Origin of the sequence: Actinomyces sp. ICM47, assembly GCF_905369875.1 — a bacterium.
Classification (GTDB): Bacteria; Actinomycetota; Actinomycetes; order Actinomycetales; family Actinomycetaceae; genus Pauljensenia.
The window spans coordinates 1-52,422 of the sequence record NZ_CAJPJE010000012.1; the positions used below are offsets into that span (position 1 = coordinate 1).

Annotated in this window: 44 protein-coding genes and 1 pseudogene; 10 read left to right on the forward strand and 35 right to left on the reverse strand. The window is 65.0% G+C overall.

Annotation, left to right across the window (positions count from 1 at the left end; translation table 11 throughout):
* The 11 genes and pseudogenes from QZ149_RS04020 to QZ149_RS04070 all read right to left on the reverse strand — a co-directional run.
* Nucleotides 1-291 (reverse strand): annotated as a pseudogene (locus QZ149_RS04020) (purine-nucleoside phosphorylase); the annotation flags it as partial.
* Between the two features lie 94 nt (nucleotides 292-385).
* On the reverse strand, nucleotides 386-1,384 hold the full coding sequence (locus QZ149_RS04025; protein ID WP_291449990.1) for a sugar-binding transcriptional regulator: 999 nt from the start codon (nucleotides 1,382-1,384) through the stop codon (nucleotides 386-388).
* A 33-nt stretch (nucleotides 1,385-1,417) separates the two neighbouring features.
* Complete coding sequence (locus tag QZ149_RS04030; protein WP_291449991.1) at nucleotides 1,418-2,704, reverse strand: thymidine phosphorylase; 1,287 nt, start codon at nucleotides 2,702-2,704, stop codon at nucleotides 1,418-1,420.
* Nucleotides 2,691-3,173, reverse strand: coding sequence for a cytidine deaminase (locus tag QZ149_RS04035; protein ID WP_291449992.1), 483 nt, complete (start codon nucleotides 3,171-3,173; stop codon nucleotides 2,691-2,693). The genes QZ149_RS04030 and QZ149_RS04035 overlap by 14 nt, the downstream gene beginning before the upstream one ends.
* 14 nt (nucleotides 3,174-3,187) lie before the next feature.
* Nucleotides 3,188-4,462, reverse strand: coding sequence for an ABC transporter permease (locus QZ149_RS04040; protein WP_291449993.1), 1,275 nt, complete (start codon nucleotides 4,460-4,462; stop codon nucleotides 3,188-3,190).
* Entirely contained in the window at nucleotides 4,459-5,586 is a 1,128-nt protein-coding gene (locus QZ149_RS04045) for an ABC transporter permease (RefSeq protein ID WP_291449994.1), read from the reverse strand. Before QZ149_RS04045 ends, QZ149_RS04040 begins: the two co-directional genes overlap by 4 nt.
* Complete coding sequence (locus QZ149_RS04050) at nucleotides 5,583-7,148, reverse strand: ABC transporter ATP-binding protein (protein ID WP_291449995.1); 1,566 nt, start codon at nucleotides 7,146-7,148, stop codon at nucleotides 5,583-5,585. Before QZ149_RS04050 ends, QZ149_RS04045 begins: the two co-directional genes overlap by 4 nt.
* Nucleotides 7,149-7,239: 91 nt before the next feature.
* Nucleotides 7,240-8,325 carry a BMP family ABC transporter substrate-binding protein gene (locus QZ149_RS04055; protein ID WP_291449996.1) on the reverse strand — a complete coding sequence of 362 codons (1,086 nt, stop codon included), beginning with the start codon at nucleotides 8,323-8,325 and terminating at the stop codon, nucleotides 7,240-7,242.
* 293 nt (nucleotides 8,326-8,618) lie between these two features.
* Nucleotides 8,619-9,704 carry a BMP family ABC transporter substrate-binding protein gene (locus QZ149_RS04060; RefSeq protein WP_291449997.1) on the reverse strand — a complete coding sequence of 362 codons (1,086 nt, stop codon included), beginning with the start codon at nucleotides 9,702-9,704 and terminating at the stop codon, nucleotides 8,619-8,621.
* 159 nt (nucleotides 9,705-9,863) lie between these two features.
* Complete coding sequence (locus tag QZ149_RS04065; RefSeq protein ID WP_291449998.1) at nucleotides 9,864-12,140, reverse strand: bifunctional UDP-sugar hydrolase/5'-nucleotidase; 2,277 nt, start codon at nucleotides 12,138-12,140, stop codon at nucleotides 9,864-9,866.
* A gap of 62 nt (nucleotides 12,141-12,202) precedes the next feature.
* Entirely contained in the window at nucleotides 12,203-14,707 is a 2,505-nt protein-coding gene (locus QZ149_RS04070) for an ExeM/NucH family extracellular endonuclease (protein WP_291449999.1), read from the reverse strand.
* 123 nt (nucleotides 14,708-14,830) lie between these two features.
* Here QZ149_RS04070 and QZ149_RS04075 point away from each other — a divergent pair, with 123 nt between their 5' ends.
* A complete protein-coding gene (locus QZ149_RS04075) occupies nucleotides 14,831-14,977 on the forward strand; it encodes a hypothetical protein (RefSeq protein ID WP_291450000.1) in 147 nt (48 codons plus the stop codon).
* Here QZ149_RS04075 and QZ149_RS04080 read toward each other — a convergent pair.
* Nucleotides 14,935-16,059: a GuaB3 family IMP dehydrogenase-related protein gene (locus tag QZ149_RS04080; RefSeq protein ID WP_291450001.1), complete on the reverse strand. Its 1,125-nt coding sequence runs from the start codon at nucleotides 16,057-16,059 to the stop codon at nucleotides 14,935-14,937. The genes QZ149_RS04075 and QZ149_RS04080 overlap by 43 nt on opposite strands.
* Nucleotides 16,060-16,139: 80 nt before the next feature.
* On the opposite strand from QZ149_RS04080, the gene QZ149_RS04085 reads away from it, so the two are divergent.
* On the forward strand, nucleotides 16,140-16,892 hold the full coding sequence (locus tag QZ149_RS04085; protein ID WP_291450002.1) for an exonuclease domain-containing protein: 753 nt from the start codon (nucleotides 16,140-16,142) through the stop codon (nucleotides 16,890-16,892).
* Nucleotides 16,893-17,139: 247 nt separating this feature from the next.
* Here the strand turns inward: QZ149_RS04085 and QZ149_RS04090 are convergent, their stop codons facing one another.
* The 4 genes from QZ149_RS04090 to QZ149_RS04105 all read right to left on the reverse strand — a co-directional run bounded on the left by QZ149_RS04090 (nucleotide 17,140) and on the right by QZ149_RS04105 (nucleotide 21,947).
* Nucleotides 17,140-17,829, reverse strand: coding sequence for a transaldolase family protein (locus tag QZ149_RS04090; protein ID WP_291450003.1), 690 nt, complete (start codon nucleotides 17,827-17,829; stop codon nucleotides 17,140-17,142).
* A 104-nt stretch (nucleotides 17,830-17,933) separates the two neighbouring features.
* Complete coding sequence (guaB, locus tag QZ149_RS04095; RefSeq protein WP_291450004.1) at nucleotides 17,934-19,457, reverse strand: IMP dehydrogenase; 1,524 nt, start codon at nucleotides 19,455-19,457, stop codon at nucleotides 17,934-17,936.
* A gap of 179 nt (nucleotides 19,458-19,636) precedes the next feature.
* Entirely contained in the window at nucleotides 19,637-20,908 is a 1,272-nt protein-coding gene (locus QZ149_RS04100) for an AGE family epimerase/isomerase (protein WP_291450005.1), read from the reverse strand.
* A gap of 118 nt (nucleotides 20,909-21,026) precedes the next feature.
* On the reverse strand, nucleotides 21,027-21,947 hold the full coding sequence (locus QZ149_RS04105) for a MerR family transcriptional regulator (RefSeq protein ID WP_291450006.1): 921 nt from the start codon (nucleotides 21,945-21,947) through the stop codon (nucleotides 21,027-21,029).
* A gap of 289 nt (nucleotides 21,948-22,236) precedes the next feature.
* Here QZ149_RS04105 and QZ149_RS04110 point away from each other — a divergent pair, with 289 nt between their 5' ends.
* A complete protein-coding gene (locus QZ149_RS04110) occupies nucleotides 22,237-22,533 on the forward strand; it encodes a WhiB family transcriptional regulator (RefSeq protein WP_003790481.1) in 297 nt (98 codons plus the stop codon).
* Between the two features lie 103 nt (nucleotides 22,534-22,636).
* Nucleotides 22,637-23,455 (forward strand): thioredoxin domain-containing protein, encoded by an 819-nt coding sequence (locus QZ149_RS04115; protein WP_291450007.1) that lies wholly within the window; start codon nucleotides 22,637-22,639, stop codon nucleotides 23,453-23,455.
* Nucleotides 23,456-23,565: 110 nt separating this feature from the next.
* Here QZ149_RS04115 and groES read toward each other — a convergent pair whose 3' ends face one another.
* A complete protein-coding gene (groES, locus tag QZ149_RS04120) occupies nucleotides 23,566-23,862 on the reverse strand; it encodes a co-chaperone GroES (RefSeq protein WP_009647648.1) in 297 nt (98 codons plus the stop codon).
* Between the two features lie 261 nt (nucleotides 23,863-24,123).
* Here groES and QZ149_RS04125 point away from each other — a divergent pair, with 261 nt between their 5' ends.
* The 4 genes from QZ149_RS04125 (at nucleotide 24,124) to QZ149_RS04140 (ending at nucleotide 31,002) form a co-directional block, all read left to right on the forward strand.
* Nucleotides 24,124-25,365, forward strand: coding sequence for a class I SAM-dependent methyltransferase (locus QZ149_RS04125; protein ID WP_291450008.1), 1,242 nt, complete (start codon nucleotides 24,124-24,126; stop codon nucleotides 25,363-25,365).
* 66 nt (nucleotides 25,366-25,431) lie between these two features.
* Nucleotides 25,432-26,601 carry a glutamate--cysteine ligase gene (locus QZ149_RS04130; RefSeq protein ID WP_291450009.1) on the forward strand — a complete coding sequence of 390 codons (1,170 nt, stop codon included), beginning with the start codon at nucleotides 25,432-25,434 and terminating at the stop codon, nucleotides 26,599-26,601.
* A 334-nt stretch (nucleotides 26,602-26,935) separates the two neighbouring features.
* A complete protein-coding gene (locus QZ149_RS04135) occupies nucleotides 26,936-29,434 on the forward strand; it encodes a phosphatidylglycerol lysyltransferase domain-containing protein (RefSeq protein WP_291450030.1) in 2,499 nt (832 codons plus the stop codon).
* 2 nt (nucleotides 29,435-29,436) lie between these two features.
* Nucleotides 29,437-31,002, forward strand: coding sequence for an alpha/beta hydrolase-fold protein (locus QZ149_RS04140; protein WP_291450010.1), 1,566 nt, complete (start codon nucleotides 29,437-29,439; stop codon nucleotides 31,000-31,002).
* Nucleotides 31,003-31,024: 22 nt separating this feature from the next.
* On the opposite strand, the gene tsaD is transcribed toward QZ149_RS04140, so the two are convergent.
* The 10 genes from tsaD to QZ149_RS04190 all read right to left on the reverse strand — a co-directional run bounded on the left by tsaD (nucleotide 31,025) and on the right by QZ149_RS04190 (nucleotide 41,030).
* Nucleotides 31,025-32,080 (reverse strand): tRNA (adenosine(37)-N6)-threonylcarbamoyltransferase complex transferase subunit TsaD, encoded by a 1,056-nt coding sequence (tsaD, locus tag QZ149_RS04145; protein ID WP_291450011.1) that lies wholly within the window; start codon nucleotides 32,078-32,080, stop codon nucleotides 31,025-31,027.
* A 79-nt stretch (nucleotides 32,081-32,159) separates the two neighbouring features.
* Nucleotides 32,160-32,399 carry a hypothetical protein gene (locus tag QZ149_RS04150; protein WP_291450012.1) on the reverse strand — a complete coding sequence of 80 codons (240 nt, stop codon included), beginning with the start codon at nucleotides 32,397-32,399 and terminating at the stop codon, nucleotides 32,160-32,162.
* A 150-nt stretch (nucleotides 32,400-32,549) separates the two neighbouring features.
* Nucleotides 32,550-33,293, reverse strand: a complete 744-nt coding sequence (locus tag QZ149_RS04155) for a succinate dehydrogenase/fumarate reductase iron-sulfur subunit (RefSeq protein WP_039937291.1) — start codon at nucleotides 33,291-33,293, stop codon at nucleotides 32,550-32,552.
* Complete coding sequence (locus tag QZ149_RS04160) at nucleotides 33,290-35,269, reverse strand: fumarate reductase/succinate dehydrogenase flavoprotein subunit (RefSeq protein ID WP_291450013.1); 1,980 nt, start codon at nucleotides 35,267-35,269, stop codon at nucleotides 33,290-33,292. Before QZ149_RS04160 ends, QZ149_RS04155 begins: the two co-directional genes overlap by 4 nt.
* Before the next feature lie 16 nt (nucleotides 35,270-35,285).
* Nucleotides 35,286-35,999, reverse strand: coding sequence for a succinate dehydrogenase cytochrome b subunit (locus QZ149_RS04165; protein ID WP_291450014.1), 714 nt, complete (start codon nucleotides 35,997-35,999; stop codon nucleotides 35,286-35,288).
* A gap of 221 nt (nucleotides 36,000-36,220) precedes the next feature.
* Nucleotides 36,221-36,670, reverse strand: coding sequence for a ribosomal protein S18-alanine N-acetyltransferase (rimI, locus tag QZ149_RS04170; RefSeq protein WP_291450015.1), 450 nt, complete (start codon nucleotides 36,668-36,670; stop codon nucleotides 36,221-36,223).
* Nucleotides 36,667-37,362 (reverse strand): tRNA (adenosine(37)-N6)-threonylcarbamoyltransferase complex dimerization subunit type 1 TsaB, encoded by a 696-nt coding sequence (tsaB, locus tag QZ149_RS04175; protein ID WP_291450016.1) that lies wholly within the window; start codon nucleotides 37,360-37,362, stop codon nucleotides 36,667-36,669. Before tsaB ends, rimI begins: the two co-directional genes overlap by 4 nt.
* Nucleotides 37,363-37,371: 9 nt before the next feature.
* Nucleotides 37,372-37,965 (reverse strand): tRNA (adenosine(37)-N6)-threonylcarbamoyltransferase complex ATPase subunit type 1 TsaE, encoded by a 594-nt coding sequence (gene tsaE / locus QZ149_RS04180; protein WP_291450017.1) that lies wholly within the window; start codon nucleotides 37,963-37,965, stop codon nucleotides 37,372-37,374.
* Nucleotides 37,962-39,224 (reverse strand): alanine racemase, encoded by a 1,263-nt coding sequence (gene alr / locus QZ149_RS04185; RefSeq protein ID WP_291450018.1) that lies wholly within the window; start codon nucleotides 39,222-39,224, stop codon nucleotides 37,962-37,964. The genes tsaE and alr overlap by 4 nt, the downstream gene beginning before the upstream one ends.
* Nucleotides 39,225-39,284: 60 nt before the next feature.
* Nucleotides 39,285-41,030: a bifunctional ADP-dependent NAD(P)H-hydrate dehydratase/NAD(P)H-hydrate epimerase gene (locus QZ149_RS04190; RefSeq protein ID WP_291450019.1), complete on the reverse strand. Its 1,746-nt coding sequence runs from the start codon at nucleotides 41,028-41,030 to the stop codon at nucleotides 39,285-39,287.
* Between QZ149_RS04190 and QZ149_RS04195 the strand changes: the two genes are divergently transcribed.
* The gene (locus QZ149_RS04195; RefSeq protein WP_291450020.1) at nucleotides 41,029-41,217 is read left to right on the forward strand and encodes a hypothetical protein; all 189 of its coding nucleotides are present in this window, start codon (nucleotides 41,029-41,031) and stop codon (nucleotides 41,215-41,217) included. The genes QZ149_RS04190 and QZ149_RS04195 overlap by 2 nt on opposite strands.
* Before the next feature lie 124 nt (nucleotides 41,218-41,341).
* Here the strand turns inward: QZ149_RS04195 and QZ149_RS04200 are convergent, their stop codons facing one another.
* The 5 genes from QZ149_RS04200 to glmS form a co-directional block, all read right to left on the reverse strand.
* A complete protein-coding gene (locus tag QZ149_RS04200) occupies nucleotides 41,342-42,241 on the reverse strand; it encodes a GRP family sugar transporter (RefSeq protein WP_291450021.1) in 900 nt (299 codons plus the stop codon).
* Between the two features lie 373 nt (nucleotides 42,242-42,614).
* Complete coding sequence (locus QZ149_RS04205; protein WP_291450022.1) at nucleotides 42,615-43,070, reverse strand: hypothetical protein; 456 nt, start codon at nucleotides 43,068-43,070, stop codon at nucleotides 42,615-42,617.
* Nucleotides 43,063-43,452 (reverse strand): helix-turn-helix transcriptional regulator, encoded by a 390-nt coding sequence (locus QZ149_RS04210; protein ID WP_291450023.1) that lies wholly within the window; start codon nucleotides 43,450-43,452, stop codon nucleotides 43,063-43,065. The genes QZ149_RS04205 and QZ149_RS04210 overlap by 8 nt, the downstream gene beginning before the upstream one ends.
* A 40-nt stretch (nucleotides 43,453-43,492) precedes the next feature.
* The gene (locus QZ149_RS04215) at nucleotides 43,493-44,029 is read right to left on the reverse strand and encodes a hypothetical protein (protein WP_291450024.1); all 537 of its coding nucleotides are present in this window, start codon (nucleotides 44,027-44,029) and stop codon (nucleotides 43,493-43,495) included.
* 202 nt (nucleotides 44,030-44,231) lie between these two features.
* A complete protein-coding gene (glmS, locus tag QZ149_RS04220) occupies nucleotides 44,232-46,145 on the reverse strand; it encodes a glutamine--fructose-6-phosphate transaminase (isomerizing) (RefSeq protein WP_291450025.1) in 1,914 nt (637 codons plus the stop codon).
* 117 nt (nucleotides 46,146-46,262) lie between these two features.
* Here glmS and coaA point away from each other — a divergent pair, with 117 nt between their 5' ends.
* On the forward strand, nucleotides 46,263-47,273 hold the full coding sequence (gene coaA, locus QZ149_RS04225; protein ID WP_291450026.1) for a type I pantothenate kinase: 1,011 nt from the start codon (nucleotides 46,263-46,265) through the stop codon (nucleotides 47,271-47,273).
* Nucleotides 47,274-47,344: 71 nt separating this feature from the next.
* Here coaA and QZ149_RS04230 read toward each other — a convergent pair whose 3' ends face one another.
* The 3 genes from QZ149_RS04230 to QZ149_RS04240 form a co-directional block, all read right to left on the reverse strand.
* Nucleotides 47,345-50,902, reverse strand: a complete 3,558-nt coding sequence (locus QZ149_RS04230; RefSeq protein ID WP_291450027.1) for a cadherin-like beta sandwich domain-containing protein — start codon at nucleotides 50,900-50,902, stop codon at nucleotides 47,345-47,347.
* 158 nt (nucleotides 50,903-51,060) lie between these two features.
* Nucleotides 51,061-51,993 (reverse strand): carbohydrate ABC transporter permease, encoded by a 933-nt coding sequence (locus QZ149_RS04235; RefSeq protein WP_291450028.1) that lies wholly within the window; start codon nucleotides 51,991-51,993, stop codon nucleotides 51,061-51,063.
* Nucleotides 51,990-52,422 (reverse strand): sugar ABC transporter permease (locus QZ149_RS04240; RefSeq protein WP_291450029.1); only part of this gene is annotated, 433 nt, incomplete at its 5' end. The genes QZ149_RS04235 and QZ149_RS04240, both read right to left, overlap by 4 nt.

Here is a 52,422-nt window from a genome sequence, read left to right on the forward strand (position 1 = left end):
GGGCTGGAGCGCGCCACAGGTGCCCACGCGCACGAGGCGTTTGCAACCGAACTCGTGGATCAGCTCGTAGGAGTACAGGGAGATGGACGGGATACCCATACCCGTCCCCATGACGGACACGGGCGTGCCCTGGTAGGTGCCGGTGAAGCCCAGCATGTTACGCACCGCGTTGAACTGCTGGACGTCCTCCAGGTAGTTCTCGGCGATGAACTTCGCGCGCAGCGGATCACCCGGCAGGAGGATCGTCTCGGCGATAGGGGCGGTGGGGTTGATGTGCGGTGTCGAGCGCATGTGTCATTTCCTTCGTCAAATCACGGAGCAATCAGCTCCTCGGCATCTTTACCGTGTGGTGAGATTATTGTCGCCATTAGCAATATGTCAATAATTATATTGACAAGTGTTCAACATCTCTCGCGCCATCACCTACTTCCGTCATAGCATCTCGCTCACGCATATCCAACAGCGCGGCCGCCAGGTCCTGATCCACCACAAGATGCGTCGCAATCCCCATACGCAGCGCCGTATCCAACGCACGCATTTTCACGTTTCCGCCCGCGACAACCAGCCGCACAGGACGAGTACGCAGATGTTCCAGGGAAATGCTGACAGTGCGCGCCTCAAGCTCCGGAATCGCGACCTGCCCACTCTCCGTAAAAAAGTGAGAAAGTGCGTCACCGACGGCTCTGTGTAGCAGCGTGTCTACTTCTTTCTCACCCAGGTGCCCGAGGTTGAGAGAAATGACTTCGTTGCTGATCGCACCAATCGTAAAGACAGCCACGTCAACGTTACGGCCCTCTTCCAAGATCTTCATGATCGCCTGGTCCTTGCACACGATCGATGCCGTCTTCGTACTCTGAAAGATGACGGGAAGGGGCAGGTAACGCGGCTGCGCGGTGAAGGCCGTGCAAAACGCGCGCATCACCTCGAAGTCGTGCGTCGCACGCGCAGAGAAGGACGTCCCGCCCTTGAGCTGGACAACGCGCACGCCCTGGCGCGGAGAACGAGTCAAGTAAGAGGCGACCGCACTCATCGTGCGACCCCAGGAGATACCCACGCTCATACCGTCGTGGACCAACTGGCTCACCAGGTCGGCACCGACGCGACCAACCTGATCAATGGCCTCGTCCTCTGTCATGGCGTGCCCGTGCGCGACGCGCACGCATGATAATCCGTAGCATCGCTCCAAACGGGCAGCCAGTTCAGAGGCCTCATCGCGGGGATCATGTATTGAAATGGTAACGAAACCACGATCACGGCCGTGGGCGAGGAGTTTGGCGACTGTGGGACGCGAGATGCCCAAACGGGCGGCGACTTCAGCTTGACTCAAGTTCTGCTGATAGTAGAGCTTGAGCGCATCAATCGACTGCTCATCACGCTTATCCACGTATCTTCCTTCCTCGCCCCGGCCGCGCCGCGATCAGGACACCGTCTCCAAGACCACGCCGTGAGGAAGATACGTCCCTCCAGCACTGATCTCGATGGCGCCGGTCAGTGTTTCCAATGCCCGTTCAATCCGCCACTCATCGTCGGTGTGGAGAGTGAGCAGAGGCTGCCCCTTCGTGACGGTCTCGCCCGGCTTGGCGTGAATCTCAATGCCGGCACCCGCCTGCACCGGATCGTCCTTGACGGCTCGGCCCGCGCCAAGTCGCCACGAGGCGACGCCCACGCTCAGGGCATCCATACCAACGATCGTTCCATTGCCTTCAGCACACACCTCGTGAGTGTGCACGGCACGAGGCATGGCTGCGTCCGGGTCACCGCCCTGCTCGCGAATCATCGCGCGCCAGCGATCCATGGCGCGGCCATCGCGCAGCGCGGCCTCCACGTCAGCGTCGTGCACGCCAGCAAGATCGAGCATGTTACGGGCAAGCTCGCAGGTCAGCTCAACGACATCGGCAGGGCCGCCGCCCGCAAGCACCTCGACGGATTCTTCAACCTCGAGGGCATTACCGATCTTCCTGCCCAGCGGCACGGACATGTCGGTCAGGAGCGCGCGCGTGGCCACCCCTGCGTCGGTGCCGAGATCCACCATCGTGCGGGCGAGCTCGCGCGCGGCGTCCAGATCCTTCATGAAGGCACCCGAGCCGACCTTGACGTCCAGGACGAGAGCGCTCGTTCCCTCGGCGATCTTCTTACTCATGATGGAGCTGGAGATCAGCGGAATCGATTCGACCGTGGACGTGATGTCGCGCAGCGCGTAGAGCTTCTTGTCCGCGGGTGCCAGACCCGACCCCGCCGCGCAGATGACCGCGCCGCAGCCTTCACCGAGCTGAGCCAGAATCTCCTCGTTGGACAGATTAGCGCGCCACCCGGAGATGGACTCCATCTTGTCCAGGGTACCGCCCGTGTGCCCCAGGCCTCGGCCCGACAGCTGCGGGACGGCCACGCCGAAGCACGCGACGAGCGGAGCCAGCGGAAGCGTGATCTTGTCGCCCACGCCTCCCGTGGAGTGCTTGTCTGCGGTCGGTTTGCCAATCCCGGAGAAGTCCATGCGCTCCCCCGAACGGATCATCGCGTCCGTCCAGCGGGCGATCTCGGCGCGGTTCATCCCACGCAAAAAGATCGCCATAGCCAGGGCAGACATCTGCTCGTCCTTGACGACGCCCTTCGTGTAGGCGTCGATCACCCAGTCAATCTGGTCGGGGGTGAGTACTCCCCCATCCCGCTTCGTGCGGATAATGTCAACGGCATCAAACAGTGCCAACGTTTCCTTCTTTCTTCTGAGACGAGGCCTGGGCCGCGTCGTGAGCATCATCTGACCTGGCGGTGCCGCGGGAAGCAGCCTCCTCCAGGTCGTGGGGGCCAAAGGCACCGGGCAGGACCTGGGTCATGTCGGCGACGCCGCCTGGCATGAGGACCAGGCAGGAGGGGCCGCCATGCTCGTAGATGAGCTGGCGGCACCGCCCGCACGGGGCCACCGGAACCCGGTCCCCGTTGACGGCGACAACCGCGACGAGTGTGCCTCCGCCGGTGCGGATCAAGTCCGAGACCATGCCGCACTCGGCGCACAGCGTCACGCCGTAACCCGCGTTCTCCACGTTGCAACCGCTGACGATACGGCCATCGGCACTCAGGCCCGCCGCGCCCACCGGGAAGTGCGAGTAGGGACAATACGCGCATGTCATCGCGTCGATGGCGACGCCCAGCAGGGCATCCCAATCGATCGTCGTCACCTGTTCCACGCTCCTCACTTCACGTAGGGAATGTTCTCGGCCGCGGGGGCGCGAGACTTACCGACGAAACCGGCCACAGCGACAATCGTCACCACGTAAGGAATCATCGAAATCAGGTTCGCGGGAATCGAAGGCTCAATGTTGGGCAGCATACGGGCCATCGCCTGCGCGAAGCCAAACATGACGGCTGCACTCATCGCCCCCAGCGGATTCCACTTGCCCAGAATCATCGCCGCCAGGGCAATGTAGCCATTACCTGCAGAGATGTTGTCCGTGAACGCCAGACCCGATCCAATCGTGAAGAACGCACCACCCAGACCTGCGAACGCAGAACCCAGGATCGTGTTGGCAGTGCGAGTACGCGCCACGTTGATGCCGACCGTGTCGGCCGCGCGTGGGTGCTCGCCGCACGCCCGCAGGCGCAGACCCCAGCGAGATCGGAACAGGAAGAACGACAGCGCGATGACGGCCGCGTACATGAGGTAGACGAGGATCGACTGATCGAACAGGACCGGCCCGATGACCGGAATCTCGACCAGGCCAGGGATCGGGATGTCGGGCAGCGAGTAGCGGTTGGTGTTCAGGACGTCCTGAGCGTCCTTCATGATCGTCCCGTACAAGAAGGTCGTCAGGCCCAGCGCCAGAACGTTCAACACGACGCCGATGATAATCTGATCCACCCCGTACTTGACGGAAAAGAGCGCCAGTAGCGACCCCAGCAGAGCACCCGCCAAGGGCGCGGCCACAAGGCCCGCGTAAGCGGTCTGGAAGTAAGAGGCCGCCATGATACCCGCGAACGCTCCGACCAGCAGGTCACCCTCAATCGCAATATTGACAACGCCGACCCGCTCAGAGATGACACCCGACAGCGCACCGAAAATAAGTGGCGTCGAGATCGCCACCGTCGATACGAGCGTCGAGGTAAGCGTCACGGCACCCGCCGAATCCGAACCTGCGTACAACAGGAAGCCCAGAATCGTGGACACGCCGACGACGCTCATTCCTACCGCTCGCGCCCACGACGGAACATCGACGCGTCGGACAGTCACAATCACCGCACATGCGGTCACCAGAATGGTCAACGCCACAAGCACCCACACGATGGGAGCACCAGACGTGACGATATCGGGAATCGAGTACGACTGCGACTTATCGTTCAGTCGAATCGTCACATCACCGTACGTCGAGACACCGAACACCAACAGCAGGATGCTGGCAGCCGCATACACGACTGGGAGCTTCCACGAGCGCTTGACCAGAACCTGCGCGTCCTTCTCAACTGTGCTCATTCGTCGTTCCCCTTTCCAGCAGCCGCCAGACGCTTCGCATCAGGCAGCCTGAACAGCCACCGCACCAGAGCCGGGGCAGCAATCAACAACACGATCACCGACTGCAAAATCAAAATCATGTCAATTGGCACATTCTTTGCCTGCATCGCATAACCGCCCGCCTTAAACGCACCAAACAGCAGGCCAGCACCGAACGTACCCCACGCCTTGTTGCGTCCCAGCAGAGCGACCGTAATCGCGTCAAAACCAATCGAACCGGCCACGTCACGCGAGGCGTACCCGAGAGTGCCCAAGGCCTCGTTCGCACCCGCCAACCCCAGGAAGGCACCCGAGAACAGCATCGTGACCGCCGTGATGCGCTCAACCGAGATGCCCGCCGTACGTGCCGCCGCAGGATTTGCACCCACGACACGAATCTGGAAACCGAGCGTCGAGCGCTCCATCAGCCACCAGAAAATCACCAACGCAACAAGCGCAACGATGATGCCACTGTGCAGCTTGATCGGCCCATCGAAGAACTTCGCGAAGGCAGCCGTTTCAGCCACGTTAGGAGTGACCGGCTGGTTTGAACCGGGCCGCTGCCACGACGGCTGCGACAGGACGTATCCCAGCCCCAGGACCGCAATCGAGTTGAGCATGATCGTGACGATGACTTCGTTAGCCCCCGTCTTTGCCTTCAAGACACCCGCGATGCCAGCGTACGCAGCGCCCGCGATAATTGCCGCAGCCACAGCGACGAAGGTGTGAACGACCGGAGGAAGGCTCATCGAGAAGCCCACCCACACGGCCGCGAGTGCGCCAACGATCATCTGGCCTTTACCACCGATGTTAAACAGTCCTGCCCGGAAGCCGAACGCGAGACCCAGACCCGAAATAATCAAGGGAATCCCGAAGAACACCGAGTCTGTCAGCGGCTTAATCGCGCGCATGAACGTCGACGCCTGCGGGTCCACGATGGCCCCACGGAACATCGCGTAGTAGGCGTCTGTGACGGAAGCCCCCGTAGCGGCAATCAGGATCGCTCCGATTGCGAAGGCAATCAAGACTGAGAGCACCGACACGAACCCCTGCGAGCCGACGATCCTCGTAAACATGCCCAGGGAGGCAGTCTTCTTCTTATTCATTGCTCCTCCTGTCCCACACGAGCGTCAACCGCGCCACCGCGATGCGAGGTCGCCACGGCCTCGTCCTGAGGAACGCCAGCCATCATGAGACCCAAGACATCACGCTCCGTATCCGCAGGCACGATGCCAACGATGCGACCGCGATACATGACGGCGATCCGGTCGGCCAGCGCCACAACCTCGTCGAGTTCCGACGAAATCAGCAGCACCGCGCACCCCTGGTCGCGCACGTCCACGATCCTGCGGTGAATAAACTCGATCGACCCAACGTCGACGCCGCGCGTGGGCTGGTTGACAACCAACAGCTTCAGCTCTCGTGACATTTCGCGCGCAACGACAACCTTCTGCTGATTACCGCCCGACAGGGAGGAAATTGGGTCAGTGATCGACGTCAGGCGGATGTCGTATTCCTCCTGCTTCGCTCGCGCATTGCGGGCAACCGCTCCCAGCTTGCGCGACGGACCCCAGGCAAACTCGGGCGCATTAAACTGGTCAAGGACCAAGTTGTCAGCAATGGAGAAAGAGGACACCATACCGTCCGTCATACGGTCTTCGGGAACGAACCCGACCCCAGAATGCAGGGACTTTCGAGGATTTGCGCGAGTAATATCCCTTCCCTCGAGGGTGATCGTACCGCTGTCAGGAGTGCGCAGGCCAAGGATCACCTCCGCAAGTTCGCTTTGACCGTTGCCCTGCACGCCGGCAACCGCGAGGACCTCACCACGCTGAACCTTGCATGACACATGATCAAGTTCGGGCACGCCACCCGCGCCTAGCAGGGTGACATCATCCAAGACGACGCCGCCTCGGCGAAGCCGAGCCGGTTCCTTATCGACGCGCAAAAGAACCGGGCGCCCCACCATCTGCGAGGCCAGCGAAGCCTCAGAGTCCGTCGGGGAGGCCGTGCCAACGACCTTTCCACGACGGATCACCGTGATATCGTCAGCAACTGCACGCACCTCGCGCAGCTTGTGAGTAATGAAGACAATCGACGTCCCCGCATCGGCGAGCTGACGCATGATCTTCATCAGTTCATCCGTCTCTTGCGGTGTCAGCACAGCCGTCGGCTCGTCCAGAATCAGGACCTTCGCTTGACGCGACAGAGCCTTGACGATCTCGACGCGCTGCTGCGCACCGACCGGCAGATCCTCGATGAGCGCATCGGGATCCAGGTCGAAGCCGAAGCGCGCCGATACTTCGCGCACCGTCTGACGCGCGCGCTCACGGCTAATAATGCCCGCCGGGCCAGTCGGCTCATAACCTAGTGCGATCGATTCCGCGACCGTAAACACCGGGATCAGCATGAAGTGCTGATGCACCATACCAATGCCCGCAGCAACAGCGTCACCCGGGCCTTTAAATGTCACGGGCTCACCGTCGATGATGATCTGTCCCTCGTCAGGCTGGTGCATCCCGTACAGGACGTTCATCAGCGTGGACTTTCCCGCGCCGTTTTCTCCGAGCAGGGCATGGATGTGCCCCTCCTCGATCGTCAGATCGATCGAGTCGTTAGCAGTGAGGGGGCCAAACCTTTTCGTGATCCCCCGCAGCTCTAGTTTCATTCCTTCGACCTTCCCCAACACCGGTGGGTGATAGGCTCCCGACACCCGGGTGGGGCTGCGGCCAACTCGCCGACAGCCCCACCACTGGGGATCACTTCGGGGCGTTCGGCGACTCAACCTTCAGCGTGCCAGCCTTGATGTCCTCGGTGAGCTTGTTCAGTTCAGACTTGAGCTCATCGGACACCTGAGCATCGAAATCGTGGAACGGTGCCAGGGAGACGCCGCCGTTAGCCAGCGTCCCCACGAACGGTTCCGACGTGAACTTGCCATTCACCGAGTCCGTGATGGTCTGCTCGACAGCAGCACCGATCTCCTTCTTGACCGACGTCAGCACGATCGAGGAGTAGTCGGGGTTCGCCTCGTACCAGTCGGAGTCCACACCGACGATGCGCGTGTTACCGTCAGCCTTGGCAGCCGCCGCGGCACCCAGGCCCACGGGGCCAGCAACGGGCATAATAATGTCCGCGCCCTGCGAGATGAACTGCTGCGCCTGCTGCTTGCCCAGTGCCTGATCATCGAAGTTCTGCGTGAACGAGCCGTTCTGAGATGCCTTGTCCCAGCCGAGCAGCTGAACGGAGGTACCATGCGCGGCGTTGTAGGCATCAACGCCGTCAGCGAAGCCATCCATAAAGACTGTCACCGCAGGGATCTGCATGCCACCGAAGGTGGCAACTTTACCCGTCTGCGTCATGCCGGCCGCCGCGTAACCCGCAAGGTATGCAGCCTCAGCCGTGTTGAACAGCAGCGGACGCCCGTTCTTAAGGGTGACGGTGTCGGAACCGTTCGAGAAACTGGAGTCAATGAGGGCGTAGTGCAGGTCCGTGTTGTCATCTGCGGACTTGTGGATCGCCTGCTCGAGGTTGAAGCCGACGCCGATGATCAGGTTACAGCCGTCGGAGACCATGGACTCAACGTTGGGCGCAAAGTCCGTGTCGGAGCTGGACTCGGCCGCGTTGATCTGAATACCCAGCTTGCCCTGGGTATCCTTCAGTCCGTTGTACGCTGACTCGTTGAAGGACTTGTCGTTCCAGCCGCCGGCGTCCGACACTGCGCACGCCTTGAAAGACGAGGCGTCCTGGGCCTTGCCAGAGCCGCCGGAGGTTCCACCTCCGCCACATCCAGCCAGCGCGAGCGCGACAATACCCGCCGATGTGGCGAGCCTCGTGAAATGCTTCATCTGTGTGATCCTTTGTTGAAGTGATTCTTCGTCGAACCGTGAGCTACACAAGCCCCGATTCGGTTCGCACAATCACCGTGCGAACATTTGCATAAATCGACTTTTACGTCTGATCTAAGTGTCCCGTGCCGCAACACTCATGTCAAGGTTTATTTGTTCTCGCTTTGGTAACGGTTAACTCGCTTTGATAACGATTAAGTTGCTTTAGCAACGATTAAGCCGGCGGCAAGCTTTCGTGCAGCGACACCAATCACTGCGTTGAAAGCTTCGCCGCCGGCCAACCCGGCGAGAGATTACTTCGGGGCGTTCGGCGACTCGATCACGAGCCGTCCCTTCTTGATATCCTCCGTCAGCTTGTTCAGATCCTGCCGCAGTTCCTTGGGAACCTGGGTTTCGTAATCATGGAAGGGAGCAAGCGACACGCCACCATTAGCGAGCGTACCGATGTAGTGCTCCGAGGTGAACTTCCCCTTGACCGAATCCTGAATGGCCTGCTCGACAGCAGCACCGATCTCCTTCATGACCGAGGTCAGGATGATCGACGAATACTGGGGATTGGTCTCGTACCAATCCGAGTCGACGCCAACGATCAGCGTCTTGCCGTCAGCCTTCGCAGCGGCCGCAGCGCCCATTCCGACAGGACCGGCGACGGGCATGATGATGTCAGCACCCTGCGCGATGAACTGCTGCGCCTGCTGCAGCCCCAGCGACTGGTCATCGAAGGAATCTGTGAAGGCTCCCGTCTGGGTTTCCTTGTCCCAGCCAAGCACCTGCACGGAGGTTCCCTTCGCCTCGTTGTAGGCTTTCACACCGTCCGCAAATCCGTCCATAAACACAGCCACGGCAGGAATCTGCGCACCACCGAAGGTCGCGACCTTACCGGTCTTTGACATCGCCGCCGAGGTGTAGCCCGCGAGGAATGCAGCCTCGGACGCATTGAACAGCAGCGGACGCCCATTCTTCAGGACCGTCTCGTCGGTGCCGTCAGTAAAGGTCGTGTCGATCATGGCGAAGTTGCGGTCGGGGTGCTGCAGGGCAGACTGATGAACGGCCGGCTCCAGGTGGAAGCCAACGCCAATGATCAGCGTGCAATCGCTGGCCACCAACTTGTCAACGTTGCCGACGAAGTCATCCTCTGTGTCGGACTCGGCGGTGTCCACCGTGACCCCCAGATAGGACTTCGCTTCCATGAGGCCGTCGTAGGCGGACTCGTTAAAAGACTTGTCCTGCCAACCGCCAGTGTCGGAGACAGCGCATGCCTTAAACGGAAGCTCAGCCTTGGTTTCACCAGATTGAGCAGCTTTCCCCCCTCCGGCACAGCCGGTCAATGCTAGGGTGACAGCGCCCACAGCAGCGGCAAATGTGGTGATGTGCTTCATGACGATCTCTCTCTGTTGACGTGAACTCTCTGACGACTCGATAGTGGCGTGGAAAACATGCCTCCTTGAGGATACAGGGAATTTATCAACAATGCGAACCGGCGATTACACCGTATCCAAGTATCCTGCGCGAGTGTCACTCACGTCAAGGCAAATCGCTTACCTGTTGGTAACGATTTGGGCACGACGTGCCCAAATCCCGACGAGGCCACACACAGCAAGCACACACGCCACAGGCACCCCTTGCGTATCCGCGCCCGTTCGCGCCAACACACCGCCTGACTTGGACGCGCCTGGATCCTTCTTCGAATCCTCCGGAGCACTCACGACCGGCTTGCTCCCCTCGCCAGAATCGGCCGATGGAGACGGAGCTGCCACACCCGCACACGTCACCGGGATCGACAAACCGTCCGAGGCCTCGACGACCGTCGCAAAGTCGGTGGCGACAGTGACGGGCACGTTCACGACCTCACCGGCCGCCTTGCCCTTGCAGGCACCCACGACCGTCACATCCACGCTCGCCTGCCCCGCGCCGTCCGTCGTGATGACTGCGGCACCGTCCGATGCGTGGGCATCCACGAGGGAGTTATCCACGTCGGCCACGGCCTGTGCACCACCCGCACTCACGTGCACCTTCGTCGTGATCGAGGGTCCTTCGGAGAAGGACAGGCCGCGCAGCGGGATCGTCACGCTCGAGCCATCAGCGACCGGCTCGGCGGGCAGGGTCAGACCAATCGAAGACTTCGCCGCGCGCGGGGCCAGGCCGCTTGCAGCGTCGGCGGATCGATCCTTCGCGGGCGAATGGGCGGCCAGGTACTCGTTGAATGCGTCACGATCCAGGTTACCGTTCGTCACGGTTGCTCCCCCGCGAGTGAGAGCCTCGAAGGAATCACCGCCGTCCAACAGGAAGTTCACGGACCCAACCGTGTAGGTCCCATCAGCCTTCAGCGGCTCACCGTTGATCGTCACCGACGTGATGCGCTGTCCGTCGGGCTTCGCCGGGTCGTAGGTGTAGCGCACATTCGAGGACAGATTGAGCTTGAGCATCGGACGGGAGTTCTGCGAGTTCAGGTCGCTCTTCCACTGCTGTTCGAGCGCGTCCTTGAGGTCAGATCCCTTGAGGGTCACGTAGCCGAGTTCGTTGGAGAAGGGTTCGACCTCGTAGGTCTGCGCATAGGTGATGGTGCCGTCCTCGTTCGGCACGAGGTCTTCGCGCAGGCCTCCCGCGTTGATCATGCCGACGTCGACGCTCTTTCCGTCCGGGGTAAGGATCGTCTCACGCAGGGAGTCGGCCACCAGGTCACCGAGGGAGGACTCGATACCGCGGTTCGAGCCCGGCTCGGTCAGCCCGTCGGGGGTCGTGAAGACACCGCGCATGAAGGGTGTCGTGTATCCGGTAGCGACGACGCGCTTGCCGGCCTCCTTCGAGTCGGCCTCGGCCTTATCAACGATTGCCTGGGTGTCGGGGTCCGCGCCGCACTGGGCGACCTCGGCGGCCGGGATGAGGATCGAGTCGGCACTCGTGACCTGGCGCGTCGCGGGATCAATCGTCAGGCGGATCAGACCGAGGTTATCCGTGTAGGAGCCGGACGCGACACCCGCCAGGCGCGGGTTCGCTGACTCGAAGGACTCCACCGAGTTCACGTGGTCGAACTCGTAGGGCACGTGCGTGTCCCCGCCCATGAGGCCATCGACGTCCTTGCCGACCTTCGTGTAGTTGTTCTTCACGTCATCGTCGAGCATGGCGATGACAACGTCTGCCGTGCCGCTGCCTTTGAGAGATGCGGCCAGCGAGTTGATGCGCGCAATCGGGTCGCTAAAGGTCAGGCCCTCCGTCGTGCCGGGGCTCAGCTTGTAGGGCACGTCCTGCGCGATGGCCCCGATGAACGCGACCTTCATGCCCGAGGGCGACGTCCACAGCTTGTAGTCCCCGAGGTAGGGGGTGCCGTCCCCGTAGGTGCCCATCCCCTCGATGTTAGCCCCCAGGTACGGGAAGGTCGCCTGCACGTACTCGCTCGGGTTGGAGCCGTCGACACGCTGCTTAAAGACGGCCTGCCCCATGTCCAGCTCGTGGTTGCCGATCGTGGAGGCCAGCGGGTTCAGGGTGTTGAGGGCCGCGATAGTCGGGTTGTCGTTGAGCGCGCCCGAGATGTAGGGGGACGCTCCGATGTTGTCGCCCAGCAGCGTGAACGAGGAGTTGGGGTTGCTCTGCGCGGCCTTCTTGAGATAGCAGTTCATCGCGGGCAGGCCGGCCTCGCGAACGACCCCCTTCTTGGTGACCTGCTGGATGTGCCCGTGGACGTCCGTCAGGTTGTAGAGGTCCAGGGTGATCGGCGCGGCCTCGTCCTGCGGTGCAGCTGCCGCCATGGTGGGCAACGACGCGAGGGTAAGCGCCGCCACCGAGGCGAGCGCGAGGCGTGTCGATGGTTTGCGCATGGTGTGTTCCTTTCTGAGCGGCAACAATGCCGCGTCACGTGGTGAATGTGATGAGTGGGTGCTTAGGGGTGCCGGGAGCCGCGGCGCGCCGCGCTCCGCGCAGCGATGCCCACGAGGGCGAGGAGAACGCCGGCCCAGACCGGGGCCGCCGCGTCCACGCCCGTGCGGGCGAGGGAAGCGCGCGCGTTCGCCGGCGTCATGCGCCGTGAATTTCCCGCGTGCCTTCGCCCTCCTCGGGACGAGGCCGTGGCCGGGTACCCGGTGCCGCGCGGCGTCGGGGCACCGGCGCTAGGTGACGGCGTGGATCCCGGCGCTGACGAGGTACTGGGCGTCGTGTTGATTCCCGGCGACGGATCAACTCCCAGCAGGTTCAACCCGATGATCTCGGGGTTGTGATCGGAGGAGCGGTAGGGAACCCCGGCCTCAACGGCCAGGTGGGCGTTCATGCCCGCGCGCGAGTATTCGAAAGCGATGGATTCCTGGGCGTTGACGGCCCAGCTAGTGACCCCCGCCAGGAGAGGCTTCGCGGCAGCATTAGCAAACACGTGATCGAGGGAACCGGAGCGGCCCGAGTACACGTAGGACGCCTCACCCCCGCCGGACACGCGCTCCCACCCGGCACCCTCCAGGGCCGTCACCGGGTCCTCCTGGGAATAGGAGTTGAAGTCGCCGACGAGCAGGGTTGGTTTGTCAGCGAATTGAGCGGCGAAGGAAGCGAGCGCGGTGGCCTGGGCGACACGGATCGCGTTCGCGTTCCCCTGCCCGTCCCCACTATCGGTATTGCCCTCGCCCGCGCCCTCGGGCACGGACCCCTTGGACTTGAAATGGTTGGCGATTACCACGAAGGAGGGTACAGTCGCCCTCTCGCCGGTCGTGCGTGCAAACTCTTGGGCCAGGGGTTGGCGCGCGAGGCCCCTAAACGCCGGATCGTCATGGATCAGAGAGGGACCGACGGGGGTGACCGTCGCAGTTTTGTAGATGAACGCGACGCGGATGACGTCCTCGTCTGCAGGAACGACGGGCGGCGAGGGAACGAACGCCCACACCTTCGACCCCACGGCCTCGTTCAGGGCCGCCATGAGGCGCGCCAGGGTCGCGTCACGATCCGTCCCCACGCCCACGGCGAGCGGGTTTTCAATCTCTTCGAGGGCGACCACGTCGGCTCCCAGAGCGTTGATCGCGGACACGATCTTCGCCTCCTGGGTGGCGAAAGCCTCGCGCGAGTACGCGCCGCGTACCTTGCATTTCTTGGTCGTCACGAAGGCCCCCGTGCGGTCGGGATAGCCCATGCATCCGGCCTCGTCGACGCCCAGGTCGGAGAAGTAGTTGAGGACGTTAAAGGTCGCCACACGTGTATCCCCGCCGACCGTGGGCGCGCTCGGCCGCTGCCCGGTGACGGTCACAGGGGCACGGTCAGGATGCCCGGCGACCAGCGAGATCGGCTGAAAGACCCAGGACCCATGCCTCGGCTCCAGGACGACGGGAGCGGAGAACGTCAGGTGATACCCGACGCGGGCGGGTGCCCCATTCGCCAGGTATGCGTAGGGCACCTCGGTCGCCGCGCCCTTCAGCAGGTTCGTATTCGTCCCGTCGTCGAGGGTGATCACCCGCGCGGCGTTGGCCGCCTCGTAGTCGCGTGCGGCCTGCCCCGGCGCAACCACGTCGGTCGCGGCGCGCAGCGGCTCCGTGCCCGGCGTGAGCGCCAGCGTCCCATACTGATTCGTCGCATAGTTGTCCGTGATCGTCCACGTTCCCTGCGGGTCCAGCAGCATCGACTCGTAGGTCTCCGCCTGTCCATCCACAGGGACACCGGTGACCGGAGTGGGAGCCACGGCCTCGCACCCGTCGACCTGCGTGAATCCGGTGGCAACCAGCTGGGTCAGGCTCGACGGGTTGGACGTCGCGGTCGTCGCGGGGAACTCCCCGACCGTGCCACTCACGCGCACGCACGTCCCAACCGCAGGGACCTGACCGTTTTCCCCCACGTAGATAAAGAGGGCGTCCGAGCGCGCCCGCCCCTCATCCCACGCGCCGCCGCTGCCCGGCGTCTGAATCGTGTACCCATCCAAGGTAGCTGCCAGCCCAGACTCACCAGCCGGATACGCCGCAGTCACGACACCAACCGTCGTCACGGTGGCACCCACCATCGCCGAGTCGTCTCCCTCCCCCACCGCCTGAATCTCCGGGATCGGGGTATCGACGACCGCACCGTTTGGCGCGGCGTCCTCAGCAGTTGCAACCGCGCGCCCAGCGGTGCCCTCCGGGGTCGCGGCCACGCTCGCGGGCATGCCCCCAGTCGTCTCGACGTCGGCGGGGGGCTGCGAGCCACGACTCTCGGGGGCGTTCAGCTGCCCCTCCCCCGTCATTGACGAGGCCGACTGCCCCTGGGTGATCCCGCTCTCCTGGGCAGTGGCCGTACCGGATGTTTCGGGAGCACGTTGTTCTCCCGACTGAGCAACTTGCGTAAGTTTCGCCCCGGCATCAGTCGCCCAGGCGGCAGGAACAAGCCCCACCGCGGACAGACTGAGTACGCCGAGTACAGCTAACGACCGAGTCCCGCACGTCATCGGGATTTCCTCTCAACCTCGCCTCACCGTGAGGGACCCACAGGTCCCGAACCGCAGGCATCTTTACCAACGGCAACACAAGTTGTGCCAAGTGTATGCGCATCCACGCACAAATGGAACCACATGGGAGGATTCCCATCCCCCGCAACAAGATACGAGAAGTCGCGCAGGAGCGACGCGGTGCCCGACAATCTCGCCCCGGCCTCGTCCCTGTCGATGAGCGACAGTCAGGACGCCGAGTACGGCGAGACGACCACCTGGGCGCGCTGAAGATCCTTAACCTCGGCGTAACCGGTCGTGGACATGGCACGCTTGAGGGCACCCACGAAGTTCAGCGAGCCGTCCGCGCGCGTCGAAGGACCGTAGAGGATCTGCTCGAGCGTGCCCGTCGTTCCCACGTGAACGCGCTGACCGCGCGGCATGTCAGGGTGGGTTGCCTCTGAACCCCAGTGCCAGCCGCGCCCGGGAGCCTCCTCGGCGCGAGCGATGGCCGCGCCCAGCATAACCGCGTCCGCGCCGCACGCGATAGCGCGCGCGAGGTCGCCGCTGCGACCAATACCGCCGTCCGCGATGACGTGTACGTAACGACCGCCGGACTCGTCCATGTAGTCACGCCGAGCCGCGGCCACGTCCGCGATCGCGGTCGCCATCGGCGCGTGCACGCCCAAGGACTGACGCGTCGAGTGGGCTGCTCCCCCGCCGAATCCTACAAGAACGCCCGCCGCACCCGTGCGCATGAGGTGCAGGGCCGCCGTGTCCGTGCAGACGCCGCCGACGATGACAGGAACATCCAACTCATAAATGAAGCGCTTGAGATTCAGGGGTTCTCGGCGCGACGACACATGTTCGGCGGACACCGTGGAGCCACGGATGATGAACAGGTCGACGCCCGCGTCCACGACCGCACGCCAATGCTGCTGGACGCGCTGAGGTGAGAGCTTACCGGCGACGACCACCCCGGCCTCGCGCAGCTGCGTGAGGCGTTCCGTGATGAGCGTCGGCTTGATCGGCTCCGAGTACACGCGCTGCAGAGTCGCAATCGATTCTTCCTCGCCGAGGTGCGCGATCTGGTCGAGGATCGGCTCGGGATCCTCGTACCGGGTCCACAGGCCATCCAAATCGAGGACACCGATGCCACCGAGGCGACCGAATGCAATGGCTGTCTCCGGACTCATCACCGAGTCCATGGGGGCCGCCATGAGGGGCAAGTCCACGTGGTAGGCGTCAATCTGCCAGCCGACGTTGACGTCCTCGGGGTCGCGCGTGCGCCGGGCGGGCACGAGGGCAATGTCGTCCAATGTGTAGGCGCGCCGACCGCGCTTGCCGCGTCCGATTTCGACTTCGTGGCTCATAAACCGATTCTACTGCCTCCGGGACGCAGATGTACCCGCCCTCTGCCACACTGGTGGAACCGGCGAGGACAGGAGCAAACATGAGCTGGATCGACGACCCGTGGATGGGTTTTGACACCGAAACGACGGGCGTGCGCGCGCTCAAGGACCGCCTGGTGACGGCGGCCCTCGTCCTGCGTATCGACGGCGCTTCCTACCGCAGCGGGGTCAGCGCCCCCGACCAGGTGGCGACCTGGCTGACAGACCCAGGCATTGAGATCCCCGAGCAGGCCACGGCCGTCCACGGCATCACGACCGAGCAGGCGCGCCGCGACGGCCGCCCCATCGAGGAGGTCCTCCACGAGCTGGCGGGTTCCATCGTCGAGCACTGGCTGCGTGGCTATCCTGTCGTCGCCTTCAATGCGACCTACGACATCACGCTGGTCAATCAGGAGCTGCGCCGCCACCACCTGGGGTCCTTCGAGGAGCGCCTAGAGGGCGCGCCGATGCTGGTCGTCGACCCGCTCGTTTTGGATCGCAAGCTTGATCGTTTCCGAAAGGGCAAGAAGACCCTGACGGAGATGGCCCCCGTCTACGGAGCGGTCGCCTCCCCCGACGCTCACACGGCCGAGGTCGACGTGGCCATGACGCTCGACGTGCTCGCGGGCATGGTGGACAAGTACCCGCAGCTGGCCGCCATGAGCGCCCTGGAGCTCATGGATTATCAGCTCCAGGCCCACCAGGATTGGGCGGAGGACTTCGAGAAGTACCTGCGCAAGCAGGGCCGCGACGCGTCCATCGACCGCGAGTGGCCCCAGATCACGCAGCGAGGCCGCGGGGGCGACAGGGAGTAAGGGCACGTCAAGCGGGGGTCGGTGAGTACCGACCCCCGCTTCGTTATGCCTGACGTGCCCTCCGCGCACAGGGCGCTATCACGAGGCCGTGGCCGGGTTCCGGCAGAAGCCTCGGGCGGTGCATCACAACGGGCCCGCAGGGCCTGGCCGGGCTTCGAGCCGACGCGCCGAGCCGCAGGCTCGCAGCGCGGACGGCGAGCGGGCGGGCGGGCCCGACGGCACCCGGAACACCGGTGGCGTTACATGCTCACTTGTCGTTGACCAGGTCCAGCCATGTGCGACGCTCGCCCACCAGGATGCCGAAGTCGCGGTTCTGGTCGGCGATGGCGGCGTCGGTCGCGGGGTTCTTGATGAGGGCGGCCAGCACGTCGGGAGCTGCGGTGATAGCGCCGACACCCTGGCGGACCAGCTCGAGGACCTGCTCGGAGTTCTTGAAGGAGGCGGCCAGAACGTCGGCCTTCAGGTCGTAGGTGCGCAGGGTGCGGTGGATTTCGGAGGCGACGCGCACGCCGTCGATGCCGTAGTTGTCCATGCGGTTGACGTAGGGGGCGACGTAGCGGGCGCCCGCCTTGGCGGCCATGAAGCCCTGCATGGAGGAGTGGATGCCGGTGGCCGTGACCTGCATGCCTTCGCGCACGATGCGGGGGATCGCGGCGAAGCCCTCACGCGTGACGGGTAGCTTGATGAAGAGGTTGCCGCCGATTTCGCCGCGCAGGGCGCGTGCTTCGGCGACCATGTCGTCGGCACGCTGGGAGACGATCTGGACGTGCAGTTGAGCGCCGTCGGGCAGGACGGACTTGATGGCGTGGAGGACCTCGAGGGGTTCCTTGCCTTCGCGGTACAGAATCGTCGGGTTGGTGGTCACGCCGTCGATGGGCAGGTATTCCAGGGTGTTCTTGATGGAATCGACGTTGGCGTGGTCGATGAGGATGAGCATGTGGAGCTCCTTTGCGCATTCGTGGGATTTTCGCACCTATAGGATAGCGCGGGCGGGAGCAGCCCACCGGCTGCTCCCGCCCGTCACGAACGCTCGACCTGCGGTTACTTCGCGGAGGAGGAGTGGTAGTTCGGTGCTTCGGTTGTCATCTGGACGTCGTGCGGGTGCGACTCGCGCAGGCCTGCGCTGGTGATGCGCACGAAGCGACCGTTGGCCTTGACCTGGGTGATCGTGGAGGCTCCCAGGTAGAACATGGTCTGGTGTAGGCCGCCAACGAGCTGATAGATCACCGATGCAAGGGAACCGGTGTAGGGAACCTGGCCCTCGATGCCCTCGGGGACGATCTTGTCGTCGGAGGTGACATCGGCCTGGAAGTAGCGGTCTTTGGAGTAGGACTTGCGGCCACGCGAGCTCATGGCGCCGAGCGAGCCCATGCCGCGGTAGCGCTTGAACTGCTTGCCGTTGGTGAACACGACTTCGCCCGGGGACTCCTCGCAGCCGGCCAGCAGGGAGCCGAGCATAACGGTGTCAGCACCGGCCACGAGGGCTTTGCCGATGTCGCCCGAGTACTGCAGGCCGCCGTCCGCGATGAGCGGGACTCCGGCGGGACCGCAGGCCTTGCCGGCCAGGTGGATGGCGGTGATCTGGGGGACGCCGACGCCGGCGACGACGCGGGTCGTGCAGATCGAGCCGGGGCCCACGCCGACCTTGACGGCGTCGACGCCCGCGTCGATGAGGGCTTGCGCGCCCTCGGTCGTGGCGACGTTGCCGCCGATGATGTCGATGCCCTCAAACGTCGGGTCGGCCTTGATGCGGCGGATCATGTCGAGGGCCAGCTGGGCACCACCGTTCGCAGTGTCGACGACGAGGACGTCCACGCCGGCCTCGGCCAGGGCGGTGGCGCGCTCCCACGTGTCGCCCCAGTAGCCGACGGCAGCGCCGACGATGAGGCGTCCGCGCGAGTCCTTCGTGGCGTTGGGGTACTGCTCAGTCTTGACGAAGTCCTTGACGGTGATGAGGCCGGTCAGGTGGTCATTCTCGTCGACGATGGGCAGCTTTTCGACGCGGTGTTCGGCCAGCAGGTGCTTGGCGTGCTCGCGGGAGATGCCGACCTGACCGACGACGAGGCAGTCACGGGGAGTCATGCAGTCACGCACGCGCAGGGTGGCCCATTCGTCCTGGGGGACGAAGCGCAGGTCGCGGTTGGTGATGATGCCGACGAGGGTGCCGTCCTCGTTCACAACGGGCAGACCGGAGACACGGTAGTGGCCACAGAGGCTGTCGAGTTCATCGATGGTGGCGTCGGGGCCAACGGTGACGGGGTCTTCGACCATGCCGGATTCGCTGCGCTTGACCTGGCGGACTTGCGCGGCCTGTTCCTCAATGGAGAGGTTGCGGTGGAGGATGCCGATGCCGCCCTGGCGGGCCATGGCGATGGCCATGCGTGCTTCGGTGACGGTGTCCATGGCGGCAGACAGGAGCGGCACGCGCAGGGAAATGTTCTTTGTCAAGCGGCTGGATGTGTCAACGGATGAAGGAACGACGTCCGTGAGCTCGGGCAGGAGCAGGACGTCGTCGTAGGTGAGGCCGGTGAGGCTGAAAGGATCGTGTGTTGAAAGTTCTCCCATGGGCCAATTGTAGGTGGTCGCAGGCGCATTCGCGTCATTGCCCTTTCCCCGGGCGAGGCTTGGGTACGTGGCCGGGGCAGTCCTCCTGGGCACAATGGCCTCACACGAGAGACGCGTCACGGGCGAGGCCACCCGCTGTCACGGGTCAAGCGACGGCGGGGTGCCACCGCACCCAGCTTTCAGGCGGCCCGCTGGGCGCGCGTGGAGGCCCCGGCCATCGCGGTTGCCCCGGTGACTGTCAAGTAGATGGGGGCGGCACCCCGCGCGAGCATACGGGCGGCGGTCAGGGCGTCGGGACGCCCTTCCCACACGCGCATGGAGACGGACCCGTCAGGCGCGATTTCGTGGATCCAGCGGCCCATTCCGGCGCGTGCGTGGGAGTCGGCCCAGGCAACGGCGCGCGCGTAGTCGACGGCGAGGTCTTCGGCGAGGTCAGGGACGACCAGTTCGGCGAGGACGCGGGCGGCGCTGGCGGCCTCGCACACGACCCAGTGCATACGTTCGGGCGCGACGACGATGCCGGTGGAGTCAAGGGTGTAGACGATGCCGCCGACACCGTCCTCGGTCCAGCCGTCAGCGTGGGCACGTTCGTACAGGGAGATGGCGGTGTCGAGCATCCACGGCCCGGGAGTTTCGCCCATGTGGATGAGGATGGCGCAGACTTGCCCGATGAGGCGCGCGGCCTTGAAGCCGAGGCCGGGCAGGGTATCGCCGGGCCGGATGAGTTCGAGCGGGGGCTGGTCGCAGGTCGGGGGCAGGGGTCGCCATTCCTCGTCGAAGAGGTCGGGCAGGGCGAAGCCCGAGCGGGCGGCGATTTCCCCGACGAGGCGCAGGATGGAGCGGGCACGGTCGAACCACACGCGATTCGAGGTGGCTTCCCAGGCGGCCAGGTAGGACTGGGCGGTGTCGAGGTTGGTGGAGAGGCGTCGCAGGGGCGAGCACACCTCGGTGGCCGCGTCGATTTCTTCGCGCACGGCACCGTAGGAGGGGTCCCACCAGCGCCGGTCTTGGTCCTTCTCGAGGTCCTCGAGAAGGTCGGCGGCCTCGGAGTGCCCGGCCATGAGGGCGGCTGCGGCAGCGCCGATCATCGCGGCCTGAGCGCGCTGGGACAGGACGGAGCGGGGCACGGGGATCGCGCTGGTTTCGGAGGTGGGGACGACCTCGGAGTACCAGCTGCCGTTGGCGGCGCGCAGAGGACCGGTCAGGGCGGCGAGGCCGTGGGACACAAGGTGGGACGCGCCCTCGATTCCGCGCATTTGCGCGAGTGCGAACACGTGGGTCATGCGCGCGCTGATGCGTGCGTCGAGGGGACGTCCGAGGTCGACCTGACCGTCGGCGCGCAGGAAGGCGTAGCCAACCCGGGCTTTCGACCGGGACGCGAAGGCAACAAGCGCGTCGAAGTCGGCGTCGAAGGCGCGGCGTAGATCCTCATTGTTCCAGGGGGCGTTCATGACTGTTCTCCTGCCTGTCCGTACCCTCACGGTACCACCTGACCAGGACTCTTGGCGTGAACGCGCACTCCGCGTGGGCGGTCAGTCAAACATGAGGTCCGTTGGCCTCGTCAAGGGGCTAGGACCGACCGACCAGTTGAGGGTCCGCCTGGGGTGCCAGGAGCGCGAGGGCTTCTTCGACGCAGGCGTTGATCGTGCGCACGCGCTGCACGTGGGGGGCCAGGATGTCGGGCGCGTCGGTGCCGACAATGATGGTGGGTCCGCCGTAGCGGGAGATGAGTCCTTCGATGGTGTCGGCGCAGGCGGGGCCGCACCCCAGCACGATGGCGATGGCGGGCACGCCGGCGCGCACGTATTCGCGGAAGCGGTCGCTGGCGCACACGCCCCCGTAGTGTTCGCTGGACAGGACGCGCACGTCGCAGCCGTACCAGGCCAGGGCGACGCCGATGACCTGAGCGGGCGTCTCGTGGAGTGCGTCGGTGATCAGGGCGACGCGGTCACCGCCGACGAAGGAGCGGGCGGGGCGCGAGAGGTGGACGGAGCGGCACACGCGCTGGAAGGCGTTGAGCAGCATGAGCGCGGGTGGGGCACCGACGGGGTCCCCGCCCGGGGTGGTGCGCAGGGTTTTGAGGGTGGGTTCGACGAAGCGCGACCACGTGTGGACGAGGCCGTGGCTGGCGACGGTCGCTTCGAGAGCGTCTTCGAGGCGGGGGATGTCGTCGGAGAGAACGATGGAACGTAGCTGGGACGCGGTGACGTGTCCGGCGTTGGGATGAGCGGTGACGTCGGAGAGGGCACGCTTGGCGGCCTCGGCGGCGGGGAGACCTGCGTGCACGTGGTTGACCATGGCTCGTAGGCGCTCGACGTCCTCTGGCTGGTAGCGGCGGCGTGAGCCGGCCTCGCGCCTGGCAGGGCCGAGGCCGTAGCGCCGTTCCCAGGTTCGAAGCGTGGAGGCGGAGACGCCGAGTTCGTCGGCGACGGAGGACACGGTGCGGGAACGGTCGGCGTGCGCAACGTGCGTAAGGATCGCTCGCGGCATGGCTCCTCCCCTCTGTGCGCCTGCGTACGCTTACAGATTCTTGTCTGTCAGGCCCGGAGACGCCACAGGAACGGGTGCGTTACACATCTCAAAGTTATTCAAAAAGTTGTTCATTGTTCATTCAGTGCGTCCACCTCAGTTTTCCATATTTCCACTGCCCAGGACGCCGCTCCATGAGAACTGGCTCATACTTCTGACAAGAGCCTTGAATAACTACCGCACAAGTGTCTATCCTTGCGGACATCGTGTGCCGAAAATGTCGGCACGACAGACAAGAAGGAGGCACCCAATGACTGACGTCTCCCGTCTGCCCGGCCCCATGATCGACGCGTGGGAATGGCAGTACGAAGCGGCGTGCCGAGACCTGGACACCGAGCTGTTCTTCCATCCCGAGGGTGAGCGCGGCTCCACGCGTCGGCGTCGCGCTGCGAACGCCAAGGCGATTTGCGCTACTTGCCCGGTGATCGAGCAGTGCCGGTCCTACGCTCTGGCCGCCCAGGAGCCCTACGGCATCTGGGGTGGAATGACCGAGGAAGAACGTCGTGAGGAGATCCGCTCCTCCGGACGTGGACGTCGCGTGTCCTGATCACGCAAATGAAGTGCCGGTGCGGCATCGCCACCGCGATGCCGCACCATTTTAGTGCCCACAACTCGACCGACACCCTGATCAACGTTCCCCGGGAGGACGCATGACCACCAACGAATCCACGGCCTCGTCGGCGGAGAAGAAAGCCGTCGCCGAGCAGGAAACGAACATCTACAAGACCCTCTTCATGGTCACCGCGCCGGTTACCGCCCTGCTTGCGGGCGCGTGCGTGTGGATGGGCGTCCAGCTCTCGTCCGCCTCCCCGGCGAGCCAGGCAACGCCGGGAACCCCGGCGGCCTCCGCGCAGATGCCGTCGGCTGAGCAGAGCGCCGAACCCAGCCAGACGAACGCGAACAACCTGGCGATCATGAACTCGTTCATGCGCCACGACCCGAACGATCAGCAGGCCAAGGGCGACGTCAACGCGCCCGTGACGATGGTCGTCTTCTCTGACTTCGCGTGCCCGTATTGCACGAAGTTCGCCCGCGAGATCGACCCGGCGCTGGCCGACCTCGTGGAGGATGGCACGCTGCGCGTCGAGTGGTACGACCTGGCGCAGATCACCGACTCCTCTCCCCTGGCGGCCCAGGCGGGTCTCGCGGCGGCCGAACAGGGCAAGTTCTGGGAGTTCCACGACGTCGTCTACGCGGCGGCGGACCCGACCGGACACCCCCAATACTCTGAGCAGGCCCTCGTCGACTTCGCGCAAGCGGCCGGGGTGCCCGACCTGGACAAGTTCCGCACGACGATGCTCGCTGACCACACCGTCACCAAGGTGAAGTCCGCCAAGGAGCAGGCGCACCAGGCCGGTATCACGGGCACGCCCACCATGTTCATTAACAAGGCGTACATTCCCGGGTTCCGCGACGCCACCTACGTGCGCAACACCGTGCTGGCACAGCTGGCCGAGACGGCGTCCTGAGACTGCGGGCGACGCGGTCCGCGCCGCGCCCGGCCCGTCATACGTAAACGGGGGCGGCCCGGAAGGATTCCTTCCGGGCCGCCCCCGTAGCGTTCAGTGTGCGAAGGCGCTCAGCGCTCCACAACCGCCAGCACGTCGCGCGAGGACAGGATCTGGAACTCCTGGCCCTCGTACTTGACCTCGGTGCCGCCGTAGCGGGAGTAGATAACCACGTCGCCGACCTTGACGTCGACGGGAATACGGTTGCCCTTGTCGTCCACGCGGCCGGGGCCCACGGCGATAACTTCGCCTTCCTGCGGCTTCTCCTTGGCGGTATCCGGAATAACCAGGCCGGAGGCGGTGGTCTGCTCAGCCTCAACCTGGCGGATGACGATGCGGTCCTCGAGGGGCTTAATGGAGATCGACATTGTCGCTCCCTTTCTTCTGTGTCACGAAGGTGCTCGTCCTTTCCCTGCCGTCGCGGGGGTCAGGTGCAGGACCGGTCGCGGGATGATCCCGCGCTTCCTTCACGAGTGTAGTTGCGCTCCTGGCACTCGGGCAACCCGAGTGCCAGCAGGTTCACCGAGGGCGATTCGTCCACTGTCCGTTTTTGCAATCGAGCGCGCACCCGCCGCTTCGCGAGCGCGCCGGTGACGGCCTCGCCGCGCCAGAGATGGGACAATGGCCCGGTGAACACCTTGACCCCGATCCTGTCCTCGCCCGGCTGGGAGCTGCTGGAGTCTCTCCAGGCCCGCCAGGAGACCAATCCGATGCCGCTGCGCGAGCTGGGGGCCGCCCTGCGTGCCTCGGGCATCGAGGCCAGCCTGGCTGCCGCGGTCCTCACCCAGCTGGCCCTACGCCAGGCGGCGCGTGCCAAGTTTGGCCCGTTCGCCTCACACATGGTGTTCACGCGCGACGGGCTGGAGCAGGCGACGCGTCTGGTGGTGGCGGCGCGCCACGCGCAGCGCTTCCGCGCCTCGGGGGCGAGGCGGGTGGCGGATCTGGGCTGCGGGATCGGCGCGGACGCACTGGCGATTGCGGGCCTGGGCCTGGATGTTCTCGCGGTTGATATCGACCCGGAGGCGGCGGGGGCTGTGGCCGCGAATCTGCGGGATTTCGAGGGGGCGCAGGTTCGTCTGGGCAACGTCATGGAGCTGGATATCGCGGAGTTGGCTTCCGAGGGCGTGGATGCGATCTTTGCTGATCCCGCCCGGCGTACGGGGGCCTCGCGGGGGTCGGCGCGCATCACGAACCCGGAGGATTGGTCCCCGCCCCTGTCCGCGGTCCTCGGCTGGGCGCGCACGATTGAGCGTGTGGGTATCAAGGTGGCACCCGGCATCGCGCATGACGTCATTCCGGCGGATTGGCATGCGCAGTGGGTGAGCGTGGGCGGCGATCTCGTCGAAGCTTCCCTCTGGTCTCCCGCGCTGGCACCGGAGGGCCGGGGTCGATCCTGCCTCCTCCTGGACGAGGCCGGGGCAGCCCATGCCCTCTCCTCCCCCGAGGGGATGGCTGCGAATACGCCCGCCGAGCGCGTGGAGGTTGCTCCTCTCGGGGCTTTCATCGCGGAAGCCGATCCGGCGGTGATTCGCTCGGGGCTGCTCGGGCGTCTCGCTGACAAGACCGGGGCGGGCCTCGTATCCGACAAAATCGCCTACCTGACAGGCGACGATTTACCTGACAACCCCTTCTATGACCGCTTCGAAGTGCTCGAGGTGACAAACCTTCGCGCCAAGGCAATCTCTGCAGCGCTCACATCGCGAGACGCGGGCAGTGTCGAGATCAAGAAACGCGGCGCGGACATCAATCCCGACGAGCTGCGCAAATCTCTCAAGCTGGGCGGCGGTAGCGCCCAATTAACAGTCATTGCGACGCGCCTGGCCGGGCGTCACCACGCGATCATCTGCAAGAGGTTGCCCAAAAACCTGTAAGGAAGCTCTCCACCGGCACACAGCGAGGCCCTGACACAATGGAGGAAATCAGCGAAAGGATCGATCATGACCCTGCCATTCGGTTCCTCCCAGCGTTCTACACTCGGTGTCGAGTGGGAGCTTCAGCTCGTCGACCGTGACTCGCACGATCTGCGTCAAAGCGCGGACGCCATCATCGACCGCGCCACGACCGACGGCAAGCTCTATCCCGGCGTCCATCGCGAGATGCTCCTCAACACGATCGAGGTCGTTTCCAAGCCGCGCTCGACCGTCGCCGAGTGCGTCGCTGACTTGACGGATTGCATCGACTACCTGACTCCCCTGGCCTCGGACCTGCGCATTGACCTGGCCACCGCCGGCACACACCCCTTCGCGCGCCCGGGCCGCCAGCGCGTCACCGACTCACGCCGCTACGCCCAGCTCGTCGAGCGCACCGCCTACTGGGGCCACCAGATGCTCCTGTACGGCGTCCACGTACACGTCGGCGTCGAAGACCGCGCGAAGATCCTGCCGATCCAGGCGGCGCTCACCGCCTACCTGGGCCACCTGCAGGCGATCTCCGCGTCTTCTCCGTTCTGGGCGGGCGAGGACACCGGCTACGCCTCCAACCGCGCGATGGTCTTCCAGCAGCTGCCCACCGCCGGTATCCCACGTCAGTTCGACACGTGGGAGGACCTGGAGGCCTACACGGACGACATGATCCGTACGGGCGTCATCGAGGGCTTCGACGAGGTTCGCTGGGATATCCGCCCCTCGCCGACTTTCGGCACGATCGAGAACCGCATGTACGACGCGGCGACGAACGCCACTGAGGTCGGCATCTTCGCGGCCCTCACCCACGTCCTCGTCGAGCACTTCTCGCGCCTGTACGACGCCGGTGAGCCCCTGCCCTCCCTGCCGGACTGGTTCGTCGCGGAAAACAAGTGGCGCTCGGCCCGCTACGGCATGGACGCAGCCCTCATCGTCTCACGCGACGGCGCGACCGAAAGCGCCCGCGACGGCATCGCGCGCCTGAAGGAAGAGCTGGCTCCCGTGGCCGCTGATCTTGGCTGCGCGCGCGAGTTCGCCGACCTGGACACGATCCTGTCAATCGGTGCCGCCTACGAGCGCCAGCGCGCCGTCGCTGCGGCCGCACGCCCCGGCCAGGGCCTCGATGCCGTCGTGGACCTCATGCGCGCCGAGATGGCTGCGGGTCGTCCCCTGGCACTTGCCGAGTTCGCAGCCCTGAGCGCCTGACCCCACGTCCCCAGCGCGGCAGCGAGGCGCGTCCGGGGCGGGGCCACAGCCTCGTGACTGAGCAGACACCTTCCCAGCGCACTATCAGTCCACTTCCAGACTATCGGAGTATCCTATCCTCCGGAAAAATGAAATGGCTTGAGAGGATATCACCGTGTCGAAGGAAGAGACGGACTCACCCGAGCCCCGCCGCACCACTTTTCGCAGGATCGGTGCGCCACTGAGCGCAACAGCACGCACCCTCTGGCTTCTGCTCTCCTCGCTGGCGCGCCTGACGGTCCGATGGCTGTCCCACGCCCCTGCCACTACCGTCGTGACGGTTGCGCTGACCCTGATGTCCGCCACCTACTGGGTGTGGCGCGATCAATTCAATGTTCTCGAGGCTAGCCCTTCACCCTCCCACTGGTGGTCGATCTTTTCCTCCGTCGGAGCTGTCCCCGGGCACTTCCTGGCCACCGCCGTCCTCGGCATCGCAACGATGATCGTCGCGGGTGGCGCCGCCGAACGCCACTTGGGCACCCGCGTGTGGATCGCTGCCGCGCTCGCCGGACAGGTCGTCGGCGTCACCGCGACATGGGCGACCCTGCCCCTGCTCAAGCGCGCGATCACCGAGTGGGGCCAGGCCATCGGCGAAGGAACCCTGTGGGGGACGAGCCTCATGCTCATCGCCCTGGCTGGTGCCGCCGTGCAGTCGCTAGGGGCACGCTGGCGGTGGAGGGCGCGTTTCCTCCTCGTCGGCGTCCTCGTTCTCTCCTCCGCGCTCCTCGGCTCGGCGATCTCCTACGCGCGCGTGTGGGCGCTCCTGGCCGGCATGACCGCTGCTCGTCTACTGGGCGTGCGCGGCTCGAACTCCGACTCCACTGATGAGGTAACCGCCGGTCGCCAGCTCGCCTCCGTGTCGGCGCTATGCTGGGCATGTGTCGCAGCTCTCACAGTTGTATCCTCCGCGCCCGAGGGACCCCTCGCGCAAATGCGCTGGTCGCTGGGTCCCGCCTGGTGGCTCGAAGGCCGTACGGGAGTCATCACAACCCTCCTATGCCTGGCACCCGTCACCCTCCAGCTAATCTTCGCCTACGGACTGCGTAGGGGACGACGAGTCGCCTACGTCGGCACCCTCATTCTCCAGGGCCTCCTCGGTATTTCGACGCTGGCGTCAACCACCGTCGAACTCCTTGCGTGGAACGGGCCGGATGACCCCCTGCGTCCCGAGGTGACGACGGCTGCTTCTCTGCTGCTGATGCCTGTCCTCCTCAATGTCGCGCTGTGCGCCATCACCTGGTGGATGCGCCGATCCTTCACGATCCACGCCGCGCCATCCACGACCTCGACGCTGGCACGCCGCTGGCTCATCCTCATGGCTGTGTGCGCGGCGGCGGTCCTCGTGCTCGGACTCCTCACAAGCGACTCATTCATTCCCTTCTCCTCGTTGGCTTCGGGTGAAGATATCTCGGACGCGCCTAACGCGACACCCCTGCAGGTTTTCCACGATTACGCCCTCGCACTCCTGCCCACGGCGACCGCATCGATCTTCGAGCCATCGCTCGTGCCCATGACTCTCCTGGCTGAGGCCCCCGTCCTGTGGATGCCCCTCGTTGCATGGGCGGGAACCCTCGCCCTCGTGCTGCGCGCTCTCCTCGCTCTGCCTCGCATCCCTGCGTCCTCACCTCTCGACGACCTCACGCCGCTCCTGCGCGCACACGGGGGCGGAACGCTTGGCTGGATGAACATGTGGGAGGGCAACCAGGTGTGGGTGTCCCCCTTCGACGAGGCCGGGGTTGCCTACCGGGGAGCCGGAGGCGTCGCGCTCACCGTCACCGACTTGGCCTACGAGGAAGGCAAGGCCTCCCAGGCAATCGCTGAGTTTTCTTCCTTCGCCGCCACCGCGGGCCTCACACCGGCGCTCTATTCCGTCCACGAGGACCTGGCCTACGCCGCCCGCGACGAGGGCTGGACGATCATGCAGGTCGCCGAAGAGTCACTCCTCGACCTACCTGGCCTGGCTTTCAAGGGCAAGGTCTACCAGGACGTGCGCACCGCTATGAACCACGCCACCCGTGAAGGCGTCGAGGCCCGCTGGACCACCTGGGACGAATGCCCCCAGGGATGGAAAGACCAGATCACCGTGATCTCGCAGGCGTGGAGTTCCGACAAGGCCCTACCCGAAATGGGCTTTACACTCGGCGGCGTGCGCGAACTCGCGATCCCTGAGACGCGCATCCTCGTTGCCATCAACGCCGACTCTACAATCCACGCCGTCACCTCGTGGCTGCCCGTCTACCGCCGCGGCCAGGTCGTCGGCCTGACCCTCGACGTCATGCGCCGCCGCGCAACAGGCTGGCGTCCCGCCATCGAATTCCTCATCGGCAAGGCTGCTCTGGCTGCCCAGGAAGAAGGCCTGGAGTTCTTGTCCCTCTCCGGCGCTCCCCTGAGGCGCTCCGCCGACGACACGTCCGCCTTCGGCCCCCTGACCGACGCCCTTGCCGCCATTATGGAACCCCTCTACGGCTTCACCTCGCTGCACGCCTTCAAGCGCAAGTTCAAGCCCCGCACGCAGCCCCTGTACCTGGCCGTCCCCGAACCAGCCTCGCTGGCCACCGTCGGGCTCGCTATCTCGCACGCCTACGTGCCCTCGGTCTCCCCCGCCCAGACCCTCACGCTGCTGGCTTCCGTCACCGGTGGCCTCGCCAAGCTTGCCGCGAAGGGCGTCGGCGACCTGCGCTCTGCCCGCGCCACGCAGCGCACCTCCGCATCGTCCCCTGCCCCGGCCACGCCCACAACCACCGATCAGCGCGGCGCTGCCACGGCCTCGTCAACCCCCTCCACGAAGGAGTGACCATGTCCCTTCTCGGATCCATTTCCCTGACCTCGGGACGCACCCTCGCGGTCGTCGCCGTGCTCGCGGTCCTGTCCCTCCTCGCGGGGGCGTTCCTCCTGCCGCGCTGGACACCCAGGCATTTCCCCCGACGCACGAGGCATTGGCTGGGCCGCGCGGTCCTCATCCTCGTGCCGATCCTCCTCGTGACGGCCACGGGTGCCCTGATCCTCAACCGCTCTCTCGGCCTCGTCAAGACCAGCGGTGACCTGGCTGCGCTCATCGCTTCCAACGTCGACGAACCGGCAGCCGAGTCTGGCGGCGAGGTCACAATCGGCGACCAGCCGATTGCTTCCTCCAGCCTCGACGCGACCTTCACGAGGACCGAGGACGGCATGCTCACCACCACGTGGACGGGGCCGATCAGCGGCATCACACTGCCCGTCTTCGTCATCGCACCACGCGACTACTCCCCCACCGACGGCAAGACCTACGCGGTCATCGAGCTGCTGCACGGGTACCCGGGCGAGGCCGACGGCACCACGCAGGGTGCCCACGTCCAGGAGGCCCTCGACAACGCCATCGACGCCGGGATCATCCCGCCCACCATCATCGTCGTCCCGTCCCTGAGCGTCGACGAGGAGGCGCACGACTGCGCGGATATCGAGGATCGCCCCGCCGTCTACACGTGGTCCGCGCACGAAATCCCCGCGTTCGTCCGCCACAATTTCCCCAATACCTCCGACAAGCGCGACGCGTGGATGCTCGGCGGTTTCTCCGCGGGTGCCTACTGCGCGGTGTGGACGGCGATGCGCACGCCCCAGACCTTCGGCGCAGCGGCCTCCCTCTCCGGCTATGACACGCAAATCGAGGGGCAGATGACGAATCTCGGCGACCAGTACCTGGCGGATAACACCCTCTCCACGATGCTGGCCAAGAGGGTCCCCGACGGGCTGCGCATCTACGCGATGGCCGCCGCAGACGACGGGGCCGGCGGTGCCCCCGCCGCCGTCAAGATGGCCAAGGCAGTCAAGTCTCCCGACACCGTGACGACCGATATTCCGCCCACCGGCGGACACGCAGGCCCCCTGTGGAGGGAGCACATCCCGACGATGCTGGCGTGGTGGGGTTCCTCCAACAAGGTCGCGAACGCGCTGGGATCATCCCCGACGGCGGCGACCGCGCGGGCATCCGAAGCCTACGCCTCCATCGTGCCGGCCACAAACGTCACGCACACGGTGCGGCCCACCGCACCCAACGGGCTCGTGAGCCTTGCTGTGCTGGCCCTGTTATCCGCTGCGTTCGTGACCCTCACCTGGCGTTTCGCAGGCACGTGGAGTGCCGTCTTAGCTGGGGACGCAGACGCGTCCGCATCCCGCTCGCGCTTCTTCCGCCTGCCGATGCCGCGCGTCATCGCGGAGCTGCCGCGCCCGGTGGCCTCATGCGTCACCTACGCCGCGCGACTGGCGTGCCTGAGCGTGGTGGCACTCGCCTGCGCCGCCTTCATCGGCGTGTGCGCCAACATGGCGGGCGGCTTCTACACCTCGTGGTCCTCCGTCGCCGAGTCCTTCATGGAGGGACTGCGCTGAGGCCCCTCCCCCGCGACGCCGCTTAGGCGCGCGGGGGCACGTAGGTCGTCGTCAGCTCCATGCCCGAATCCGGCGAAAAATCCCAGTCCGACGGCGGCAGGCCCGCCGCCACCAGCTCCGAGCCGATCGCTGCGATCTGAGCACCGTTATCCGTGCAGAATCGCAGCGGAGGCATGCGCACGGTCACGCCCGCGGCCTCGGCTCGCTCCGTCAGGAGGGCACGCAGCCGCGAGTTGGCGGAGAAGCCACCGCCAACGACAATCGTGTCACAGCCGGTGTCCAGCGCCGCGCGCACAGCCTTGGCGGTCAGCGAATCGTTGACGGCCTCGGAGAAGGCGGCGCACACGTTTTCCTTGCTGACGGTCTCGCCGCGCGCGGTCGTCCCCTCAATGTAGCGGGCGACGGCAGTCTTGAGGCCCGAGAACGAAAAGTCGTACTTGTGGCGTTCCTTGTCCTTACCGGCGGCCAGGCCGCGCGGGAAACGGATCGCCTCGCGGTCGCCCTGCTGGGACAGGCGGTCCACGTGGGGGCCGCCCGGGTAGGGCAGACCGAGGAGACGCCCGACCTTATCGAAAGCCTCGCCCGCAGCGTCGTCCAGGGTACCGCCCAGCTCCACGACGTCGGTCGCGATATTGCGGATCTCCAGGATGTTCGAGTGCCCGCCTGAGACCACCAAGCCGATGAAATGCTCGGGTAGAGGCCCCTCGGCCAGCTTGTCGACGGCCAGATGGCCAATCACGTGGTTCACGCCGTACAGCGGCTTGCCCAGGGACGAGGCCAGGGCCTTGGCGGCGCAGATACCCACCGTCAGCGAACCGACCAGACCAGGACCCGCAGCGACTGCGATTGCATCCACGTCCGCCAGGGTCACCCCAGCCTCGTCGAAGGCGGCGTCGAGCGTCGGCAGGAACGACTCCAGGTGCGCGCGCGACGCAATCTCCGGGATGATACCGCCGTAGCGGGCATACTCGTCCATCGACGTAGCCGTGCGATCAACTAGCAGCTGCGTGCCGCGCACCAGGCCGACGCCCGTCTCGTCGCACGTTGACTCAATACCAAGGACCAGGGGGTTATTCACGCCCTCTAGTCTAAGTCTGCACGCACGGTGACGCCGCCCGCAGGGGCGGGCGTGCGTCATGTAGTGAACCGTCGGAGTCTCAATCCTGTCCGGACCGCTTGTTAGCGACGATCATCGCGACGCCAGCGATGGCGAACACCAGCAGGGACCACGGGACAAGCGAATCGGCGACGGGCTTGACTGCTGGGGAGCCGAAAACAACCCCCAGGAGCAGAAGGATCGACAGGATCGCAAAAACAACCATTGCGCCAATTGCAACCGTTGCACTGACCCAGTAACGGCGCGTGTGCGTGTTCGGTCCGGTCTCGTCAAATTGCATGGCAAGCTCCTCTCTGAGCCCGATGATATCTCCATGATACGCCTCAGATCACAATGTCCGCGAGCACTCAAAAAGGGACCCGCCGGAGGTGGAGAACGCAAAAGGGCCCGGCGCACGTTAGTGCGCCGGGCCCAAGGCCACTCATGCGGATCAGACGCCCTTGAAGGCGGCCTTTCCGAGCTGGCGGTTCAGGTTTGCGATCACGTCAAGCGGGATCTGCTTGGGGCAGACCGCCGCGCACTCGCCGATGTTCGAGCAGGAGCCGAAGCCCTCCTCGTCCATCTGGTTGAGCATGTTCACGACACGCTTGTAGTTCTCGGGCTTGCCCTGCGGGAGCAGGCCGAGGTGCGTGACCTTCGCGGAAGTGAAGAGCATCGCGGAGGCGTTCGGGCAAGCAGCCACGCACGCACCACAGCCGATGCAGGCGGCAGCTTCGAACGCGCGATCCGCGTCCTGCTTCGGAACAGGGGTCGCGTGCGCGTCGGGGGCCGCACCCGTGTTCACGGAGATGTAGCCGCCGGCCTGGATGATGCGATCCAGGGCGGAGCGGTTCACCACCAGGTCCTTGATGATCGGGAAGCCCGACGCGCGCCACGGCTCGATCGTAATGACGTCGCCATCGTGGAAGGAACGCATGTGCAGCTGGCAGGTCGTGGTGACCTCCGGGCCGTGAGCGATACCGTTGATGACGATGCCACACTGACCACAGATGCCCTCGCGGCAGTCGGAGTCGAAGGCGATGGGTTCCTCGCCACGTGCGAAGAGCTCTTCGTTCAGGACGTCGAGCATCTCCAGGAACGAGGACTCTTCCGAGATTCCCTTCACCTGGTATTCATGAATTGCGCCCTTGTCTTCGGGACCGTTTTGGCGCCAGATCCTCAGTGTCAGGTTCACTTGTAGCTCCGCTGCTTCAGCTCGATATCGTTGTAAATCAGGTCTTCCTTGTGGAGGATCGGGGGCTCGCCGTCACCGGCAAACTCCCAGGCCGCCACGTACAGGAACTTGTCGTCGTGCCGCAGGGCCTCACCCTCGGGAGTCTGAGACTCCGCGCGGAAGTGGCCACCGCACGACTCTTCGCGGTGCAGCGCATCGATGCACATGAGCTCACCCAGCTCCATGAAGTCGGCCACTCGGCCGGCCTTCTCGAGGGACTGGTTGAGTTCGCCGATCGACTTGCCGGGAACGCGAACGTTCTTCCAGTAGTCGGCGCGCAGCTCGCGGATCATACCGATGGCCTTCTTCAGACCGGCCTCGGTGCGCTCCATGCCGCAGTACTCCCACATGATCTTGCCCAGTTCCTTGTGGAACGAGTCCACGGAACGGGTGCCATTGATCGACATGAGGGTATCGATGCGTCCCTGAGCCGACTCGAGAGCTTCCTTGACGGACGGCGAGTTCTCGTCCAGCTTGGGCAGGTGGAAGCAGTGCGCCAGGTAGTCATTGATCGTGTTGGGCAGGACGAAGTAGCCGTCTGACAGGCCCTGCATAAGCGCCGAGGCACCCAGACGGTTTGCGCCGTGGTCGGAGAAGTTCGCTTCGCCGGCCACGTACAGACCGGGCAGGTTCGACTCAAGGTCGTAGTCAACCCACAGGCCACCCATGGTGTAGTGGACGGCCGGGTAGATGCGCATCGGCACCTCGTAGGGGTTGTCGCCCGTGATGCGCTCGTACATGTCGAAGAGGTTGCCGTACTTGGCGGAGACGGCCGCCTTGCCCATACGGGAGATGGCCTCGGAAAAGTCGAGGTAGACGCCGCGGGCGACGCCGTCGATCTTCGGGCCAACGCCGCGGCCTTCGTCGCACATGTTCTTGGCCTGACGCGACGCGATGTCGCGGGGCACGAGGTTACCGAAGGAGGGGTAGATGCGCTCCAGGTAGTAGTCGCGATCCTCTTCGGGAATGTCACGCGGGTCCTTCTCGCAGTCCTCTGCGCGCTTGGGTACCCAGATGCGGCCATCGTTACGCAGCGACTCCGACATGAGGGTCAGCTTCGACTGCTGGTCGCCGTGCTGAGGAATGCACGTGGGGTGGATCTGCGTGAAGCGGGGGTTACCGAAGTAGGCACCCTTGCGGTACGCGCGCCAGATGGCAGTACCGTTGCAGCCCATCGCGTTGGTGGACAGGAAGAACACGTTGCCGTAGCCGCCGGTCGCCAGGACCACCGCGTCAGCGATGAAGGTCTCGAGCTTGCCGGTGGACATGTCGCGGGCGATGATGCCGCGTGCCTTGCCCTCGTCGACGATGAGTTCGACCATCTCGTGACGCGAGTGCTCGGTGACGGTACCCGCAGCGACCTGACGCTCCAGCGCCTGGTAGGCCCCGATCAGGAGCTGCTGACCTGTCTGGCCACGCGCGTAGAACGTACGGGACACCTGGACACCACCGAAGGAGCGGTTGTCGAGGAGGCCACCATACTCGCGGGCGAAGGGGACGCCCTGCGCGACGCACTGATCGATGATGTTGGCGCTGACCTCGGCGAGGCGATAGACGTTGTCCTCGCGGGCGCGGTAGTCACCACCCTTAACCGTGTCGTAGAAGAGACGGTAGACGGAGTCGTTGTCGTTGCGGTAGTTCTTCGCGGCGTTGATACCACCCTGTGCGGCAATGGAGTGCGCGCGGCGGGCGGAGTCCTGGTAGAAGAAGCAGTCGACGTTGTAGCCCATCTCGCCAAGCGAGGCGGCAGCAGCGCCACCCGCCAGGCCGGAACCGACGATGATGACGCGCAGCTTACGGCGGTTCGCCGGGTTCACGAGGGCTGCCTCGAACTGACGGCGTGCCCAGCGCTCGGAGATCGGGACGTCGTGGGGAGCCTTCGTGTCGGCGATCTTCTCGCCTTCACGGTAGAGGCCGTGGATGAGTTTATCAGTCATGATTGCGTGCCCTTCCTCAGTGGATCAAGCCGGTGACGATGGCGACGGGCGGGGCCATGAACATCACGAAGATGACCAGACCGACCAGGCCCGAGAGGACAACCAGAGGCTTGCGGGTGGCAGGACGCACCCAGCCGAGCGACTGGAACATGGACCAGAAGCCGTGAGAGACGTGGATGCACGCGCAGCCGACGAACACGGCGTAGAGGATCACGAGGACCGGCGACTGGAAGGACGCGATCATGCGGTCGTAAGGAGTGGCGACGTCAGCGCCGAAATTGGCGACCTTCGCGGGCAGGCTCACAGTGGTGAAGTGAGCGATGTGGAAGATCAGGATCAGCAGGATAAGGACACCGCTCATACGCATGGTGCGGGCCGCGTAGGAGTCCGTGACGGACTTCTTCACGACGTAGCGGGTGGAGCGAGCGCGACGCGAACGCTTCCAGGTGTAGGCGGCGGCCCACAGGTGGATGATGAGCATCAGCGCCATGGCGGCGCGGAAGACCCAGATGAATCCGCCGTGCGGGAAGATCGGCACGAAAGCCTCTTCATGCAGCCAGTGCGCGTAGTCGTTGTAAACCTGCGCGCCCAGGAACATCTTGAGGTTGCCGTAAGAGTGGAACAGCAAGAAGAAAACGAAAACGAAGCCCGAGACGGCCATCAGCTGCTTAATAAAGACGCTGGTGGTCCACGCGCGGCGCTTCTTCGTTGCGACATTTTGAGTGGCCATGGATTGAGCATATCGACGCTTTTCGTCCGCCTCGTAGGACTATGGCACGAGGCGATGCGCCGCTCTTGTCAACACGGTGTCATTTTCGGCTGTTTTCCGCGGTTTTTCCACGCTCCTTGACCCACAATTGCAATGAAAACACCTACCTCATAAACAGGGGTCTGAAAGCACGAATTTTGATACACCGACCGTACCTATTTGGTGGTGGTCGTCGCATCTCCTCAGATCAGGGGCGCCCTCATCTCGACTGCCTCTTCGACGGGGTTGCGGAAATAGCGTGGCCTGCGCCCGATCTCGACGAATCCACGCGACTTGTAAAGCGCGATGGCACCCTCGTTGGAGGGACGCACGTCGAGGAAGATCTCACGTGCCCCGGCCTCGTGGGACCAGGCCATAAGCGCGTCAAGGATGGCTGCTCCGACGCCTGCACCCCGCGCGTGGGCGCGCACGCCGATCGTCATGACGTCGGCTTGGTCACCGACGACCTTGGCACCGCCGTAGCCGATGACGTCGCCGGAACCATCCGTCGCGATCCAGTAGCGCGAGGCCGGGGAGGAGAGTTCCTCGGCGATCATGAAGGGCGTCCACGGGTCTTCTGAAAAGACCTCGGCCTCGAGGGCAGTGACAAGGTCGAGGTCGCCGGGACCCGCGACGCGCAGCTGGGGAGTCATAGGCGCGCGGTGGGCTGGCCGTGAATGTCGGGGCGGCGCAGGTAGAGGGGGTCGGTGCGCAGTCGCTCGTCCTCGCCGCGGGCCAGGCGCGTGGCGACGATGCGGCTCATGACGGCGGGGTCCAGCTCGACCTGGGGGCCGAGGTCGGCGCGCGCGAGAGCGGACGCGGAGTGCGCGGGGACGGGTGCTCCGGCGACAACGAGGCCGGGGGCTTGTCGCATAGCGCCAAGCAGGGAGGAGACGTCCCCGACTTCGAGGCGTCCTTCAAGGGCGACGTCGTCGGGTCCAGCAGCCACAAAGGCCCCCCAGTAGAGTTCGCGGCGACGCGCGTCGGCGATCGCGTAGACGCGGGTGTCGGGGGCGAGCAGGTCGAGGCCCTGGCGGGCGATGACGTCAAGGGCAGAGACGCCGTAGGCGGGCACGCTTGCGACCCGGGCGAGGACGCGCGCGGAGACGAGGCCGGAGCGCAGCCCGGTGAAGGGGGCGGGCCCGGTGCCCACAAGCACGCGATCAATCCCAGCATCGGCCAGGGTGGAGGGCAGGCCGGCATCACCGAGGGCCTCGCGGACGAGCGGCGTGATGGATTCGGCGTGGTGTCGCCCGGAGTCGTTGTGGGCGCGGCCAATGACCCGACCGTTGTCGATGATCGCGACGACGGTGGCTGCTTGGGTGTCCAGGGCTATCTCTCGCACGGTGTGATCCTACTCGTCGGTCGCGGACTCGTCGCCCTCAGGGGCGTCCTGGTCGATGCGCGTTCCTCCGTGGGCGGCGACGATGTCCTCGAGGACGCCTTCCCAGCGGTGCCCGTGGGCGCGCAGGACGATGCGGCGGCGGCCGTCGTCCATGTGTTCCAGGTCGATGACGTCCCCGTCGCGCTGCGCCTGCCCTCCCGAGGCGCGCCGTACCTCGATGGCGAGGCGCTCCTCACTCATGGCTTCGGTCTTGCCGTCGCCCCATTCGACGACGGTGACGGCCTCGTCGAGGGAGGAGTCCAGGTCGAGGGTCTCCAGGTCGTTGAGGTCGGTAATGCGGTAGGCGTCCGCATGGATGAGGTCGGGGCCACCGCCGAGGTTCGGGTGGACGCGGGCGACGATGAATGTCGGGGAGGCGACGCGGCCACGTACGCCCATGCCCACACCGATACCCTGCGTGAGGGTAGTCTTGCCGGCACCGAGTCCGCCGGACAGCATGACGAGGTCGCCGGCGGCCAGGACGCGACCGAGGTCCTCACCCAGCGCGCGGGTCTGGTCAGCGTCGTTGGTTTCGACGGCGTAGGAGGCGATGGGCTGGGTCATGAGGGGGTCCCGTCAGTCGCGTCGACATCACCGATGTAGGCGCGCGGGATGTGTGCGCCCAGGTTGGTGACGATTTCGTAGTTGATGGTGTTCGCGGCGCGCGCCCAGTCGTCGGCCATAGGGGATGGGTCAGCGCCGAAGAGCACGGCGAGGTCACCGACTGCTGCGGGTGCCTGTCCGCTGCGCGCGGTCGGCGTGCCTGCCTCGCCGTCAGCAGGCCCCAGATCGATCATGAATTGGTCCATGCACACGCGCCCGATCTGGGGCGCGTCGAGAGGACCGGAAGCGGTGTGGACGGTGACACGGGCGCGGTTGGAGGCGGCGCGCAGGATGCCGTCGCCGTAGCCGAGGGGGACCAGACCGATCCACCGGCGTGTGGGTGCGATCCACGTTCCCCCGTACGAGGCCGGGGTCCCCTCCTCGATCACCTTGACCGAGGTGAGGGGCGCGGTCAGCGTCAGGGCGGGAACCAGGCCGAGTTCAGACGAGGACGCGACGGCGGGGTCGGGACTCAGACCATACAGGCCGATGCCCGCGCGGCCCATGTCGTAGTGCGTCTCGGGGTGCCATAGGATTCCGGAGGTGGCGGCCAGGTGACGGATGCGCGGCGTGATACCCGCGTCGGCCAGGATTGCCAGGCCCTCCTCGAAGATGCGCACGTGGTTTGCGGTCGATGCGTTGCCCGCCTCGGTGGGGTCGTCGGCGCGCGACATATGGCTCCACGCGCCCACGGCGTCGACGAGTCCCTCGTCGACCGCCATGCGCAGGGCCGAGGCCAGGGCGGGCAGGTCCGCCAGGGTCGAACCCGCGCGGGACATGCCGGTATCAATCTTGACGTGGACGCGCGCGGGGCGACCCACCTGCCGGGCGGCGGCGCAGATGTCAGCGAGCACCCACGTCCAGGACACGGACACGTCAATATCGGACTCGATGGCCGCAGCGAAGTCGGAGGAGGAGGTGGAAATCCACGCGAGGAGAGGGGCGTCGGCGCGCGCAACCCCGGCCTCGTCGAGGCCTTTGCGCAGCGTGAACGCTTCGGCCAGCTGCGCGACCCCCAGCCAGTCGGCACCGCCCTCCAGGACCGCGAGCGCGACGGGGACCAGGCCGTGGCCGTAGGCGTTGGCCTTGACGGTCGCGAGCTGGAGCGCGTCGGGGGCGGCGGCGCGCAGGACGCCCAGGTTATGACGGATAGCGGCCAGGTCGACGACCGCGCGTGACGGGTAATCCCGTCCTTGACCGTGTTCGTTCGTGAAAGTCACTCCCCTATTATCTCACGCAGGCCCGAGCGCGCCGTGCGGCTGCGCCTACACTCTTCCATCTCAGGAGTCGAAGGCGGCGAGGACCTCCGGGATTGCGTCAGCGATGTCGCGCGCCTGGATGGGGGCGCGACCGTTGTACCGATCCGTGGCCAACTTCGCCGCGCGACCGTGGAGCCACACGGCCGACACCAGTCGTTCGGGCGTCACGGCCTGTGGTTTTCCGTCGGGTCCGGGCAGCGCGTGCTCGTCCCTGACGGGGCGGGCGAGGATACCGGCGATCAGGCCGGCCAGGACGTCGCCGCTGCCCGCTGTGCCTGCCCACGACGTGGTGGTCGGCGCAACCAGCGTGGAGTCGCAGCGGGCGCTTGTCTGCTCCATGTTGTCCAGGTCGGGGAAGCCCAACTCCGGGTTGATGAAGCTGGCAAGCAGCGCCTGATCACGGAGCTTGTCCGCGTATTCGAAGGACCGCACAACGGTGACAGAGCCCTTGAGGACGACGTGGCAGCCCGTGGCATCGTGGAGGAGATTCGCGTAGCGCAGGGGGGCTGCGGCGACCTCATCCCGCTTCGTCGGCGTGCCGAGCCTCGTCAGCAGCCGCGCAGCCTCACCGTGGTGCGGGGTGAGGACGGTGGTCTCAGGGTTGATGGTGTCCGCCAGCTCCGGAATGAGGTCGAGGGCCCAGGCGTCGATGACGAGCGGCACGCCGGACTGGCCACAGAATTGCGCGAGTTCGAGCGCATCCTCGCGGCGCTCCTCGTCCAGACCTGGCCCGATGAGGGCTGCCTGAATGCGCCCGCCCACCATGACGACGCCCGGTTCGGCGGCCAAGACCAGGTCCTGGACGCGGCGGGTCGAGTTAAGTCGCACCATGCCGACGCCCGATGCCAGGGCCCCTCGCGTGGCGAGCAGGCCAGCACCTGGGTAGGTGTCGGATCCCGCGACGAGGCCGACGACACCGCGCGCGTACTTGTCGTCGTCGAAGGCCGGGACTTGGACGAACCGACTGCCGCCGGTTCCCTCGTAAAAGTACACCGGGACCTCGCCGCTCGTTTCCTCCGTGTCAGCGGGCGTCTGGCCAACGAGTCCGGTCCACTTCATCTCGATGAGTTCCAAGGCACCACAATACTGCGCGGCGGGCGGCAGGATTTGGGCGCGTTTGAAGCTGCCCACGGCCATCGTGTGCGTGGCACGCATGACGGCACCCGTCACGCTCCCCTCGTCGTCGGTCAGGCCCGAGGGCACATCAATCGAGACAACCGCAGGGCGGGTGAGGAATGAGAAATCGTTGAGCTGCTCAACGGCCTCCGCGAGGTTCCCCTTGAGGGCCCCCTTGCCGCCGATGCCAACGATGCCGTCGATCCACACTGTCGCGAATGCCACCAGGGAGAGCTGGGGGGAATCAAAAACTGTGGTGATTGAGTCCCCCTTGAGGTCCACGATGGTGACCCCGGATGCTGTGGCGGCGCGCAGCGCGCGAGAGTGGCGCTTGCGCTTCAGCAGGATCGCCGCCACGCTGATGCCCATGTCAGCGAGGGTCGCGCATGCGTACAGGGCATCGCCTCCGTTGTCGCCGCCTCCGACGAAGGCAACGACGTCCGCCCGCGGGCCGGGGATGACGGGTTCGTGAGGTTCGGTCAACAGAGGGGACGTGTCACCGACGAGGCGGGCAACGCGCTGCGCGACCGCGTCGCCGACCTGGCGCATATACAGATCCGGATCATCGATCTCCGCAGCCTCACGGACAAAGCGCTCTTCGATTGAGCGCGCCTGCGGGAACGTCAGGGCGGGGCCGTCACATGTCAACATGTCTTCATTGTCCCACGTCTTCGCGCGCCTCCGCGCGCTTCCCGACGGCGCTCGCGGGCACGAAGCCCTGCGCCGAGGCCTGGGAGGGACTGCGGTCCTGGGATCCTCCGGTTTCACGGCAGTCGCGCGCCCTCTGGGAACCGATGCGGCGGTCGCGCGCTACCTTCACGATGAGGCCGAGCCGTAGGCAGCTCGGGACGGGGACGAGCGCCGGGGGCCAGCCCCCGATGGAACCTGTTCGACAGACGGTCCTGTGGGGCCAGCTCGCCCAGCTCTTCACTCCCCCGGCTCCGGGGGAGTGAACGCGCCGGTTAGGCGACGTCGAGGGTCTTGGCGACACCCGCCAGGACCGCGCCCACGATGACCAGGGCGACGCCGATGATGGTCCAGCGCAGCTCCTTGCGCGTGCGGGTTTCGTGGAGCCACAGGATACCCAGCGGCGTGGAGATCAGGATTCCGAGCTGGGAGAGCGTGAAGCCGGTGCCGGCGCCCAGGTTGTTGGAGTTGAGCTGGAGCAGCAGGATCGCGGTGCCCCACAGGACGCCGTTGAAAATCGAGGGGAACATGCGGCGGTGACGCAGCGAGTCCTCGGGGGCGACACCGCCGCGGCCCTGGATCGCGAAGAAGGCACCGCAGTACACGGTGTAGCCAATCGCCTGGGGCAGGAGGAATTCGGCGGGCTGGATGCCGAAGTACTTGATGATAAGCGGGAAGGCCACGAGTCCCAGCGTGGAGGTGGTCAGCAGGAACGCGCCCCGCTTCCAGTCGAGGGAGGCCGCGTCGGAGCCGGACTCGGAGCGGGAGAGGAACCAGATGCCGACGATGAGGACGGCGATGGCGGCGAGGCCGTAGGGCAGTGCGCCGCCGTGGAGCCACTCGCCGAAGATCGCGATGCCGGCCAGGGACATGAGGACCAGCTGGCCGCCGGTGGACAAGGGCATCGTGCGGCTCATGCCGAGCACCGAGTAGGAGCGCAGCTGATCGCACACGCCGACGCCGAGGAGCAGACCGGTCAGGAAGGAGACGCCCAGGTTCAGGGGTGTCCACGCGGGGTGCAGGAACGGGGTGGCGACGGCGGCCATGAGCAGGCCGCCGAGGACGGCACCCATGACTCGCTGGCGGTCTGAGCCACCGGTCTTTCCCATCAGCGTCGTAGCGACGCCGAAGAAGACTGAGGGCAGGATGCCGATGAGGATCGTGGACAGAGTCATGTGCGCACCTCCTGGGGTGTTCGCGGCCCCGTTTCACGAGGCCGGGGCTTGTTTGCGTTGAATGGTGTGGCGGGCTTCCCGCCACCTCTTCAACGCTAGTCGCCCCCTCCCCCTCGTCTGCAATCTCCATCGCGGTTTTGGCTGCTGTTTCACACACCTCTCATGATGGCGTTCACAACTAATGGCATTTCCTATACGCCACCTCACGCCCCGGTTCCGTAAAACTGACGCCGGTCCGTAAAAGCGGCCCGGGCCTCGTCCCAGATGAGGAACGAGGCCCGGGAACGTTCACGGGGCCGCGGCCGACGTCAGACTATAGGGCGAACAAGGTGCGGGAGAGACGCGCACAGCCCTTGTAAGAAAACCGCCTGGACTACATGTTGGGAGCGAACGTGATTTGGCCGGGGCGAATGAGAGGCAGAAGAACTGCCGTGCCGGTAACCCGCGTGGTCAGATCACTGAGGGCTTCACGAGCATAAGGAAACGCCGCCATAAGCGCGACTCTCGATGCAAAGTCTGCAGGGGCTTCAGGGGAGAGAGCAAACTCCTGGCAGCCTTCATAATCGGTAATGACCGCGATAACGGCCTGCCACTGAGGAGCCGTGATCTGGAATTTAAACCGAGTTCCGAACTCTTTTCCTTCCTGCCGAGTCCCGAGATTGCAGGTAATCTCGATCGGCGTCGACTCGCTGTCTTCACGATCAACACCTGCCTGCGGAGCATTGTCAATGAGGTCAATCGACAGGTGGTCAAAGCGGATAGCTGCCAGCTGGAGTTCCACAATCCTGAGCATCTCGTCGGCGGTTGTCAAGAGCGGTACGTCAGACATGAGCTGGCTCCTGGGTAATGGTCCAGCCGTCGGCGATTACCTGTGCCTTACGCGGTGTCGCCGGAACACGGACAGTTGCCTTGGCGGCTCCGGTCATCTGCCACGTAGCGGGCACGCCCTCACCACAGTCATCGACAACCTTGATGTCGATGAGCGCATCGACGGCCATCGCGTAACGGATAATGGACGACACAGTCGGGTTAGCGTCATAGCGTTCAAACGCAGCGACCGTCGGCTGACTGACACCCATGCGCTCGGCGACAGTCCGCTGGCTAAGCTTATGCTCCTTGCGGAAGCTTACCAAATCCTCGAGAAGGCGATCCTTCGCATCGACCAGCAGATCTGCGCGGCGCTCAAGGATCTCATCACTCACTGAAGTCATAGATTAAACTATATAAGTGTGAGATGACGTTATGCAAACTTCAGTCATGTTGTGTGCGCCGCTCGACACCCCAGCATGTGCGATATCCGGAGATGAGGAGGCGCTCGGCAATGGTGATCTGAGCGTCTTGCGCGGCCTTGGTCGCAGCCGGGTTGCCCTTGATGATCACCTTCTCATGAGCATGGAGGCCCAGTATGCAACGGTCAAGCTGCTCAGGCTGAGCGTGGATAAGGCGGACCTCGACCCCAATCCCTAAGCGATTAACTTCGTGAACCCGAATGTCCCGCCAGCGGATTTCGAAGAGAGTAGCACCGCCACGCAAGGATTTTAGTTCTCTCGGTGGCCGAAGCTTGCCTTGAGCAGCTTTTTCAAGACGTTTTCTGAATAAAGCGCGGTTCAGCTTCTCCTGGTAGGGATGCAAGCGGCGATTCGCCGGGGCCGAGATGGCTCCCATGAGAGCCTCCACAGCTAAGCTGATGTGCTCTTGAGCCGTTCCATTACCGCCGCCATACCAATAGAAGTCCGCAGGCAGGTCGAGACACGCATTCGACCTGGAGGAATTATCTGCGACACTCATGACCTCCATGGTAGCCGGATGGTATTGAATTGTGAGCGCACATGCCGTCGACGGCTTGCCTCGCACAACACGCAAGGGGAACCCACAGTCGCCCCCGAGCATGAGGAAGCTGACACCGCTCCGTAAAAGCGGCCCGGGCCTCGTCCCAAATGAGGAACGAGGCCCGGGAACGTTCACGGGGCATGCGCCCCGCGCAGGTGGATTACTCCACCGTCACGGACTTGGCCAGGTTGCGCGGCTGGTCGACGTCCAGCCCCTTGACGGTGGCGAGTTCGCAGGCAAAGATTTGCAGCGGCACGACGGTCAGGAGCGGCGCGTACAGGGTCGGCACGGGGGGCACGCGGAAGACGACCTCGGCGAACTCGTCGACGGAGGTGTCTCCTTCCTCTGCGACGACGATCGTGCGGGCACCGCGGGCGCGGACCTCGGCGATGTTGGCCAGGACCTTGCCGTGCAGCTCGGGACGGCGCGGGGTCGGCACGATGACGATGACCGGCTGCCCCTCGTCCACCAGAGCGATGGGGCCGTGCTTGAGCTCGCCAGCGGCGAAGCCCTCGGCGTGGATGTAGCAGATTTCCTTGAGCTTGAGCGCGCCTTCGAGGGCGACGGGGAAGCCGACGTGACGCCCCAGGTAGATGACCGAGGTCGCGTCCTGCATGGTTCGGGCGAACTGGCGGACCGTCTCGCCGTTCTCGAGGACGCGGGCGATGGCCTCGGGGACTCGCGTGAGCTTCTCCATGTAGTCGGCGATCTCGTCGGCGTACTTGTTTCCGCGCACCTGCGCCAGGTACAGGCCCAGGATGTAGCAGGCGGCGACCTGTGCGGTGAAGGCCTTGGTGGAGGCGACCGCGATCTCGGGGCCGGCGTGGGTGAGGATCACGGCGTCGGACTCGCGCGAGATGGTCGAGCCGGGCGTATTCACGATGGCAACGACCTTCGCGCCCTGCTCGCGCGCGTGGCGGATCGCCTGGATCGTGTCCATGGTTTCGCCGCTCTGGGAGATGGCGACGACCAGGGTCTTCTCACCGACGACGGGGTCGCGGTAGCGGAACTCGCTGGAAAGCTCGACCTCGACGGGGATACGACACCAGTGCTCGATCGCGTAGCGCGCGACCTGGCCAGCGTAGGAGGCGGTGCCGCAGCCGATCATGATGACCTTGTCGACGGAGCGCAGGACGGACTCGGGGATGCGAACCTCGTCCAGGGCCAGGTGACCGAAGGAGTCGATGCGGTCAGCCAGGGTCGCACCCACAGCGTCGGGCTGCTCGTGGATTTCCTTCTCCATGTAGGTCGGCCAGCCATTCTTGGTGGCGCGGTCGGAGGAGAAGTCAACCTTGTACTCCTTGAGAGCAACGGGCATGCCGTCGGGGTCGATGACGGTCACGTCGGTCGCCGAGACGACGACGACCTGGTCCTGATCGATCTCAACGGCACGGTTCGTGTGCTCGACGAAGGCCAGCACGTCCGACCCCAGGAAGTTCTCGCCCTCGCCCAGGCCGATGACCAGCGGGGAGGAACGGCGGGCCGCGACGATAACGTTTGGGGACTGGGTGGAGACAACCAGGAGAGTGAAGGTGCCGTGAAGCTGGGCGGTGACGGCGCGCATGGCGACGACCAGTCGGCGCGCGACCTCTTCGTCGGTCCCGGTCAGTCCGGCGACCGCTCCCGTGTACGAGGCCGGGGTGGCCTGGTCGTAGGCGCGCGCCAGCAGGTGGACGACCACCTCGGTGTCCGTCTCGGAGGCGAAGGTCTCACCATCGGCGATAAGGGCGGCGCGCAGGGTGTCCGCGTTTTCGATGATGCCGTTGTGCACGAGCGAGAAACGACCGTCGGGGCTCGTGTGGGGGTGGGCGTTCGCGACCGTGGGGCGCCCGTGGGTCGCCCAGCGGGTGTGCCCGATGCCGGCGACAGCGTCGGCAGGGCTATCCGCGTCGATTTCTTCCACGAGGTTCACGAGCTTGCCGACCGCGCGGCGCACGTAGAGGCCATCCGCACCGGTCAGGGCGATGCCCGCCGAGTCGTAGCCACGGTACTCCAGGCGCGCCAGACCGCCGAGGATCACCTCGCGGCTGCGCTGGGAAGCCTTACATCCAATATGTCCAACAATTCCGCACATGCCACTAATTCCAACACATCGATCCCGTTCCGGCACACTGAACGTATGTCGATTCACGTGGCGTACGTCAGGTGAACACGGGGCGCAAGAGGACCCTATGTGAGGGACAATAACCCCGTGAGCACCACTGACGCTTCCGCGCCCACCCCATCCACGGCCTCGTCGGGAACGGCCCCGAACGTGGGATGGCGGGCCAACCCCAGCCCCTACGCGCGCTTCGACCGTCACGAGTGGGATGCCCTGGCCGACCGTACTCCCCTGCCGCTCACCCAGGAGGACATCGACCAGATCGCGTCGCTAGGCGACCCCATCGACATGACCGAGGTCGACACGATTTACCGGCCCCTGTCGGCCCTCCTCCAGCTCTACATCGACGGGCGTCGGCGCATCTCCGCTGAGCGCCACGCATTCCTAGGCGAATCCGACGCCCACTCGACGCCCTTCGTCATCGGCGTCGCCGGGTCGGTCGCCGTCGGCAAGTCCACCGTCGCCCGACTCCTCCAGCTCCTGCTCTCACGCTGGGACTCCACGCCCCGCGTAGACCTGGTGACCACGGACGGCTTCCTCTACCCGAACCGCATCCTGCAGGAGCGCTCCCTCATCGCCCGCAAAGGATTCCCCGAATCCTACGACCGCACGGCCCTCATCTCCTTCCTCGCGTCCGTCAAAGCCGGCAACCCCCACGCGAAGGCCCCCGTCTACTCCCACGTCACCTACGACATCGTTCCAGACACCTACATCGACGTGGACCGCCCCGACATCCTCATCGTCGAAGGCCTCAACGTCCTCCAGCCCCCACGCTCCGCGCCCGGCTCCATTTCCGTCGCCGTCTCCGATTACTTCGACTTCTCCATCTACGTCGACGCCGACGAGAAACATATTGAGCAGTGGTACGTCGAGCGTTTCCTCAAGCTGCGCGCGACAGCGTTCACCCGCGAGGACTCATTCTTCAAGACCTACGCGTCCTTGACCGACACCGAGGCCGTCTCCACCGCACACATGGTGTGGAACGCGATCAACCTGCCGAACCTACGCGAAAACATCCAGCCCACCCGCGAGCGCGCCACCCTCATTTTCACGAAGGGTGCCGACCACCGCGTCGAGTCCCTGGCGATTCGCAAGGACTGACCCTCCCCCACGCGGACGAGGCCACAGCCGGAACACCCGGCCATGGCCTCGTCATTCACGCGGCAACTCTGTTAGCCGATCCACGCGCCCGAGGGCGCGAAGTGGTACCAGGTCCAGCCGATCAGCTCCCAGCCGGTGGCCATGGAGCCGCTGCCTCGCAGGTAGAACCAGGTGGGTCCTTCCTGATACCAGCCGGTCGTCATCGCACCACTGGTGCCGAAGTGGTACCAGGAGCCGCGATCCTTCACCCAGCCAACCTGCTGGGCTCCGGAGGTACCGTGGTAGTACCAGTGTCCAGCCTCGTGAACCCAGCCCGTCTTCAGGTAGCCGCTCGCGTCGAAGCGGTACGTGAGGCCATCGATGACCAGGGTCTCGTTCGCGGCGTATGTGCCGTCAGAGTAGGCGTACCACCAGCCAAAGTAGCCGGACTTCCACTGGCCTGTGCGAGGCTGGGGCGTGGGATCCGGGGTCGGCCGGGGTGCCGGGGTGGAATCCACGGTCGGGTCTGGGGTGGGGGTCGGATCCACGGAAGGGTTCGGCTCGGGTGAGGGATCCGGTGTCGGATCCGGTGTCGAATCCGGTGTCGAATCCGGGGTCGAATCCGGGGTCGGATTGTCGAGGGTCACCCAGTACAGGAAGCGCGAGTCGCCGCCGCCGACGGCCGTCAGCACGACCTGCGAGGTCTCACCGTCGCCGAGTTCGACTTCCTGCGTCGTCTTGTCGGCGGGGTTGACGAGCATCAGGTGCGCGTCCGCGCTCGGCTTCTTGACAGTCAGGGTAATATCCTGAGCGGTCTCGGCCAACGAACCGTTGTCTGTGCGCGGGTCGAGCAGGTAGGACGGGTAGCGGGTCTGGCCGGTCAGAGCGTTGACAACCATGAAGCCCGTGGGGGCCGTCGTGGAGTCGCCGAAGATCTCGGCGGACTTGGCGCTCTCCAGGCCCTTCAGCTGCTCGAAGTAGCCGACAACAACGTCGCCGGGCAGGCCGTCGTTGACGGAGCCGACGTTGGACACCGACATGTCAACCAGGCCGACGGCTTCGTTGGCGGCTGTAGCCTCGTCGCCGGAGGCGAAGTTACCGTAGGTGTAGCCGCTCAGCGTCGGGGTATCGGAACGGGCCGCGTACTGGCCAGGCTTGTAGGCGATGAACGTGGAGTTCATAGCCTTCGTGTAGTTACCGATGTAGCTGACGTTGCCGAAGATGGTGGAGAACTCGTAGAACGAGCGCGTCGGCGCACCATCATGGTCGATGATCGAGGAGCGGTCGTAGCCGTTGTACTCCATGCGGAACAGGCCGAACCACTTCTGGCCGGTCGCCAGGCCCAGGGACGGGACGATCGACTTTTCGGAGGCAGACACGTTCGCATCCCAGTTGTAGTCCAGGTACTGGCCGTACAGGATTGGGCTGGAGCCGTCACCGGTAAGGCCCTTGAGGCCGTATTCGCGCTGTTTCTTCCACGTGTTGGTGTTGAGCAGGTCCATAACGACGTTGCTCGGAGCCGGGCCGCCGTTGGCTCCCCAGTAGTACTTGTCCCAGCTGAGTAGGTCAGGCTTGGCATTCTCGACGTAGTAGCTCAAGTTTGCGTCGCGGTACCAGGACGGGTCGTCCCAGGAGTTGGCGTGGACGACCGCACCGGGGATATTCTGCTTCGACCAGGCGAACCAGTTCTTGAAGCACTCGGATTCGCCGCGGTTGAATCCGCCCTCGTCGCCGTACTGGATGTCGACGAGCGTGGACGCGTAAGGCGCCATGTACTCGTTCATGAAGTCGTGTGGCTTGCCCGCATTGCACATGCTGTTCTTGCCGGTGGGGGCCTTGGCGAGGGCCCACGGCGCCCCCTTGCCTAGGGACTCCATCATCGGGGTGTTGAACATGGGCAGGTCGTAGAACATCGGGAACGCGCCACCCGTGAGGTCACGCTCATTGGCGTCGAAGCCACCGCGACCGTAGCCCTCGGAGGGAACCCACGCGGGCATCATGACGCCGTACTGTAGTGCGAGGGCCTGGGCGCGGTTGACACCCCACGTGCTCTCCCCGGGATTGAAGCCGGAGTATCGCTCGTACATGGAGTTGTCGACTTCAGGGGCGACGGGGGTCTGACCAGCAGGCAGACCCCACACCTCAATGTCGTTGAAGGTCACGGCGGTGGCAATATTCTGCGGTGTCTGGGGCTCGGTCTCGTCGTTCATCCAGATGCGGATGTTTGTGGCGAGGTGGTAGGCGTTGAAGTCCCAGTACCACAGGCCGCGCGCGTCGCGCGTGAGCGAGCCGTGGGTGACGATGGTCGTCCACGGGCCGCCGTCGGCCTCCTGGACAGCGATGGCCACGGAGTTACCGCCGTGCCATCCTTGCGCGCCAGCGGGCAGGGTCGGGGTGCCCCATCCGTTGACGCGGTGCACGTAGCGGGCTTCGCCCAGGTGCAGCTCGATACCGGTGACGTTGCTCGACCAGTCGCTGGCACGAACGAGCGGATCGGAGGTCCACGTCGTTGTAGGGTCGAGGTCGGTCAGGGCCGCGTTGTCGGCCTCGGTGCCGCCGTTCGCCGAGGCCGTGGCGGGCACGAGCACGTTGCCGCGGAAATCGGTCTCCACCTTGGTGATGTTGACGACGTAGGTGGCTTCCTTGCCGTCCTTGGATACGGTCGCGGTGATGACGTTCAGGCCGGTGGCGAGGTCGAGGTTGGACACGCGTCCGGCGGCGTCGGGGGTTACGCCGTTGATGGTGACGGCGGCGCCCTCGACCGCGCGGAGGCGCGCAGAGACGGTCGTGGCATGGTAGTAGCCGGTGGCCGTGTAGGTGTGGGTGCTGGGGGCGAAGTCCACGGGCTTGCTGGGTTCGCCGTAGGGCAGCTGGTCGATGACGAAGTCAACGACGAGGTCGGACGCGCCCGATCCCTGCTCGGGAGCCTCCGGGTGAGGAACGACGGGGCGGACCGCGTCGTTGTTGACGCCGCCTTCGTCACCGCCGTAGGAGGTGATCGCGTTACCGTCGGCGTCGCAGGGCAGGAGCTTGATGTCGGACAGGGCCATGTCCGACTTACCCGGGGCGAGGGAGCGCAGGCCTGCAAGAGCGATGACGCGCTTCGTCGTCGCGGGGAAGGTCACGTACTGTTCCTTGTTCCCGTACTGTAGGTCGGAACCGTGGGCGAGTTCGGTGCCGCCGTCCCACGTGCCCGCGGCGACCTTCATCTTCCAGTCGTCGAAGGAGGCTGCGGCGGCGGGGTTGCCGGGGTCTTCGTCGAAGGCGAACACCCGGTATTCGCCGGGGAATTGGTCGTTTCCGAGCGTCGAATCGTAGGTGGGGCGCGGGGTCAGGCCGAGGCCGCAGACCTGGGTGCCAGGCGTGGGGTTCTGGACGGCGAGGGCGTGGGGGTAGGGGTCGAGGCCTCCCTTCCACTTGGTGGTCCAGAAGGTCTTGGTCGCGTCGGTGCGAGCGGTGTCGTCGTCGACGAGCGCTGCGATGGTACCATTCGGGGCACCTTCGCCGACTGTCTCTTCGGAGGTCGCCCACAGAACGGTCGGGTGGTAGGGGGTGTCGGAGGCTGCGATGGTCGCTGCGGGGGTGAGGCCGAGCATGGTGGCCGCGAGAATCGGCGCTCCAAGCGCACCGATGATGGGTCGAGTCCCCATGAGTGTAACTCCTTCGTCAGTATGGGGTGAATGGCCGGGAACCTTCGTTTGTCGAAAGGGATCCCACAATACCTATCACGTGTTAGCTTTTGTGACAGAACCTCCTTTTTGGGTAGAAAATACCCTCGCGGGTGCTGACGCACCCGCGAGGGGCGAGATTAGAACTTCAAACCACCGTCTTCGATGCCACGGAAGAAGAACTTCTGACTGAACATGAAGACTAGGACCACGGGGATCATAGCGACGACTGCTCCGGCCAGAACCAACTGGTAAGTGACGCCCTGGGGCGAGTTCTGGATCGCCGTCAGCGTCAGCATCAGCGTCTGCTTCTCCGGATTCGGCAGCATGAGCAACGGGAAGATGAAGTCGGACCATGCCCCGATGAAGGAGGTCAGGCCCACGACCGTCAACGTACCGCGCACCTGGGGCAGGAAGATGGACCAGAAGCGACGCAGCTCGCCCGCCCCATCAATCAGGGCGGCATCCTCTATTTCGTCGGGAATGCCCATGAATGCGGCACGCATCATGAGGATCTGGAAGGGACCGATCATCGCAACCATCCACACGCCGGGCAGCGTGTTGTAGAGGTCAAGCTGCACCATCATCTTAAACAGGGAGAGCATGATGGACTCGAAGGGGAAGATCATGGCGGACAGGACCACGAAGTACATGATGGTGCGCCCGGTCCACCCACGCCTCGACAGCATGTAGCCGCCGATACACGACAGGATGATGTTCGAGGTCACAGTCAGTGCCGCGATGATCGCCGAGTTCTTGATCGCCCCTAGGATATTAGTGCGCTCGAAGAGGACCGCGAAGGAATCCAGCGACCACTGCTGTGGAAGGATCGTCGCACCCTGACCGAAGACAGATTCGCCGGGGGCCTTGAATGCCGCCATCAGTGGCAGGATGAGAGGTCCAACAAGAACGATAGCGACGACAATCAGCAGCACGTACCGCGCAAACAGGGCGCCGCCGCGCATCTGGCGCGAGGCGACGGTGCGCCCCTGACGTTCAAGGCGACGCTCCTTGCGCCACTGGGCCAAGCGCTCGCCGAAGGAGGTGGTGTCGGTGCGGGATGCGGTGCTCATGAGTCTTCAGCCTTCCTCTGCAAGCTCTGGGAGGCGATGATGAAACCGAAGGTGATGAGGAAAAGACACACCGACGCGGCGTCACCTTGCCCCAGAGATCCGAAGGTGGGGTCGACGATGCGGTCTCGGATATACATCGTCAGGGTCTTTGTCGGAGAGGCGGAGCCACCCAGGAGGTAGACCTCTGTGAAGATCTTCAGACAACCGATTGTCGTCAGTGTGGCGACCAGGAACATCATGACCCTCACGCCGGGGACAGTGACGGTCACAAAACGGCGGATCGGGCCAGCACCGTCGATTTCGGCGGCCTCATACAGGGACTTGTCCACGTTCGCCAGGGCCGACAAATACAGGATCATGTAGTAGGGCAGGCCCTGCCACAGGGTGATGATCATGGCAAAAAACAGGATGAGCCATTGATTCGACAGG

Coding starts and splice junctions, on each gene's coding strand:
- QZ149_RS04040 (WP_291449993.1), bottom strand. CDS start 4,462: ATGAGCACAGTTGAGAAGGACGCGCAGGTTCTGGTCAAGCGCTCGTGG.
- QZ149_RS04045 (WP_291449994.1), bottom strand. CDS start 5,586: ATGAATAAGAAGAAGACTGCCTCCCTGGGCATGTTTACGAGGATCGTC.
- QZ149_RS04050 (WP_291449995.1), bottom strand. CDS start 7,148: ATGAAACTAGAGCTGCGGGGGATCACGAAAAGGTTTGGCCCCCTCACT.
- QZ149_RS04055 (WP_291449996.1), bottom strand. CDS start 8,325: ATGAAGCATTTCACGAGGCTCGCCACATCGGCGGGTATTGTCGCGCTC.
- QZ149_RS04060 (WP_291449997.1), bottom strand. CDS start 9,704: ATGAAGCACATCACCACATTTGCCGCTGCTGTGGGCGCTGTCACCCTA.
- QZ149_RS04065 (WP_291449998.1), bottom strand. CDS start 12,140: ATGCGCAAACCATCGACACGCCTCGCGCTCGCCTCGGTGGCGGCGCTT.
- QZ149_RS04070 (WP_291449999.1), bottom strand. CDS start 14,707: ATGACGTGCGGGACTCGGTCGTTAGCTGTACTCGGCGTACTCAGTCTG.
- QZ149_RS04075 (WP_291450000.1), top strand. CDS start 14,831: ATGGGAGGATTCCCATCCCCCGCAACAAGATACGAGAAGTCGCGCAGG.
- QZ149_RS04080 (WP_291450001.1), bottom strand. CDS start 16,059: ATGAGCCACGAAGTCGAAATCGGACGCGGCAAGCGCGGTCGGCGCGCC.
- QZ149_RS04085 (WP_291450002.1), top strand. CDS start 16,140: ATGAGCTGGATCGACGACCCGTGGATGGGTTTTGACACCGAAACGACG.
- QZ149_RS04090 (WP_291450003.1), bottom strand. CDS start 17,829: ATGCTCATCCTCATCGACCACGCCAACGTCGATTCCATCAAGAACACC.
- guaB (WP_291450004.1), bottom strand. CDS start 19,457: ATGGGAGAACTTTCAACACACGATCCTTTCAGCCTCACCGGCCTCACC.
- QZ149_RS04100 (WP_291450005.1), bottom strand. CDS start 20,908: ATGAACGCCCCCTGGAACAATGAGGATCTACGCCGCGCCTTCGACGCC.
- QZ149_RS04105 (WP_291450006.1), bottom strand. CDS start 21,947: ATGCCGCGAGCGATCCTTACGCACGTTGCGCACGCCGACCGTTCCCGC.
- QZ149_RS04110 (WP_003790481.1), top strand. CDS start 22,237: ATGACTGACGTCTCCCGTCTGCCCGGCCCCATGATCGACGCGTGGGAA.
- QZ149_RS04115 (WP_291450007.1), top strand. CDS start 22,637: ATGACCACCAACGAATCCACGGCCTCGTCGGCGGAGAAGAAAGCCGTC.
- groES (WP_009647648.1), bottom strand. CDS start 23,862: ATGTCGATCTCCATTAAGCCCCTCGAGGACCGCATCGTCATCCGCCAG.
- QZ149_RS04130 (WP_291450009.1), top strand. CDS start 25,432: ATGACCCTGCCATTCGGTTCCTCCCAGCGTTCTACACTCGGTGTCGAG.
- QZ149_RS04135 (WP_291450030.1), top strand. CDS start 26,936: ATGTCCGCCACCTACTGGGTGTGGCGCGATCAATTCAATGTTCTCGAG.
- QZ149_RS04140 (WP_291450010.1), top strand. CDS start 29,437: ATGTCCCTTCTCGGATCCATTTCCCTGACCTCGGGACGCACCCTCGCG.
- QZ149_RS04150 (WP_291450012.1), bottom strand. CDS start 32,399: ATGCAATTTGACGAGACCGGACCGAACACGCACACGCGCCGTTACTGG.
- QZ149_RS04160 (WP_291450013.1), bottom strand. CDS start 35,269: ATGACTGATAAACTCATCCACGGCCTCTACCGTGAAGGCGAGAAGATC.
- QZ149_RS04165 (WP_291450014.1), bottom strand. CDS start 35,999: ATGGCCACTCAAAATGTCGCAACGAAGAAGCGCCGCGCGTGGACCACC.
- rimI (WP_291450015.1), bottom strand. CDS start 36,670: ATGACTCCCCAGCTGCGCGTCGCGGGTCCCGGCGACCTCGACCTTGTC.
- tsaE (WP_291450017.1), bottom strand. CDS start 37,965: ATGACCCAGCCCATCGCCTCCTACGCCGTCGAAACCAACGACGCTGAC.
- QZ149_RS04195 (WP_291450020.1), top strand. CDS start 41,029: ATGTCTTCATTGTCCCACGTCTTCGCGCGCCTCCGCGCGCTTCCCGAC.
- QZ149_RS04190 (WP_291450019.1), bottom strand. CDS start 41,030: ATGTTGACATGTGACGGCCCCGCCCTGACGTTCCCGCAGGCGCGCTCA.
- QZ149_RS04200 (WP_291450021.1), bottom strand. CDS start 42,241: ATGACTCTGTCCACGATCCTCATCGGCATCCTGCCCTCAGTCTTCTTC.
- QZ149_RS04205 (WP_291450022.1), bottom strand. CDS start 43,070: ATGTCTGACGTACCGCTCTTGACAACCGCCGACGAGATGCTCAGGATT.
- QZ149_RS04210 (WP_291450023.1), bottom strand. CDS start 43,452: ATGACTTCAGTGAGTGATGAGATCCTTGAGCGCCGCGCAGATCTGCTG.
- QZ149_RS04215 (WP_291450024.1), bottom strand. CDS start 44,029: ATGAGTGTCGCAGATAATTCCTCCAGGTCGAATGCGTGTCTCGACCTG.
- glmS (WP_291450025.1), bottom strand. CDS start 46,145: ATGTGCGGAATTGTTGGACATATTGGATGTAAGGCTTCCCAGCGCAGC.
- QZ149_RS04230 (WP_291450027.1), bottom strand. CDS start 50,902: ATGGGGACTCGACCCATCATCGGTGCGCTTGGAGCGCCGATTCTCGCG.
- QZ149_RS04235 (WP_291450028.1), bottom strand. CDS start 51,993: ATGAGCACCGCATCCCGCACCGACACCACCTCCTTCGGCGAGCGCTTG.